This is a genomic window from Vibrio sp. 03-59-1 (genome assembly GCF_013114135.1).
Lineage (GTDB): Bacteria > Pseudomonadota > Gammaproteobacteria > Enterobacterales > Vibrionaceae > Vibrio > Vibrio cortegadensis.
This window is the reverse complement of sequence record NZ_VTYA01000005.1, coordinates 1-57,671: the sequence shown is the minus strand read 5'-3', so window position 1 is coordinate 57,671 and position 57,671 is coordinate 1. Positions and strand designations below refer to the sequence as shown.

Genomic DNA, 57,671 nt, shown 5'->3' with positions numbered 1-57,671 from the left:
TGATAAAGCCGAACTGACCGCGAGATTTTCTAAAATAGGTGTTCAGGTTTTGAATGTTGCACCTGCGGATATTAATGGTTTAGTGGAAGTTCAAACGAGCGGTGGCGTTATCTTTGCTTCTCCAAACGGAGACCATTTTTTAGCAGGTACTCTATACTCACTGGATGAAGAGGGTAACTATGTGGATGTGGTTGCTGAGCGACAAGCTCCACTCAATGCTGAAAAAATTGCGTCCTTTAAAGACAGTTCAATTGAATACAAATCTAAAAATGAAAAATACGTAGTAACGGTCTTTACCGATATTACTTGTGGGTACTGTGTGAAATTACACAGTCAAATGGATGGCTATAATAAGCTAGGCATCACGGTGCGCTACATGGCGTACCCTCGTCAAGGCCCAACAGGTCAAGTAGCGACGCAAATGGCGGGCGTTTGGTGTGCTGCGGATCCACAATCTGCGATGCACGATGCAAAAGTAAACCGTAAGTTTGGCACGGGCGTGAATGATTTAGCTCAATGCCAACAGACGATTTCAGCGCACTACAATTTAGGTCGTGAGTTGGGTATCAGTGGTACTCCCGCTATTTTCTTGCCAAATGGCGAATTGGTTGGCGGCTACCTTCCTCCTGCAAAATTATTACAACGCTTAGAACAGATTAAATAACACCGGCTTTAAACGCTTTCATAATGAGGCTTGGTGAATACCAGGCCTCGATTGTCTTAAAGGCAAATTTCTTATTTTAGATTTACTCGTCGAGAGAGAACCACATTCATGATTGAAATCCAACGTCGTCCAGATGCTGATGTCACTTTGCTTCCCGGATCTATGCCGGATCTGTTGAAGCGAATTTACATCAACCGTGGCATTACTCATTTAGATCAGCTTCAAACGGCGGCAAAAGGACTTCACTCTTTTCAGAAGTTAGGTGGCATTAATAAAGCAGTTGAGCTTTTGTTTGAGGCCATTAGCACTCAAAAACGCATTATTATTGTGGGTGATTTTGATGCCGATGGGGCAACCAGTTCCGCTCTGTCTGTTCTCGCTTTAAGAATGTTAGGCAGTAATAACGTTGACTATTTGGTTCCAAACCGTTTTGAAGATGGTTATGGATTAAGTCCTGAAGTGGTCGATCAAGCCATTGAGCTTGGTGCGCAAATGATCATGACGGTAGATAACGGTGTCTCTTCAATTGACGGGGTGCGTTATGCCAAAGAGCAGGGGTTAACGGTTCTGGTCACGGATCACCATTTACCTGGACATGAACTACCTGCGGTTGATGCAATGGTGAACCCAAATCTTGAGAGCTGTGAGTTTCCATCAAAAGCACTTGCAGGGGTAGGTGTCGCGTTTTATTTGATGATGGCTCTGTGTGTCCACATGCGAAAACTAGGTTGGTTTACACAGCAAGGCATGCCAGAACCAAAACTAATGGAGTTGATTGACTTGGTGGCGCTAGGGACTGTCGCCGATGTGGTTCCATTGGATGAGAATAATCGAATTTTAGTTCATCAAGGCTTGCAACGCATTCGTGCAGGTAAAGCTCGCCCTGGTATTCAAGCATTAATTGAAATCGCTAAGCGTGACGCAAAAAGATTAGTTGCCTCTGATTTCGGCTTCGCATTAGGGCCTAGAATTAACGCCGCAGGCCGATTAGATGACATGTCTTTTGGGGTTGAGCTCTTAATGAGTAATAACATCCATGCCGCTCGTCGAATGGCCAGTGAGTTAGATGGTCTTAACCAGACGCGCAAAGAGATCGAAGAGGGCATGAAGCAAGAAGCAATGGCTTTTTGTGAGCGACTTCAGTTTGGTGAAGGGGTTGAACTACCTTATGGTCTTGCTCTATTTCAACGTGATTGGCATCAAGGCGTTATAGGTATTTTAGCGTCACGAGTGAAAGACAAATTTCATCGCCCTGTTATCGCTTTTGCTGACGGCGGAGAAGGGATGATTAAAGGTTCATGCCGTTCGATTCAAGGTCTTCATATGCGCGACGCACTTGATCGAATCGATACGCAAAATCCCGGCTTGATTTTAAAGTTTGGTGGTCATGCGATGGCGGCTGGCTTAACCATTATGGAAAAAGATTTTGAGCGATTTAGCCAACTGTTTGATGACTCAGTTCGTCAAGAGTTAGGTGAGTCTACCTTAAAAGGGGTGATCTTATCCGATGGAGAATTAAAGCCAGAAGAGTTTTCCATGCACACCGCTCAAACCATTCGTTCTGGCGGCCCTTGGGGGCAAGCGTTCCCTGATCCCATTTTTGATGGTGAGTTTAAAGTGTTGCACCAAAAGCTGGTGGGGGAAAAGCATTTGAAATTGATGTTAGAGCCGTTATACAAAGGGCTGCCAACTAACGTCATGATTGACGGTATCGCTTTTAATGTCGATTTACGCCGTTGGCCTGATGCATCCGCAAAAACGGTTCGACTTGCATATAAACTTGATATTAACGAGTTCCGCGGTAATCAATCTCTTCAATTGTTAGTGGATCACCTCGAAGCGAAATAGGAATAGAGTAAAAAGTGGATTTATGCATAATTTTTCACTTTTTATTTCAAGCCCTTTAGCACAAAAAATTCTGTATCTTCGTCACATTTTTGAGTAGAATTCCTCGGTTAATTTCTACTCATAAATGATGAGAAAACATGTTTGAAATCAATCCAATTAAAAACCGTCTACAGGATGTGTCTGAACGCACAAATATCCTGAGGGGGTACCTTTGACTATGACGCTAGAAAAGAGCGTCTAGAAGAGGTAAATGCAGAGCTAGAACAACCGGATGTATGGAACGAACCTGAGCGCGCACAAGCGTTAGGTAAAGAACGTGCAGCACTTGAAGCGGTTGTTGAAACTATCGATCAATTAGATTTAGGCGTTGAAGACGTTGAAGGTCTACTTGAACTTGCTGTTGAAGAAGAAGATCAAGAAACGTTTGATGAAATTGAGCCAGAGCTTGCTGAACTAGAAGCGAAACTGGAAAAACTCGAATTTCGCCGTATGTTCTCTGGAGATCATGACGCTTCTGATTGCTATATCGACTTACAATCTGGCTCTGGTGGTACAGAAGCGCAAGATTGGACTTCAATATTGCTGCGCATGTATTTGCGTTGGGCAGAGTCGAAAGGGTTCAAAGTTGAAGTGATCGAAGTTTCTGACGGTGAAGTCGCAGGGCTAAAAGGTGCAACAGTACGTATCTCTGGTGAGTACGCTTACGGTTGGTTACGTACTGAAACGGGTGTACACCGTTTGGTTCGTAAGTCACCATTTGATTCAAGTGGCCGTCGCCATACTTCATTTGCATCTGCGTTTATTTATCCTGAGATTGATGACAACATCGCTATTGATATTAATCCATCTGACTTACGTATCGATGTATATCGTGCGTCAGGCGCTGGTGGTCAGCACGTCAATACGACGGAATCTGCGGTACGTATTACCCACCTTCCGACTAACCTGGTTGTTCAGTGCCAAAACGATCGTTCTCAGCATAAGAACAAAGATCAAGCAATGAAACAGCTTCGTGCAAAACTATTTGAATACGAGCTACAAAAACAGAATGCGGAAAAACAAGCCAACGAAGATGCAAAATCTGACATTGGTTGGGGCAGCCAAATTCGTTCTTATGTACTCGACGATTCACGCATTAAAGATTTACGTACCGGCGTAGAAAACCGCAATACTCAAGCGGTTCTCGACGGAGATTTAGACAAATTTATCGAAGCCAGCCTGAAATCAGGCCTGTAAGCGAACCGACTGAAAGCAAAAGGTTAAGCAATGACTGAGCAACTACAAGACGAAAACAAATTGATTGCAGAGCGCCGTGGCAAACTGGATCATATCCGCCAAAACTGTAAAGCGAATGGCCACCCAAATGATTTCCGCCGCGAGAACCTTGCAGGTGATCTTCAAGCTGAATTCGGTGAAAAGACAAAAGAAGAGCTAGAAGAGCTGAACCACATTGTGGCAATTGCTGGTCGTGTAATGGCTAAGCGTGGTCCATTCCTAGCGATTCAAGAAACATCTGGCCGTATCCAAGCATACGCAGCAAAAGATGTTCAAAAAGTACTGAAAGAGAAGTACCAAGGCCTAGATATCGGTGACATCATCGGTGTTAAAGGTGCGCTTCACAAATCAGGTAAAGGCGATCTTTACGTAAACATGGAAGAGTTTGAATTGCTAACGAAAGCACTTCGTCCTCTGCCAGAGAAGTTCCACGGTCTTACTGACCAAGAGATGCGCTACCGTCAGCGTTACGTTGATCTGATCGTGAACGAAGATTCTCGTAACACATTCATCGTGCGTTCTAAGCTTGTGTCTTCAATCCGTAACTTCATGAGCTCAAAAGGCTACCTAGAAGTTGAAACGCCAATGATGCACGTGATCCCAGGCGGTGCAACAGCACGTCCATTCATCACCCATCACAACGCACTAGACATCGACATGTACCTACGTGTTGCACCTGAGCTTTACCTTAAGCGTCTAGTGGTTGGTGGTTTTGACCGTGTATTCGAGATCAACCGTAACTTCCGTAACGAAGGTCTTTCTCCACGTCACAACCCAGAATTCACAATGATGGAATTCTACCAAGCGTACTCTGACTACAAAGATCTAATGGATCTAACTGAAGAGATGCTAAGCACAGCAGCGATGGACGTTCTTGGTTCGACTTCTATGCCTTACGGCGACGAAACGGTTGAGTTCGGTGGCACTTACGCTCGCATGAGCATGTTCGATGCAATCAAACACTACACACCTGAAAATGCAAACATTCAAGCTCTGACTGAAGATGATCTTCAGAACAGAGAATTGATGGTTAAAATTGCAGAAGAGGTGGGTCTGTACGTTGAGAAATTCTGGACATGTGGTCAGCTTCTTGAAGAGATCTTTGGTGAAACGGCTGAGCCTCAGCTAATTCAACCAACGTTCATCACTGGCTACCCAGCGGATATTTCTCCATTGGCTCGTCGTAGCGATAGCAACCCATTCTTCACAGACCGCTTTGAATTCTTCATCGGTGGCCGTGAAGTTGCGAATGGTTTCTCTGAGCTTAACGATGCACAAGACCAAGACGAGCGTTTTAAAGCGCAAGTTAACGCTAAAGATGCAGGTGATGACGAAGCGATGTACTACGATGCAGACTACATTACTGCACTAGAGCACGGTCTACCGCCAACTGCTGGTCAAGGAATCGGTATCGACCGCCTGGCAATGCTATTTACAAACACGCACACAATCCGTGACGTGATTTTGTTCCCGGCAATGCGTCCACAAGCGTAATACTCGCTTATGGGATGTGACAGCCCATCTAATTAAAAAAAGCCACCTTCGGGTGGTTTTTTTTATACCTATTTACAAATGTTTAGTACATTTCAACCGCTCCAATTTACAGCAATAACTCACATTATGTGAACTTGGCTGTAAACATGCAGGTGAGTACATTCTGTTATGCATTCTTCTGTGAATCCAGCCTAATGATTAGGTAGAGAATCCACTATTTCCAAACTAGTCTTAGTATTGAGACGTCAAATCTAAGAAGATAGTCTCAATATATATACATCATATAGATGGCATATTTATTATAAATAATATTATAAATAATAAGGAAGAAACTAATGGGAACTCAATTCCGAATGGATTCTGTCCCTGGTTCTCTCGTCGTAGTCGGTGGGACATACGAACCTTGGTTAACCGTATTAGAACAGGTTGGTTGGCGTTGCACTCAGTGCGCAGATTTACGTAAAGCAGATGCTTTGTTTAGTGAGACTGGCCCATGTATTGGCATTGTCGATCTTAGTCACGATGAATTTAGTTTAAATGGGATGGCTAATTTAGTTAGCACTCATAAACAGGTTCGATGGATTGCATTTATCCGAGAGTCACAACTTAGCTCAGATACTATTTGCCAGTTTATCGTTAACTTTTGTATCGACTTTTTTACGGCCCCAATTCCTGATGCTCAATTGCTGAATACCATTGGTCACCAGTTGGGAATGTTAAAGTTAGAGAAAAAAGTGTGGCCAAACTATGGCTCAAAAAATGACATGGGACTGATAGGAGAATCGATCCCAATGAAGCGCCTACGCGATCAAGTGAAGCGTATCGGCCCGACCGACGTCAGTATTTTGATCTATGGCGAAAACGGCACAGGAAAAGAAACGGTAGCGAGAGCGATTCACAACACCTCATCCCGAGCAAAGAAACCATTTCTTACCATTAACTGCCGAGCACTTTCTGAAGGGCGAATGGAGAGTGAACTGTTTGGTATTGATCAAAACGATAGTGATAAGCTCTCTTTATTAGAGCAAGCGGATGGCGGCACCGTTCTTTTGAATGACATTCTTCATATGCCAAAATGCCAACAACTAAATTTGCTCCGTTTTCTTAAAGAGGGAACGATTGAGACTAAAGATGGCTTAAAAGAAGTCGATGTGCGAATTTTATCGGCCAACTCTTCAGATGTAGAAAAAGCACTGATGGAAGGGGATTTTAGTGAAGAGCTGTATCATTACATTAATGTGTTGAGGATTAATGTCCCAAGCCTTAAAGAACGAACCGGTGATATTACTATTTTGGCTAAACATTTTTTACAGGAGTACTCGAAAGAGTTTAATGCTCAAGTTAGAAGTTTTTCTGAAGAAGCGCTTAAAGAGCTGACTCGATACCATTGGTCGGGAAATGTTCGTGAGCTAATGAACCAGATCAAGCGTGTGGTGTTGATGTCGGATACCGTTATGCTTGACGAAACTCAACTTGAACTCTCAAAGCGAAATGATAGTAAGCGGAGTTTGAAAAGTATTCGTGAGCGTTCAGAACGCGATGCGCTGCGTCTTGTTTTAGAGTCTCATTCTGGGCATGTTTCCCATGCGGCCAAAGAGCTAGGGGTGTCACGAGCGACGATGTATCGCCTATTGAACAAGCATAATTTAATCACAGAAAGTGAAGGCATCGTCTAAATAACTGAATATTTTAGCTTAAGTTTCAATTTATAAAGCCGCCCAGCAAGAGGCGGCTTTTTTATATCTGGTCATTTTTAGTGTGATTTTATTATTCTTTAGGTGAATATGTTATTCCAAATGCTTAGCTTGATGATTATCTAGTTGATTGAATTGTTTTACATTATTTAATCGCAATAGGGTTGAAGAATACTCAAGATTGCTTACAATTTAACCGTGACTTGAATAGTCACGCACACTTTTGGATTAATTAGTTACTTGGAGGCGCATCATGAAATATTTCGATTTTGTTCAGTTATTCTGTGCGTCTTTTGATCATAACCCCACTACTTTGAATATGGCTCACGCCAGCACTTCAGGTAAGTGTGACGATCAAACCATAATCATTGATAACTAATTAATCCGTATCCTTAAAGGCTGCGGAAAAATGGCAGCTTAAATAGGATACAAACTTATCTACCCTTCCTATACAGCCAATTTTTACGCCATTTTTCCCAGTGTATTCAATCTACTGGAGAATTATTATGCGTCATTCACTATATCTACAACTTGCAACTGTACTTGTTCGTGCTGATCTTCGTCGTGAAGAGAGAGTTTGGAGAGCGAAAGTTCGTCGTTCCGTTCACGCTATTCCTTGGGACAATGCGTTTTTATTGCGTGATGTTGGTTTGGATATTGATGGTCGTCCACTGGGGTTATCTGAACCTGAAGCCGTGACTGCTGAGCGTCGAGTTCGTCACCTACGACGAGTCTTAAGTTCTAGAATTACAACGTAATCGATAGGGGCTAAGCAATGAGTTTCGTTTAGCCCCGAAACCTTCCTACGGACAAGGGTTGGAGTAAGTGGTTCCAACCTCTTGTAGCTCTTGAAGCAACTCCGTACTTAACGTTATATCTAAACTGTCTATATTACTTTTTAGCTGCTCTAAATTCGTCGCACCAATGATATTCGAAGCGACAAAAGGGCGTTGATTGACAAAGGCCAATGCCATTTGCGCCGGATCTAATCCATGCTTATTGGCGATATCAACATAGGCTTGAGTCGCCTTTATTCCCTGTGGGGTAAAGTAGCGAACAAAGCGTTCAAATAGGCTACAACGAGCATCAACTGGACGAGCGCCGTTCAGATATTTTCCACTTAAACAGCCGAATGCCAGTGGAGAGTAGGCAAGTAGCTTGACCTCTTCGTGATGACTGATTTCAGAAAGGCCAACTTCAAAGCTTCGATTTAAAAGGTTGTACGGATTCTGAATTGAGACAATTCTTGGTAGATTATGCTTTTCTGCCAATTTAAGTAAAGACATGACACCCCATGGTGTTTCATTGGAAACGCCGATGTACCGAACCTTGCCGGCTTGTACAAGGTCGTTGAGTGCTTCGAGTGTTTCGATCAGCGTGACTTCTTCTTGCTGGTCAGAATATTGGTAATTTAGCTGACCGAAGCAGTTGGTTTCTCTTTGAGGCCAATGTAATTGGTAGAGGTCAACATAATCGGTTTGAAGTCGTTTCAAACTGTCATCAATTGCCGTGTGAATATGACGACGGTTTAAGCTCATATTGTCGCGAATGTAGGGCACATTACGCGGTCCTGCTACTTTCGTTGCTAATACGATTTTTTCTCGTTTACCACTGCTTTTCAACCAGTTGCCAATGTAAGTTTCAGTAAAGCCTTGAGTCTCTTTCTTTGGAGGAACAGGGTACATTTCCGCAGTATCAATAAAATTAACACCACGCTCTAATGCATAATCAATTTGGTTGAATGCTTGCTGTTGAGAATTTTGCTCACCAAATGTCATTGTGCCCAAGCAAATTTTACTAATTTCTAAACTAGAGTGGGGCAGTTGAGTATATTGCATATGACGTCCTTGCCAGTTGGTTTGTCGAACATTGGTGCTGAAATGGAGCGAGTGCAGACACTAAAATATTCGTTTTAATGAGAATGATGAAATCTCAATATACTGCATTGGAATTGAATATTGGTGATTGAACTGAGAACTTTAGCATTCTTGTGAGCTTCAACTAGACTTTAATATCTAAGTGGAGGTGAGCTATGCAGGAACATCAATTGGATTTATGGATACATGGACGTCATAAAGATACATATAAGCCACCAAAGGTTTATGTCATTGGTTGTGCGGACATTTCACAGTACTTATTGGCAGTAGAGTACAAACACAAACTTGAGCCAATCAAGAAAGATAATGAGCTAATGCACTTTAAATCTCTTGAATTAGTAAAAGAGGAGTTGACTCGTTTGGGGGTAGAAAAAGCCTACTTACGCTTACATAATGCTTATGATGAATGTGGCTGCGATGATGGCGCACTCTACTGCGATATAGAACTGTCTTTAAATACGCACTAATGGATCTAATTAATAAAGTATTGTTCCAGTATTTGGGAAGTAAACTCTTTACGAAGATAAAATCCTCTCGGTAATGTCTTTATCAATTTACCACTGGCTCCATAAGCTTCGGTGAGCGCTTTGCTGTTTGCAGCTTTGGGCCTCAGTTGCAATACTTCGCCATGCCTAGCGGTGATTTGCTCTACATTTCCTAATACAATCAGCTCCATTAACTCTTCCCAGTCTGTTTTTAGTTGGCGCTCTTCTTCTTGAGAAGGTGACCAGATCAAAGGTGAGCCGACATGCCTTTGGTTTAGTGGGATTTCTCGTTCACCTTCCACCGGGATCCAAAGCACGCGAGAAAGCTTATTTCGAACATGACTGTTTTCCCAACGAAGCCCATGAACACCAATAAGGGGCGCGACGCAAACAAAGGTCGTTTCTAAAGGTTTTCCGGAGTAGCTTATTGGGATGCTTTTTAGTTCAATTCCAAGATCAACGAAATCTTGCTGGGGTTTACTGCCCGCTAACGCTCCTAAATGCCACTCTAGCAACTGCCCAACCCAACCTTTGTCACGCTTCAGATCGGGTGGAACGGTCATCTCTGCTTCATCAGCAAGTTCTTGAAAGCTAATCCCAGCAATGGCTTGCGCTCGTTGAAGAAGCTCAGATTCAGATTGTGGTTCAGGTTTCATATTATCGGTATCAAGTAAAAAAATAATTATATCAAATTCATTACCTGAGAGAGAAGCAATCTGAGCGCGGTATAAATGATCATGCTGGGTAAAATACGATCAATTCATAGGTTATCCACAGGACGATATTAAAAAGTTATTTTGGGCTTTTTTCTGGATCAATAAACAGGGGTTGTAAGGCATAATTTTACTTGATAAAAAACACCGTAACTGGTTTGTCGCTTTTACTGTGTGGATAAAGTTCAACTTGGTTGATCTTTAATCAATTTTAAAAATGAAAAGATCAATGCATTATCTTTTGAATGTTACCTTACTTGTAAGACTACAAGTTATTGTTAATTAATGACTAAATTTAAATTTACTTAAAACCTATTATTTTACAATGCTCAAACAGTAAACGTGTTTTTCAGTTTGAATCTAATTCTGCACATACTTATTCACAGAAAAGGTGAATAAATGTGGGCTATGTCTCACTCCTGTGTTGATAACTTAAATTTGTTTAAAAGTTATCCAATTTTCAATGGATCGCAATAAATATCGGTTTAATCACATCAGTAAGTTTGCTCCTATTGGGGATATGTGGAAAAATCAGAGTAATTAGAAATTTAACTAGAGGTTGGCCAGTGATAGATGGCGATGGTTACCGCTTAAATGTCGGGATTGTAATATGTAACAACCATGGTCAGGTCTTCTGGGCTAAACGATACGGACAACACTCGTGGCAATTCCCTCAAGGTGGAATTGACGATGGAGAAACTCCGGAACAAGCAATGTACCGTGAGTTATACGAAGAGGTTGGTCTTACTCAAAAGGATGTAAAAATTGTAGCAACAAGCCGTCATTGGTTACGTTATAAACTGCCAAAACGTCTTGTCCGCTGGGATTCTAAACCTGTCTGTATTGGACAAAAACAGAAATGGTTTCTTCTACGATTAGATTGTGATGAATCACATATTGATATGAATCGTGGAAGCACCCCTGAATTTGATGGTTGGCGCTGGGTCAGTTATTGGTACCCAGTTAGGCAAGTTGTCTCTTTTAAGCGTGATGTTTACCGTCGTGCGATGAAAGAGTTTGTGTCTTTAGCTATGCCTTTTAAAGAGCGAAAGATTAAGGCAAAGCGAAAACAGCGTAGAGGATAAACATGCTCACTCAGCTAAGGGACATAGTTGAACACGTATCGAGAGTCGAAGATGTCTATGTGGCATTGGAGCTTTTGGTAAAGGAGACATGCAGTGCTATGCAGTCTGAGTGTTGTACCGTTTATCTTGCAAATGATGAAATGCAGCGTCTTGAGTTGATGGCAACTCAAGGGCTGACTTTTAAAGGCAATAAAATTCATATCGGTTACGATGAAGGTTTGGTTGGCTTAGTTAAGCGTTGTGCTGAACCTCTTAACCTTACTGATGTTGCTTCCCATCCTAATTTCAAATTTTTCCCTGAGCTTGGGGAAGATATTTATCACTCCTTTCTTGGTACACCCATCATATACCGTAAGCAAGTACTTGGGGTTTTGGTTGTACAACAAAAACAGCCGCGTCTTTTTAGTGAGATGGAAGAGTCTTTTTTAGTCACTCTTTCTGCTCAAGTTGCGGTGATCATTGCACATGCTCAAACTCAAGGTCACTGGTTACTGAGTCATAAACAGCAAGCGACCCAAGGTATTGGCGCGTCATCAGGTGTCGCGATTGGCCGTTTTTGGTGGGATAACACTCAGCCTGAGCTGGCCGACGTTTACCCTGCCTCGACACTGGATATTGCACGCGAACAAGAGTGGTTGCTACTCGCGATTGAGAGTGCATTAACGGATTTTCGTCGCCTGCGTAAAAAGTTAGACAGTGAAATAAACAAAGATGCGCTAGCCATTTTTGATCTTTTCACGCACTTACTGAACGATCCTATGCTGCGGACAGATCTTAAAGCTCAAATCCAGAAAGGTGACAGAGCGGATTGGGCATTGAGGCAGGTTGTGGAGACTTATTCTAACCGCTTTGCTCGTATGTCTGATGTCTATCTTCGGGAGCGTGCACAAGATGTTCGCGAACTAGGGCAGCGACTACTCTATTTCCTCCACAGTCGAGAGCAAGAACAGCAGAAGCTTGATGAGCCAGTCATATTGGTTGTCCGAGAGTTAACGGCATCCATTTTAGCGTCCATCCCCAAAGATAAATTACTCGCGGTTGTTTCTATTGAAGGGGCGGCGAATTCTCATGCGGCCATATTATCTAGAGCGCTTGGGATCCCTGCCGTTATGGGGGTTAATCTTAATCCTAAAGCGATTAATCATAAGCAGGGGATTGTTGATGGCTATAGTGGCGAGATTTTCATTGAGCCGAATAGGCAGCTATTAGCAGAATACCAAGAGTTAGTTCACGAAGAGAGTGAGCTTTCAACCATGGTTGAGGCGGAGCTTTTTCACGATGCTCACACCTCAGATGGTGAATCGGTAGAGATACTTCTCAATGCGGGTTTAAGTGCTGATAGTAACATCGCGATCAATAAAGGGGTCGATGGTGTTGGGCTTTATCGAACGGAAATTTCATTTTTACTTCAGCACCGATTCCCCTCAGAAGAAGAACAAATTCAGCAGTATCGCTCGGTTTTAAATGCCTACCCTGACAAGCGAGTTGTGATGCGTACACTGGATGTTGGCGGTGATAAAGCCCTTCCTTATTTACCGATCGAAGAGGACAACCCATTCTTAGGCTGGCGTGGAATTCGTTTTACCTTAGATCACCCCGATATTTTTGTTATTCAACTGCGAGCGATGTTACGCGCGAGCACTCAGCATCATAACCTGAGCATTTTATTGCCGATGATTTCGAGTACTCAAGAGCTGGATGATGCATTACAGTTGATTGAACAAGCATTTAATGAGGTCAACCTGCAAGATGCTTCTATCCGAAAACCCCTGATTGGGATCATGATTGAAGTCCCTTCAATGCTTTATTTGTTGCCTTTGATTGCTGATAAAGTGGATTTTGTGTCGGTGGGTACCAATGACTTAACACAATATTTATTGGCGGTTGATCGAAACAATTCACGGGTTTCTGATGTCTATGAATCCATGCATCCTGCTGTCATCATGGCACTTAAGCATATTTATGATACATGTGAGCGTCATTCGTTGCCTGTATGTATTTGTGGTGAGTTAGCGGGTGATCCTATGGGCTCATTGCTACTGCTTGGGCTTGGTTATCGAACCTTGAGTATGAATACCTCTAATGTGGCTCGAATTAAATATTTGTTGCGTCATTCTGATGCTCAAGAACTTAAGGTACTTGCTGACACAGCCTTGATGCAGCCGTATGGTGAATCGATTTATACTATGATGCTGGAATATTTTGAACGTAAAGGTTTTGCTGGCTTCATCCGAGCGGGTAAAAAATAGGAACCACTTTGAATTACGAATTATTAAGCTTGCTGCTTGCGCTAGGTGCAGTGGTAGGTGTGATGGCTGGCTTGCTTGGTATTGGGGGAGGCCTAATCGTCGTTCCCGCGCTGCTCTTTCTCTTACCTATGGCGAATATTCAGCCTGATATCATTATGCAAATTGCATTAGCAACGTCGTTGGCCAGTATCATTGTTACATCTGGATCTTCAGCGTTAAACCACCTTAGGCTCGGCAATGTCGATATGTTTGTTGTTAAATGGTTGATGCCTGGCGTGATTGTCGGTGGGTTTGTCGGTTCGAATATTGCCGAATTGATCCCCGCCCAATATTTGCCAAAAGTCTTTGGGGTGATTGTGCTTCTGTTATCAATCCAAATGTTATTGTCGATTAAAACGACGATTCAACGAGCCATGCCGAGTTCAATCACCACTATGTGCTGTGGAGCAGGCATTGGTGTCGTGTCATCGTTGGCGGGAATTGGTGGTGGCTCGCTGTCTGTTCCGTTTCTAAATCGTCATGGCGTTGAGATGCGTAAAGCGGTAGGCTCCTCATCTGTGTGTGGTTGTGTGATTGCCATTTCTGGCATGCTTGGTTTTATCTTGCATGGTTCAGCAGTTGAAAGTTTACCCGCGTATAGCGTGGGTTATGTGTATCTTCCCGCATTAATCGCGATCACTTCTACCTCTATGTTAACCACTAGAGTCGGTGCAAATTTAGCCACTCGACTGCCAACTCCTGTGTTGAAAAAGATTTTTGCTGTATTTTTAATTTTTATCGCTGGCACAATGCTGCTGTAGACTCACTTTAAAAAGAGAACTTTCTTATGTCTCAGGGATTTATCGAATTCCCCAATATTGATCCTGTTTTACTTGAATTAGGACCAATCTCTATACGCTGGTATGGGCTTATGTATTTGGTCGGCTTCATGTTCGCTATGTGGCTTGCTAACCGCCGAGCGGATAAACAGGGAAGTGGTTGGACGCGCGAAGAAGTCTCTGACCTACTTTTTGCTGGCTTTCTTGGTGTCGTGATTGGCGGTCGAGTAGGCTATGTACTGTTCTATAACTTTGATCTATTTTTGCAAGACCCTCTCTACCTATTTAAAGTATGGACGGGTGGCATGTCATTCCATGGCGGCCTGCTTGGTGTCATTACCGCGATGTTTTGGTATGCGCGTAGAAACCAGCGTACCTTCTTTGCGGTTGCAGATTTTGTCGCTCCATTAGTTCCGTTTGGTTTAGGGATGGGCCGTTTGGGTAATTTCATGAACAGTGAATTATGGGGGCGTGTGACTGATGTGCCATGGGCGATTATTTTCCCAAATGGCGGCCCTCTGCCTCGTCATCCTTCTCAACTGTATGAGTTTGCGCTAGAAGGGGTTGTTCTCTTCTTTATTCTTAATTGGTTTATTCGTAAACCGCGTCCTGCTGGATCGGTGGCTGGTTTATTCTTGATGGGTTACGGCACCTTCCGTTTCCTTGTAGAATACGTTCGCCAACCTGATGCTCATTTAGGATTGTTTGGTGGCTTTATCTCAATGGGACAGATTCTTTCTCTTCCAATGGTATTGCTAGGGGCTCTGCTTATTGCTTGGGCCTATAAAATGAATAACAAAGTAACACGCTAACAGTTAGCAAAGGATAGACAGTGAAACAGTATTTAGATTTATGTCAGCGCATTGTTGACCAAGGTACTTGGATTGAAAATGAGCGAACGGGTAAACGCTGTTTAACCGTGATTAATGCTGATTTGACCTATGATGTTGGACAGAATCAATTCCCACTTGTTACCACGCGTAAGAGCTTCTGGAAAGCCGCAGTCGCTGAGTTACTTGGTTACATTCGAGGTTACGATAACGCTGAAGATTTTCGTAAGCTGGGCACGAAAACGTGGGATGCAAACTCGAACTTAAATGAAGTATGGCTCAAGAGTCCTTTCCGTAAAGGGGAAGATGACATGGGGCGCGTGTATGGCGTTCAAGGTCGTGCTTGGGCGAAACCTGATGGTGGCACGGTTGATCAGTTACGTAAGATTGTTGATGACCTAACCAAAGGGGTGGATGATCGCGGTGAGATCTTGAACTTCTACAACCCTGGTGAATTTCATATGGGTTGCTTGCGTCCGTGTATGTACAGTCATCACTTTTCACTACTGGGTGATACTCTGTACTTAAATAGTACTCAACGCTCGTGTGATGTCCCTCTAGGGCTTAATTTTAATATGGTTCAAGTTTATGCATTTCTTGCCATCATGGCGCAGATAACCGGTAAGAAAGCGGGTGTGGCATATCATAAGATTGTAAATGCACATATTTATGAAGATCAACTTGCACCAATGCGTGATATTCAGCTGAAGCGTGAACCTTTATCGGTTCCTCGATTTAAAATTAACCCGAAGATCCAATCGTTAGAAGATCTAGAAACATGGGTGACTTTAGATGACTTTGAGGTTGAAGGTTATGAGTCTCATGAAGGTATCAAGTACCCATTCTCGGTGTGATGTCACTGTAAACTCATATTGCCGTAAACGAATCTAATACTAAAAAGCCCCAATACCTTTCGGTGTTGGGGCTTTTTTATTATTCATAGAGAATTAAGCTCATAGTTAACTAAGCTCATCGCTTACTAGGCTGAGAAATTAAACCGTTAATGCGAGGATTGTACCTGGCATGATGATAAACACGCTGACTAAGTAAGCGGCCACAATGCCTCTATTCTTAACCGCCATGTCTGAAATAAAGTCAGCACACTTAACAGGCAGTTCACGAAGGAACGGAATACCGAAGATAAATACCGTCGCCAGAATGTTAAAGGCTAAGTGAACCAAAGCAATTTGTAGTGCGAACACGGCAAACTCACCAGATACAGCCGTTGCAGCTAATAGGGCTGTAATACACGTACCAATGTTTGCTCCAAGGGTAAATGGGTACACATCGCGAACTTTAAGCACGCCAGTACCAACCAGTGGCACCATTAAGCTTGTCGTTGTTGAAGACGATTGTACGAGTACCGTAACGATAGATCCTGATACTATTCCGTGAATCGGTCCACGACCAATCGCGTTCTTTAGAATCTCACGAGCACGACCAACCATTAGGCTCTTCATCAACTTACCCATGACGGTGATAGCAACGAAGATGGTCGCAATACCGAGAACAATAAGCGCAATACCACCAGCGACATCCCCAAAGGTTGATAGAGGCTCTTTAAGCGCGCTGACAACAGGTTTAGTGATTGGCTTTATAAAGTTTAAGCCTTTAATGCTCATATCACCGGTTGCTAGCATTGGCGAAACTAACCAGTGTGAAATCTTTTCTAGAATGCCAAACGCCATCTCTAACGGTAAGAAAATAGCGACTGCGAGTAAATTAAAGAAGTCATGGATAGTGGCACTAGCAAAAGCTCGTTTGAACTCTTGATTACATCGAACGTGGCCTAGGCTCACTAATGTATTGGTGACTGTTGTACCAATGTTTGCACCCATGATCATAGGAATGGCGGTTTCAACAGGCAAGCCACCAGCCACAAGGCCAACAATAATCGATGTGACGGTACTTGAAGATTGAATTAAAGCTGTCGCAACTAAGCCAATCATTAAACCGGCTACAGGGTGTGAAGCAAATTCAAATAGAACTTTTGCCTGTTCACCTGTTGCTAATTTGAAGCCGCTTCCAACCATAGAAACAGCAAGTAAAAGTAGGTATAGCATGAACGCCAAGTTAGCCCAGCGTAGCCAACGAGTCGTGCTTGAAATCGGCGCTGCAGCAGCAGTTGCTTGGTTAATCATAGTTATCTCCGTTTGACCATTTAAAGTAGGTTTGGTCGATTGTTGAATCTGTCCGCGATGTTAGAGGTTAAATATTTCAGTAATATGACACTTATGTGGCGAAGAAAGTTTTTTGTATGAATTCTCAGGAAATATTCATTTTGCCTGTGATTCGTGGTTTTAAGGTGCTGATATTAAAGGTTTTTAAAGCGTAAATTGTTTGAGGTGTCTAGATGTCTATCGAGTAATTAATTTCAATTTAATGGCATTCCTATTACTTTTTTATTTTAAATATGAACATCATTGTTCGGGAAAAGTATGGAATTAGTTTGAACTGGTCGTAATTTCCGATAGTTTGTTGTGTGATGTAACATTTGCTATAAAGGCATACTCAAATGACTAGCACGATGGCTAACAATGTCTCATTTAAACTATAACCACCTATATTATTTCTGGATGGTGTGTAAACAAGGCTCAGTAACGAAAGCGGCGGATGCGCTGTTTTTGACGCCACAAACAGTGACCGGTCAAATTAAAGCTCTCGAAGAGCGTATGGATGGGAAACTGACTAAGCGTAATGGTCGTAGTATCGAACCGACAGAGCTTGGGCAACTGGTTTTTAAATACGCTGATCGTATGTTCGGCTTGAGCTATGAAATGCTTGATATTGTTAACTACAGTCAGCACTCCAACATATTATTTGAGGTAGGGGTGGCGGATGCGCTCTCCAAGCGAGTGGTAAGTAAAATCTTAATGACTACGGTTCCTGATGATGACAGCATTCACCTACGTTGCTTTGAGTCGACTCATGAAATGTTACTAGAACGTTTATCTCAGCATAAACTGGATATGATTTTATCTGACTGTCCGGTGGATTCAGGCAAGATCCCGGGTTTATTTAGTAAGAAGCTTGGTGAAACTAATATGAGCTTCTTCTGTACGGGTAATGTGGAAAATGTGAGTTTTCCAGCTGTTTTGGAAGAACGAAAATTGCTCATCCCTGGGAGCCGAACATCAATGGGGCGGAAAGTTCTACAGTGGTTTGATCGCCAAGGGCTTCAGCCTAATATTTTAGGTGAATTTGATGATGTTGCTTTAATGAAAGCTTTCTCACGCTACCACCAAGATGTGATTTTCTTAGCACCAAGCTTGTATATGAACGAGATAGAAGATGAGCGTACATTGCAGTTATTAGGGCATATGGATGAGCTAAAAGAAGAATATTATGTCATTTTTGCTGAAAGGATGATCCAACATCCAGCCGTAAAAAATGTATGTGACGCCGATTTTAGTCAATTGTTTAAATGATCGCTTTTATTATCGCCAGTAAATGGATTATCATCGAATTATTATAAAAACATATAAAGTTACACTTATTTTATTTTACAGGGGTAGTACATGAACCTTGAAGAGATGGAAAAAAACTCTGCGAACGCGGTTGTTTTGCTGAAGGCCATGGCGAATGAAAGACGCTTGCAAATCTTATGTTTATTGCACAATCAAGAACTCTCTGTCGGTGAGTTGTGCTGTAATTTAGAATTGAGTCAATCTGCATTATCACAACACCTAGCGTGGTTGCGTAGAGATGGCTTGGTTGATACTCGTAAAGAAGCGCAGACGGTTTACTACAGCTTAAGTAGTAAAGAAGTGAAGGCGATGATTGAATTGCTTCATGGACTTTACTGTCAGGACTAATTTTAGATAGTCGCCATAGAGCGTGATCAATGAGAGAAGGTTGGTATGAAAATATCAGCCTTTTTTATCGTTTAAATATTTAATGATGCAGTCTGAAGGTGAGGTTTTGTTTACGGCTATAAAATTTAGATATAAAAAAACCGGCAAAAGCCGGTTTTTTTCGTTCACTAGAATCAAATTTCTATTAAAGAGCTTTGATTGCAGCAGTGAAACGAGACTTATGACGTGCAGCTTTATTCTTATGAATAAGGCCTTTAGTCGCCATACGGTCTAGAAGCGGTGTAACTTCTACTAGTGCAGCAGTTGCAGCTTCTTTATCGCCAGCTTCAATAGCTGCGATTGTTTTTTTCATGTAAGTGCGCATCATAGAACGACGGCTAGCATTGTGCTGGCGACGTTTCTCAGCTTGGATAGCGCGCTTCTTAGCAGATTTACAGTTTGCCAAGGGTCTAACTCCCAAAAACTTTAGTTCGGTGACAATTTAAGGGCGAGGACTATCCCTCATAGGCGCTTAAATGTCAAATGATTTGTGCAAAAACCCACCTGAACCAAACAAACTTTGGTATGGAAAGGTTATCGCGGTTAAGATGGCGGGGATTCTAACAGCATTTTTATACCAATGCTAATAAATATGATAGTTGAACGACGATAGTCATCAACATGACGCAAACTCAATGACATAGCATTGATAGCATTCCGAGGTTTTTGTGAGTAAACGACTATTAAAGTCAGGCTTGATTGTAAGTGCGATGACTTTTATTTCTCGTGTTCTAGGCTTAGTTCGCGACGTGGTAGTAGCCAATTTAATGGGAGCAGGGGCAAGTGCCGATGTATTTTTCTTTGCTAATAAAATTCCTAACTTTTTACGTCGCTTATTCGCGGAAGGTGCGTTTTCTCAAGCTTTTGTTCCTGTTCTAACGGAATATCACGCCTCTGGAGATAAAGATAAGACTAGAGAACTTATCGCGAGGGCGTCGGGTACATTAGGTGTCATTGTCACTATCGTAACGTTAATCGGCGTTTTAGGCTCTGGGGTCGTAACGGCTATGTTTGGAGCGGGTTGGTTTATTGACTGGCTAAACGATGGACCGGATGCCGGTAAGTTTGAGTTAGCAAGCTTTATGTTAAAGATAACGTTCCCCTACTTATGGTTTATCACTTTTGTCGCGTTATCTGGAGCGATCTTAAATACACTTGGTAAGTTTGCCGTCTCATCATTTACGCCTGTTTTTCTGAATGTGATGATCATTGGCTGCGCGCTTTTTCTTGCGCCTAACTTAGAACAGCCAGAAATTGGATTAGCAATTGGGGTTTTTTTAGGTGGGTTAGTACAGTTTCTTTTTCAACTGCCATTTCTTATCAAGGCGGGCATGCTGGTTAAACCTCAATGGGGTTGGCATGATCCGGGTGTGGTAAAAATTCGCACATTAATGATCCCAGCGCTATTTGGTGTGTCGGTAAGCCAGATCAATTTGTTGTTTGATACTTTCATTGCCAGTTTTCTCGCAACGGGATCAATCAGTTGGCTTTATTACTCAGACCGTTTACTCGAATTTCCTTTAGGGCTATTCGGTATCGCGATTGCGACCGTCATACTGCCTGCGTTATCGCGTAAACATGTTGATGCTCAAAGTGAAGGCTTCTCCCACACGATGGATTGGGGGGTTCGAATGGTGACTCTTCTTGGGGTACCAGCAATGCTAGGGCTGATGGTATTGGCAAAACCCATGTTGATGGTTCTGTTTATGCGTGGAGAGTTTTCTCCTCATGATGTCCAACAAGCTTCTCTTTCTCTCCTTGCTTACGCATCCGGCCTACTTAATTTCATGCTGATTAAGGTGCTTGCTCCCGGTTATTACTCACGTCAGGATACGAAAACACCCGTTAAATATGGCATTATTGCGATGGTGACCAATATGGTATTTAACGCCATATTTGCATCACTCTATGGATATGTTGGACTTGCCATGGCGACGGCGCTCTCTGCTTTTGTCAATATGGCGCTCTTGTATCGAGGTCTGCATATTCAGGGCGTGTATCGCCTCACAAAGAGAACATTACTGTTTGTCGCGCGGTTAATGGTTGCTGGTGGTGTTATGGTCGCTACGGTGATTTGGCTGCTTGATGATATGTCCCTTTGGTTGACGTGGAACTTTAGCCAGAGAGTGCTCACCCTTGTTTATTTGATCGCAGCGGGAGCGGGTTCTTATCTATTAACCGTGTTACTTCTTGGTTTGCGCTTGAAAGACTTAAAAGTGGGAACTGATTAAGCGCTTTTGGATGCTGACTGAGCAATAGTGGAAACGTAACAATTAGTATATAATCCGTCGGTTTCATACAGTGTTTAATGATAAATATAGGTTTTTAGTTAATTCAAATGGAATTGATCCGAGGCATTCATAATATAAAGTCGCAGCATCATGGCTGTGTACTCACTATCGGTAACTTTGATGGTGTTCATTTGGGACATCAAGAAGTTTTAAGCCAAGTGTCTGAACAAGCAGATGTTTTAGGTTTACCTTCGGTAGTCATGACGTTTGAACCTCAGCCAATGGAATTGTTTGCTAAAGACAAAGCTCCGGCGAGACTAACTCGATTGCGTGATAAATATGTACAGCTCAGCAAGCTGGATATAGATCGTTTACTTTGTGTGAATTTTAATGCGTACTTTGCTAATTTATCGGCAGAAGCCTTTATTCGTGACTTGTTGGTCACTCGTTTGGGTGTTAGATTTCTAGTCGTTGGTGATGATTTTTGTTTTGGTAAAGGCCGAGAAGGCAACTTTTCTATGCTCAAAAAAGCAGGAGAGGAGTTTGGTTTTCAGGTCGTGAGTACTCAAAGTTATTGTTTTAAAAATAATGGCTTACAGAAAAGAGTCAGTAGCACCGCCATTCGAGAAGCATTAGCCGCAGATGACATGAAAGCATCGGCTGAGATGCTTGGCCGAGAATACAGTATTAATGGTCGTGTTTCTCATGGTCGAAAATTAGGCCGAACCATTGGCTTTCCAACCGCGAATATCCCATTAAAACGCTGTGTATCTCCAGTGTCAGGGGTGTATGTTGTTCAAGCATTAGGTCTTGGAGAACAGCCTGTCGGTGGGGTAGCAAATATAGGTCAAAGGCCAACAGTTGATGGCGTTCGTCAGCAACTAGAAGTACATTTATTTAATTTTAGCGCGGATTTATACGGTAAGCAGTTAGAAGTAACGCTTTTGCATAAATTACGCGACGAAAAGAAATTTGAATCATTTGATGCTCTTAAGCAACAAATAGAATTGGATGCTGAAGCCGCAAGGGTGTGGTTGCTTCAGCCTAAACGTTAATCGGACAATTCCACCGATTAGCATAATGTCTAAACTTCGCCCAATATAACGGAATTAAGAATCGATGAGTGATTATAAAGATACCCTGAACCTACCTGAAACAGGGTTCCCAATGCGTGGCAACTTAGCCAATCGCGAACCAGAAATGCTTAAGCGTTGGTATAAAGAAGATCTTTACGGTGAAATCCGTAAAGCAAAGAAAGGTAAAAAATCTTTCGTATTACACGATGGCCCTCCATACGCTAACGGTGATATTCATATTGGTCACGCGCTGAACAAGATTCTTAAAGACATTATTATTAAATCGAAAACGCTTTCTGGTTTTGATGCACCGTACATCCCTGGTTGGGACTGTCACGGTCTACCAATCGAATTGATGGTAGAGAAGAAGAAAGGCAAGCCTGGTCAGAAGATCACAGCCTCTGAATTCCGTGAAGAGTGCCGTAAGTACGCTGCTGTTCAAGTTGAAGGTCAGAAAGAGAGCTTTAAACGTTTAGGTATCATGGGCGAGTGGGATAAACCATACCGCACTATGGACTTTGGTACTGAAGCGAACATCATCCGTTCTCTTGGTAAAATCGCTGATCAAGGTCACTTACTGAAAGGTTTCAAACCTGTTCACTGGTGTACAGATTGTGGCAGTGCGTTAGCCGAAGCTGAAGTTGAATATAAAGATAAAGTATCGCCATCAATTGACGTTAAATTCCTTGCGGCAGACGAAGCTGCAACAGTAGGTAAATTCTCTCTGGCTGGCGATCACGCTGGTGAAGGTGAGCTTTCTATTGTTATCTGGACAACAACGCCTTGGACGCTACCGGCTAACCGTGCAGTTTGTCTGCGTGAAGATCTTGAATACGTAATGGTTCAAGTCGAAGCAACAGAAGAACAAGCAGCTCAACGTATTATTGTGGCTTCTGAATTAGCAAAAGATGTGATGGATCGTGCTGGTATTGCACACTTCCATAACCTTGGTTTTGCAAGCGGTGCGGATCTTGAGCTTACTCAATTCAACCACCCATTCTACGATTTCACGGTTCCTGCTGTTCTGGGTGATCACGTAACAACTGATTCTGGTACTGGTGTGGTTCATACCGCTCCAGGCCATGGTCAAGAAGATTTCGTGGTTGGTAAAAAATACGACCTAGAAATCGCAAACCCAGTTGGCTCAAATGGTGTTTATCTACCAGATACAGAGCTATTTGCTGGTCAGCACGTGTTTAAAGCGAACGATTCAGTACTAGAAGTATTGAAAGAGAAAGGCGCATTACTGCACCACCACGCTTATGAGCACAGCTACCCACATTGCTGGAGACACAAAACGCCAATCATTTTCCGTGCAACACCACAATGGTTCATCTCAATGGATCAAGCTGGCCTACGTGCAAAAGCACTAGAGTCAATTAAGAGTGTTGAGTGGTTGCCTGAATGGGGTCAAAGCCGCATCGAAGGTATGGTTGAAGGTCGCCCTGAGTGGTGTATCTCTCGTCAACGTACTTGGGGTGTACCAATTGCTCTGTTCGTTCACAAAGAGACGTCAGAACTTCACCCAGATAGCCCAGCGCTTATTGAAAAAGTAGCGAAGCTTGTTGAAGAGAAAGGCATTCAAGCTTGGTGGGATGTTGACACAGCTGAACTTATGGGCGCAGAAGACGCTGATAAGTACGAAAAAGTCATGGATACGCTAGACGTATGGTTCGACTCGGGTGTGACGCACTTCTCTGTTGTGGATTCTCGTGAAGAGTACAACTTCCCTAATGAAGAGAGAACTCACAGCGCTGATCTTTACCTTGAAGGTTCAGACCAACACCGTGGCTGGTTCCAGTCTTCACTGATTTCATCTATCGCGATGAAAGACGTAGCGCCTTACAAGCAAGTGCTTACGCATGGTTTCGTGGTAGATGGTAACGGCCGTAAGATGTCTAAATCTATCGGTAACGTTGTCGCGCCTAAAGATGTAACCAACAAACTAGGTGCGGATATTCTGCGTCTATGGGTTGCTTCGACAGACTACACTGGCGAAGTTGCGGTTTCTGATGAAATCCTTAAGCGTTCAGCTGATGCTTACCGTCGAATTCGTAACACAGCACGTTTCTTCCTAGCGAACTTAAATGGCTTCAACCCTGAAACTGATTTAGTACCTGTTGAAGAGATGGTTGCTCTGGATCGTTGGGCTGTGGGTCGTGCATTCGCAGCACAAGAAGAGATTGTTGCAGCATACGGTGAGTACAACACACACGGCGTAACACAACGTCTTATGCAGTTCTGCTCTATCGAAATGGGCTCTTTCTACTTAGACGTAATCAAAGACCGTCAGTACACTGCGAAATTGGGCGGACACGCTCAACGCAGCTGTCAATCAGCACTTTACTACATCGTAGAAGCATTGGTTCGTTGGATGGCTCCAATCATGTCATTCACTGCTGATGAAATCTGGAACGAAATGCCAGGCACACGTGATAAGTTTGTATTCACTGGCGAATGGTTTGACGGTTTGGTTGCTCTATCTGAAGAAGAAGCACTGAACAACGAATTTTGGACTGAAATCCAAGGCGTTCGTGGCGCAGTAAACAAACTTCTAGAAGATGCTCGTAAAGAGAAAACCATTGGTGGTTCACTTCAAGCTGAAGTGACGCTTTACGCTGATGATGCTCTAGCGGCAACCATTAACAAGCTAGAAGACGAACTGCGTTTTGTATTGCTAACGTCTAAAGCACAAGTGAAAGCGCTAAGCGAAAAAACAGACAGTGCACACGCTACTGATGTTGAAGGTCTATTCGTAGAAGTCGCGGCAACAGAAGCTGAGAAGTGTGATCGTTGTTGGCACCATACATCAGATGTCGGCACAATCGAAGGTCACGAGAAAGTATGTGGTCGCTGTGCAACAAACGTATCTGGTGAAGGTGAAGAGCGTAAATACGCTTAACCAATTCAATTATTTACGATTGCATTGAACTTTTAATCTATTTAGCAGCCCCAGTATTTACTGGGGTTGTTTTTAGGATTTGGAATGACAGAAGTAACATTGAAACAGTCTGGTGTTCGTTGGTTATGGCTTGCTGTACTGATCTTTATTGCCGACATTAGCATCAAGTTATTCGTGATGGATAACATTGGTTATGGCTGGGCGAATCGCATTGAAGTATTGCCCTTCTTTAATTTTTTGTATGTTCATAACTACGGTGCTGCGTTTAGCTTTTTGAGTGATCAAGCGGGTTGGCAACGTTGGTTGTTTACTGGTATCGCTTTTGCTGTAACGGCAATGCTCACCTATTGGATGAGTAAGTTACCTGCAAAAGATAAATGGAACAATATTGCTTACGCCATGATTATTGGTGGTGCAGTCGGCAATGTATTTGATCGAGTTGTTCATGGTTTTGTTGTCGATTATCTTGATTTCTTTTGGGGAACGTACCATTGGCCGGCCTTTAATTTAGCGGACTCTACGATTTGTGTTGGCGCTGCGATGATCATCCTTGATGGTTTTCGTAAAAAAGACGATGCAAAGTAACCGCCTCGCTCAAAATTAGAATAACCTTAAGCGCTGTCCGTTGATTCGGTCGGCGCTTTTTGTTATTTAAGTTAAACGTATAAAAACAATAACGAACATTAAATTGACCCAAGGAAGAACCAACGTGACAACAATACAAAAAGAGAGCGCAGTAACCCTGCATTTTACGATTAAACTGAGTGATGGTTCTGTTGCTGATAGTACACATAGCATGGATAAGCCAGCGAAACTTGTTATCGGAGACGGTAGCTTAAGTGACAGTTTTGAGCAGTGTTTAATCGGGCTTCAAGTGGGTGAAAAACAAGCGATAGAGCTTAAAGCTGAAGATGCTTTTGGAATGCCAAACCCAGACAATATCCATCATATGGACAGAGCTAAATTTGTTGGTGATGCAGAGGTTGAAGTCGGCACTATCATGGCGTTTAGTGGGCCGGATGGTATGGAAATTCCTGGTATCATCGCCGATATTGCGGGCGATTCAGTGACGGTGGATTTTAACCATCCACTGGCAGGGCAAGATGTCACTTTTGAAGTTGAAATTTTGTCTGTTGAGTAACTCATCGTTTAACGTAAAATAGCCGACCAAATAAGATAATACCCATGAGCAATGAAATGAAAATCATGTTAGCCAATCCACGAGGTTTTTGTGCCGGAGTGGATCGTGCCATTAGTATCGTTGAGCGCGCACTTGAACTGTATCAGCCGCCGATTTATGTTCGCCATGAAGTGGTGCATAACCGTTTTGTGGTTGAGGGGTTAAAGCAGCGTGGTGCTATTTTTGTCGAAGAACTGAATGAAGTGCCAGACGATAATATTGTGATTTTTTCAGCTCATGGTGTATCACAAGCCGTTCGACAAGAAGCCAAAGAGCGAGAGCTTACGGTCTTTGATGCGACTTGTCCTCTGGTGACCAAAGTTCATATGGAAGTGGCTCGTGCAAGCCGTAAGAATATGGAAGTGGTGCTCATTGGCCACGCAGGACACCCAGAAGTCGAAGGCACAATGGGGCAGTACGCCAGCCAAACGGGTGGGATGTATTTAGTCGAGAAGCCAGAAGATGTAGAGAAACTCGTCGTCAACGATCCGAGTCACTTGCACTATGTGAGCCAAACGACCCTATCTGTAGATGAAACGTCTGACGTGATTGAGAAGTTGCGTGAAGTGTTCCCTGAGATCCAAGGGCCGCGTAAAGATGACATTTGTTACGCGACTCAAAACCGTCAAGATGCGGTTCGTGAACTAGCGGAAGACGTTGATGTAGTCGTTGTCGTCGGCTCTAAAAATTCATCAAATTCTACCCGTTTGAAAGAGTTAGCTGAAAAGCTAGGCACTCCAGGCTACTTAATTGATTGCCCTGAAGATATTAACCCTGAATGGTTTGAGGCTAAATTGAAAATTGGTGTGACGGCGGGGGCATCGGCACCTGAAGAGTTGGTGAAACAGATCCTAGATCGCATTCAAGAACTCGGCGCTCAGAGCATTGAAGAGGTCTCTGGTCGTGAAGAGAATATGTTCTTTGAAGTGCCAAAAGAGTTACAAATCAAGCAGATTGATTAATTGTATTTCATTATGATTGTAAAAGGCGACCCTATTTGAGGTCGCTTTTTTTATGGGTGTAAATTGACTGAATCTGATCTAAACGTATCAAAACGTCTACTGGATCCCTAAGGTCTCTTTCAGAGCTTTTAAAAACCGTCGACTGACTGGAATTTCATAATCCGTCAGTGTGAGGATCTCGGCCAATCCATTTTCCAATAGTTTGATCTCTTTAATCGCTTTTATGCTGACCAAATACTGGCGGTGACACCGGATCAAGTCAGTTTTCTCTTCCAAATTTTTCAGCGTTAACTGAGTCGATGCGGTTTGGTTTTGCGTTCTAACATGTACACCACTGATATCACTATAGGCACATTCAACGTTTTCTGTAGCAATGATCATAATACGATTATGTCCAACACAAGGAATCTGGTCTAAGTGCGTGGGGGCAATCGCAGCGATGTTTTGTGGCTCGGATTGAGCGTTAAAACGGGCAACTTTAACGAGACGAGAAACGGTTTTCTTTAGGCGGCAAGGATCGACAGGTTTCAAAAGATAATCAAAAGCATTATCTTCAAAAGCTTGTATTGCGTATTGATCAAAAGCCGTCACAAACACTACCGTTGGCATGGTGTCCGGATCCAGCATGCTCAACAGTTCGATACCTGAAATCTGAGGCATCTGAATATCGAGAAAAACCACATCAGGTTTCAAACTGTTGATCTTCTGTAGGCCTTCGATAGCGTTGCTTGCAAGATCGACGACATCAATTTCGCCCGTTTGTGCCAGTAACTCTGCAAGCTCTTCCCGAGCAAAAAGTTCATCATCTATGACAAGTGCAGTTAACATTCAATCGCCTTAATGGTCAGCTTGATTTGAAGGAAGAATGATAAAGCTCATTCGAGTGTAGTGCTGTGGTTTTACTTCTATTTTTAGTGTTATGTCACGGCCCAACTTATTGGTGAGGCGTTTGCTTACAATATCTAAGCCTAACCCCGAGTGATCAGACTCCGGTTTAACATAAGCTCCCGCATTATCCTCCACCACAATTTGATAGCCCTGCTTACATTGTTGGCTATAAATCTTGACGCAGCCACCTTCCAGTAAATTTGAAATACCGTGTTTAATCGCGTTTTCGACTAAAGGTTGCAGAGTAAAACTAGGGATTTTGACTTCCAGTAACCTAGGCTCGATATCAAATTCAACCTCTAACCTATCGGTAAATCTCGCCTTTTCTATGGTTAGGTATGCATTGACGTGTGCCAACTCATCTTTCAGCGTCACCGTCTCGATATTCTGCTTTAAGTTACTACGGAAGAAGTGTGAAAGGTGCTGTATGAGTTCTCGTGCTTTGTCTGGATCTCGGCGCGTGATCGCACTGATGGTATTGAGTGCATTAAACAGAAAATGCGGGTTAACTTGTGCGTGCAGCAATTTGATCTCCGCTTGAGTGAGTAAGGTCTGCTGCTGTTGATAGTCACAATAAAGGATCTGGCTTGAAAGAAGTTGAGCGATCCCTTCAGCCATCGACATATTAATCGTCGAGAAGAGTTTCCTACGAGGTTCATACAACTTAATGGTACCAACCACCTCGCTTCCTGCTCTCAGAGGGATAATGAGTGCTGAACCAAGTTTACATTCAGAAGAAATTGAGCACTGGTAAGGGTTTTCGGTTCCATCTAAATAGATAATATCGTTTTTCTCCATAGAGGAGAGGGTGCATTGAGAAGATATGACAGTGTTGGGTTTATGGTGGTCATCGCCAATGCCGACAAATGCGAGAATTTTCTCTTTATCTGTGATGGCGACAGCGCCGACGTTGGTCTCTTCGTAAACGATACGAGCAATTTTTTCTGCATTTTCGGAGTTGAACCCGGTGTGCAAAATGCCAACTGACCTATCTGCAATTGAGAGTGCTCGACGTGAGAAAGTGGCTGAATATTTTTCAAAAATGGTTTTCCTGTCCTGAAGGATACTCATGAAAAGGGCTGCACCAACGGAGTTTGCGATGATCATTGGTGCTGCAATATCAGAGACGAGAGCATAAGCTTGGTCGAAAGGTTTAGCGACCAATAGAAGCAGCAGCATTTGAACAATTTCCGCAACCAGAGTGATGCTAAATACCACCACCGGATTAAACAGTTGCTCGCTCTTATCTTTACGTACTAAGTAAATATGCAGTAGTCCGCCAATTAAGCCTTCAGCTGTCGTTGAAATGGCACAAGCTACATCGGTAAATCCACCTAATGTATAACGGTGTATTCCGCCAGTTAGACCGACAGCAAATCCGACAATTGGGCCTCCAAATAGCCCGCCCATTACCGCGCCAATGGCTCTGGTATTGGCTATCGCATCGTTGATCTGCAAACCGAAATAGGTGCCCATGATACAAAAAAGGGAGAATAAAACGTAGCAACTGAACTTATGACTGAAACGAGATGAGATGTTCAGTAGAGGCAAAAAAATGGGTGTTTTACTTAGCATGTAGGCCAGTACAAGGTAAACACACATCTGCTGAAGCAGAGATAAAACCAATTCCATAATTGTCACCTAGGGGAGATATAGGGTGTATTTTAAAGCAAACTACTAGGATGTGTTGAGCTTTCGTGATTAAAACTGACTGAATCGATCTCCTTTTGTTTTTAAGAGATAAAATAAAACCCATCACGGAGATGGGTTTTTTCTTAATTTAGCAAGTGAAGGTAACGTTGACGCTTACGCTGTTTCAGTGACAGCTTTAGTTTTATCGGATGTTTCATCTTCATCAGCAAAGTCGTCACCTTTGCCTTTTGAACGCTTCATCACATAAGCAGTAACGGATAGTGCCGTCACAATCCCTGCAATGGTTGAAACCGTCATTGGTAAGCCGAAACCGAGTTGGCTATTGCTTAGAATAAAGGTCACACAAACAGTGGTCATAAATATCGCTGGGACCGTCGCAACCCAATGCAGTTTATTGTGGCGTAGTAGGTAAGCTGAAGCCGTCCATAGCATCATCACTGCTGTCGATTGGTTAGCAAAACCGAAGTAGCGCCAGATGATACCGAAATCAACTTGAGTTAAGATTCCACCAAGAACAAATAGAGGCAGTGCCATAAATAGACGGTTACGCAGTGTTTTCTGTTCCATGTTGAAGTATTCAGCCAAAATCAAGCGGCTTGAACGGAAAGCGGTATCGCCAGAAGTGATAGGCAAAATAACCACACCAAGGAAAGCCAACACGCCACCAAATACACCAAGCAGACCAAATGAAGCGCTGTACACGACGTTACCCGGACCGCCATTCTTAATCGCTTCTGCAAGAGAATCTACTGAGCCGAAGAAAGACAAGGCAAGTGCACACCAGATCAGCGCGATAATGCCTTCACCAATCATTGCTCCGTAGAAGACAAAGCGACCATTCTTTTCGTTTTCCATGCAACGCGCCATCAATGGAGATTGGGTAGCGTGGAAGCCAGATATTGCACCACAAGCGATAGTGATGAATAGAGCAGGCCAAAGTGGCAGATCGTTAGGGTTCATATTAGTGAACATGTCGCTCACTTCATAGCCGCCTAAAATCGTATGTTCACCTGATAAGCCAATGGCAGTGATAAGACCGACAGACATGAAAATCAGCAGTGCACCAAAGAATGGGTAGAAACGGCCAATAATTTTGTCTACCGGAACCACGGTAGCGAGAATGTAGTAAGCGAAGATAATGATGACCATCGTTGTCATCGACATAGCGATATCAGTTTGATCGTTTACTAAAGTAGTGATCATGCCAGCAGGCGCTGAAACGAAAACCACACCAACAAGTAGAAGTAGAATAATGGCAAAAATGTTCATGAAATGTTTTGCGCCATTGCCTAGGTATCGACCTGTGATTGTAGGTACTGATGCGCCGCCATTTCGAATAGAGAGCATACCGGAGAAGTAGTCATGAACGGCACCGGCAAAGATACAACCAATGACAATCCATAGCATTGCCGCAGGGCCGTAAAGCGCACCCATGATAGGGCCGAAAATTGGACCTACGCCTGCAATGTTGAGTAGCTGAACCAAATAGACTTTCTTGGTCGACATTGGTACGTAATCCACACCATCTTGTTTTGTTATTGCTGGTGTAGGGCGGTTTTCATTAATACCAAATACTTTCTCAATGAAAGCACCGTAAATAAAATAGCCACCGATTAGTGCGGCCACACAAGTTAGAAACCACATCATAATTTGTTATCCCTTCTATTTGTATTCCGAATTCAGGTTAAGTTTGTCTGTCGTATGAGATAGTAAAACTGCCACTCGCTCACGTCATGCGCTTCTAGGCTGAGTGGTGGAATAGCGAATTAAGTGGTAGTCATTAACGTTAAGTGGTTTTGGCTATTTCGAGAAAATCGGAAGTGATATGAAAGTGGATTATTATTATGATTGTCTGCGAAGAGTTTTGGTAAACTAACCTTATTCTGAGCGGGTGGGCTTCTTAGATATTAAACGTCTAAGTTTGGCTAAAATACAGTGATTCTGTTGAGCCTAATTGAAAATTAATGTGCACCATAAATGAGTATTGCAAAGGATTGAGTGTGAGAAAAACAATAGTAGTTGGCCTGTTAATCGGTTTGGCGGGATGCGCGGCATCGACACAGCAGTTAGCAGAAGATGGGGACTGGTCTGAAATTGGATACCGTGACGGGTTAAGAGGCCAGACTCAACGCAGTTATAGTGCGTTGAATGAATTCGGGCAGGCAAACCAAGCCGATTATGATCAAGGTTACTTAAAAGGCGTGGCGGAATATTGTAATCCTGATCATGCGTATCAGATTGGTTTGTCGGGTTTTAATTATGAGGGAGTATGTGAAGGGACAGAGCAAGCTCAACGGTTCCGAATGGAATGGCAACGTGGTTGGACAGATTCAAATAATTAGAGCCGGTCATTCTGAATCATCCATAGCCAAATCCATAGCCAACATGACCGCTGAACTATGGATGACAGATGTTATTTAGATTGCTCTACCGCTTTACGTAAGAACCCTTGTTGATGGCTTAATTGTTCTTTCGCTTCGTCTAAGTTGAGATCCGTTAAGATCATCAATATTGCCAGTTTTACATCATAGTCTGTGTGTTTCAGTGTAATCACGGCTAATGATTTTGGGCAGTCGGTCGCTTGCATGACAATCCTGACGGCGCGCGCAACTAACTTCTCATTTGTTGCCTTCACGTCGACCATCAAGTTCTGATAACTTTTACCTAAGCGGATCATACTGGCGGTCGTGAGCATATTCAGTACGAGTTTTTGTGCGGTTCCAGATTTCAAACGTGTCGAACCTGTCAGTACTTCTGGGCCTACGACTGGGCAAATCGCGATGTTGGCGATATCCGCGATAGGAGAGTTTGGGTTGCAAGAGAGTGCAACGGTTGTGGCTCCAATGTCATTCGCGTACTCCAAAGCCCCAATCACATAAGGTGTGCGACCACTTGCCGCGATCCCAACCACCACATCATTGGTATTAAATTGGATGTTTTTGAGATCTTGTTCTCCGAGTTCCAGTGAATCTTCCGCCCCTTCTTGCGCTTTTAGAATGGCTTTTGGACCACCGGCAATTAAACCGATCACCATTTGATCTGACACGCCAAAAGTGGGGGGGCACTCCGAAGCATCGAGCACGCCTAAGCGGCCACTGGTTCCGGCTCCCATGTAGATCAAACGCCCGCCAGACTTGAAAGCAGCCGTGATTTTTTCAACGGCTTGTGCGATTTCTGGAATCACTTTTTCGACCGCGATGGGAACGTGTTTATCTTGTTGATTGATCCGTTGGATGATTTCATGCGCCGAAAGCAAATCAATATCCATGGTCTCAGGGTTACGTCCTTCAGACACTAATTGTGAAAGCGCTGAAAGTAGAGCATCGTTTGTCATTAAATATCCTTAATCCACATGACAGGGATCGATAGGGTAAATTACCCCGAGAGAAGCAAGTCGGCTTGCTCCTGTTACTTGTGGCAAGTTGCTTGGTAAGCCATGAATGCGTTGATGAGCTAACCATGCGAAAGCCATCGCTTCCATATAGTCACTATCAATACCTTTCGTTTGTGTCGAAGCTACTATCCAATTTGGAAGCAACTGTTGCAGGCGAGCCATGAGAAACGTGTTTCTTACACCGCCGCCACAAACTAACAGCTCGGGCTTATGTCCTACTTGATAACGCAACACTTCATTGACAATTGAAACCGAAGTGAACTCCAGTAGTGTTGCTTGTACATCTTCACCCGTAAGCGAGTGGTGGGCTAATTGTAATTCTAACCAAGGTAAATTAAACCGTTCTCTTCCGGTACTTTTGGGCGCGGCTTGAGTGAAATAATCATCACTTAACAGTTGGTTTAGTAATGGTTCACTGACTTGCCCACTTTGAGCATATTGCCCATCATGATCATATTGCTCCCCACGCTGCTTTTTAATCCATGCATCCATAAGCATATTGCCAGGACCTGTATCATATCCAATAACGCTAGGCTCAAAATTGATGTCACTCGGATGTTCAGGGTTTAATTGCGCTGGAAGTACGGAAATATTTGAAATACCGCCGATATTCAGAACCACGACCGTTGAATCTTGTGTGCTGAAAATATGCTGATGAAAGGCCGGAACCAGTGGAGCACCTTGCCCTCCTAAGGCCATATCTTTACGGCGAAAGTCAGCCACAGTCGAAATATTTGTCCGTGCCGAAATAATATTGGCATCACCGAGTTGCATGGTAAATGGAGCATCACCCGTTGGCTGGTGAAACACGGTCTGCCCATGGTTACCAATGGCAGTGACCGCAGAGGCCAGAGTGTTCGATTTTTCGAGGAGTTGCAGTACGGCATCGGCAAATAGGTGACCAAGCTGGTGGTCCAGTTCGCCAATCGCAATCAGATCGGTTTTTTGCCCAATACAGACTTTAAGAAGACGTTCTTTCAGTTCGCTTGGCATAGGAAATTCATCATGCGCGAGTAGAGTGATGTTAGTACCCTCAATGGAAACTAAAGCGGTATCAACACCGTCCATACTCGTTCCAGACATCACGCCAATATAAAGTTCTTTATGATCTATTCTTAAGCTCTTGAACCGCATTCCTAAACTCTTCCAAAGATTGGTTTAAAAACATTGTAAAGCAAATTCAAAGGGAATAATCTCGTGAAGTGTATGAAATTTGGTTTAAAAAGGGATAAATATGGGACCGTTGTGGGTTGATGTTGCAGGCTACGAGCTGACCGCTGAAGACAGAGAAATTTTAGAGCATCCAACGGTTGGGGGCCTCATCCTATTTGCTAGAAATTATCACGATAGCAAACAACTGTCAGCGTTGAATAAAGCGATCCGCAAGGCTGCAAAACGCCCAATACTGATCGGGGTTGATCAAGAAGGTGGTCGAGTACAGCGTTTTCGCGACGGTTTTTCGATTATCCCAGCCGCTCAAGAATTTGCGACAAAGAATAATGGTGAGCAATTAGCAGAGCAGGCTGGCTGGTTGATGGCTGCGGAGCTGATTGCCCACGATATTGATCTGAGTTTTGCGCCTGTATTGGACAAAGGCCACGACTGCAAAGCGATTGGCAATCGAGCGTTTGGTGAAGATATTGAGACCATTGTTCGTCATAGTAGTGCATTCATTAACGGTATGAAGTCGGTTGGAATGGCGACAACAGGAAAGCACTTCCCTGGACATGGCGGTGTGATTGCGGACTCCCACTTAGAAACCCCTTACGATCCAAGAGACGACATCTTCGAAACGGATATGGCAATATTTAAAGCACAAATTGAAGCCGGGATATTAGATGCAATGATGCCTGCTCATGTGGTTTATTCTCACTACGATGATCAGCCTGCGAGTGGCTCTCAATATTGGTTACAGAAGGTGTTGAAGCAAGAGTTAGGTTTTAAAGGCTTGGTTTTCTCTGATGACTTAACGATGGAAGGTGCCGCTATTATGGGCGGGCCGGCTGACAGAGCAAAAGCGGCCTTGAATGCGGGTTGCGATATGGTGTTGATGTGCAATAAGCGAGATGCACAAATTGAAGCTCTTGATCAATTAGCGATACAAGACGTTCCTTTAGCGCAATCATTGCTTAAAAAACACAGCTTTGATTTACCTACTCTTCACTCAGACAACCGATGGAAAGAGGCTTCAGAGCAAATTAAGCGAATGCTAGGCAGTGAGTGATAAATAAACACATAATAATTTTAGATAGGGCGATATGATAAATATCGCCTTTTTTGTATGTGTAGGGCGAGGTTTAGAGCTATTTGATAGCCTGAATGAGTTAAAGTAGTGGTGTAAATTTAATTTTACATTAAATGTTTTTTATTGTTTACACTTGCAATCGTTTTTGTAGCTGTTATTGTGTTTTTAAAGATTGTTAGCCCAAATGGAAATGTTGGGTGTAAAAATAAATATACAGGTTGAGTTATGCAGAAAAGTGAATTAAGCAATGTCAATATCATCGACGAACAGGTACTGATTACTCCTGAGGAGTTAAAAGCAAAACTGCCTTTGAGTGATAATGCTCGTCGTTTCATTCAAGAGTCTCGTCAAACTATCGCAAACATCATTCATAAGAAAGATCATCGTATGCTTGTTGTATGTGGTCCATGTTCTATCCATGACATTGAAGCTGCGAAAGAGTACGCGAAACGCCTAAAAGCACTTTCTGAAGAACTGAGCGATCAACTGTATATTGTAATGCGTGTTTACTTTGAAAAGCCTCGTACCACTGTTGGTTGGAAAGGTTTGATCAATGACCCTCATCTAGACGGTACTTTCGATATTGAGCATGGTTTGCATGTTGGTCGTGAGTTGCTTGTTGAACTTGCTGAGATGGAAATCCCACTAGCGACAGAAGCGCTTGACCCGATTAGCCCACAATACTTGGCTGATACTTTCAGCTGGGCTGCGATTGGTGCTCGTACAACTGAATCGCAAACTCACCGTGAAATGGCAAGTGGCCTTTCAATGCCAATTGGTTTTAAAAATGGTACTGACGGTAATTTAGGTACAGCAATCAATGCTATGCAAGCCGCTTCTTCTAGCCACCGTTTTATGGGGATCAGCAGCGAAGGACAAGTTGCACTACTGACAACTCAAGGTAACCCTAATGGCCATGTTATTTTGCGTGGCGGCAAGCAGACCAATTACGATTCGGTTTCAGTACACGAATGTGAACAAGAGTTGGCGTCAACAGGGCTAGATGCTTCGCTAATGATCGATTGTAGCCATGCGAACTCACGCAAAGATTTTCGCCGTCAACCGCTTGTCGCTGAAGACGCGATTCATCAAATTCGTGAAGGCAATAAATCGATCATTGGGTTAATGATTGAGAGCCATATTAACGAAGGAAATCAGCCTTCAGATATTCCTCTGAATGAGATGAAGTACGGGGTTTCTATCACGGATGCATGTATCAATTGGGATGCAACTGAGGCACTATTAAGACATGCTCATACTGAATTAGTACCGTTTTTAGAAAACCGTCTATAAAGATAAAAGGGACGTTAATGGCTGTTGAATTAAACGAATTACGCGATCAAATAGATGCCGTCGATAAACAGATGCTTGAGCTTCTTGCTCGTCGTTTAGCTTTAGTTGAAAAGGTTGGGGAAGTAAAAAGCGAGCATGGTTTGCCGATTTATGCACCTGATAGAGAAGCGGCAATGCTGGCTTCTCGTCGCGAAGAAGCGGCTAAGCAAGGAGTGCCACCACAACTGATTGAAGATATTTTACGCAGAACAATGCGTGAATCTTACGCCAGCGAAAAAGATTCAGGATTTAAGTGCTTGAATCCACAGCTTCGCTCGGTAGTGATCATTGGTGGTAATGGTCAGCTTGGTGGGCTTTTTGGTCGAATGTTTAATTTGTCAGGTTATGACGTCAAAGTGCTTGGCAGCCAAGATTGGCATAAAGCGGATGAACTACTCAGTGATGCTGGTCTTGTTGTCGTGACAGTGCCTATTCACCTTACTGAAGGTGTGATTGAAAAACTGGGTAATTTGCCTGACGATTGTATTTTATGTGATTTAACCTCTATCAAATCGAAACCCGTGCAGAGCATGTTAGCGGTGCATAACGGCCCTGTTGTTGGTTTGCACCCGATGTTTGGCCCTGATGTACCAAGCTTAGCTAAGCAAGTGATTGTTTACTGTGACGGACGTGGTGAAGAGTCTTACCAATGGTTGCTGAAACAGTTTTCGATTTGGGGCGCAAGTTTATGCCAAATTGAGGCAGGTGAGCACGATCATGGTATGACGTTAATCCAAGCATTACGCCACTTCACCTCTTTTGCTTACGGCTTACACCTAAGTAAAGAGAATCCAAATATTGATCAGTTATTGAAACTGAGCTCTCCGATTTATCGTTTAGAGCTGGCAATGGTAGGGCGGTTGTTTGGTCAAGACCCGAATCTGTACGGAGATATTATTCTCGCGTCACAAGATAACATCGACATGATTAAGCGTTTCCATCAAAGTTTTGGTGAAGCCATTAAAGTACTCGACGGGCATGATAAAGAAGCGTTTGTTGATAACTTTAATCAAGTCAGTGATTGGTTTGGTGATTACTCTCAGCAATTTTTGGAAGAGAGCCAGAACTTATTAAAACAAGCGAATGATGCGATTCATCGAGCTTGATTCGATCTTAAGCCTTTATAGAACATAAGGTTAGATAGAAAAGAAATATCGACAAAAAAGAGCTGTGAAATACAGCTCTTTTTTATTGTTTAAAATAACGCATTATTTAGCATTAGCGAGTGATGCTTGATTTATCATTTGCGTCATCACTCAATACCGTTTCGATACTGCTGTCAGTATACGGAGCATTAGTTAAGTTGATCTGTAGGCGAACCATGTTATCAATCAATTTGACCAGCGGAGCCCATTTCAGCTTCTTCTCTTTTTCAAATACGTAATTGAAATTTTCTGGTGTCCAATCCATAAGGTATTGTGGATTGAGTGAGCGACCTAGAAATCGTACTTCATAATGAAGGTGTGGGCCTGTTGAATTGCCAGAGTTACCACATGTCGCTAATACATCACCCTTACTGACAAACTGACCACTCTTGGCTTTGAAGCTTTTTAAGTGAGCGTAAGAGCTCATGAATCCGAATGAGTGACGAACGGTTAGGAAGTTTCCAAACCCTTTTTTGCTTGGCCTAACGGTTTCAACGACACCATCCGCAGGGGCTAAAATCTGCTCTCCGCGCTTACAAGTCAGATCAATACCAGTATGAGTATGGCGTTTTCCGCTAATTGGATTGGTTCTGCGTCCATAAGAGGAGGAGATGCGCTGATAGGTGACAGGGCTATCATTTGGAATCAATCTAAACATGGTTGCGCGAACGGCGGAATCAATGGCAGCGGCATCGATTCTCTCTTCTAAAGAGCTATCATTGGTCAGTAAGTCTTCATCCGCCAAGCCTAATACGGATTCCACATCATAAACACGCTTTCCTAAAATATGGATTTGCGAATTTTTTTGTTCAAGTGATTGAGATAATGAGTGGCTAGTATCAACTTGTTCCTCATAAAGCGCTTCAATAGCCTTTTTTTCAGTTTTTAGATTTGAAATGGCGGCTTCGAACTCTTGTTGAGTCGTATGCATTTCAGATTGCATTAACTGGCTATCGTTGTATTGCTGGTACAAAAAAGTACCGAGTAATGCAGGCACGGTCGTTAAAGTAGCCAAAATAGCTAATATTGATCTCTTACCGAAATGAAACGCTTGATCCCCGCTTTGTGCAGGGATAATGATGGAAATTTTTTTGGACATATTAACTTTTGTATATATTAACTAATGTGACTACGTAATTGGCAGACAATAGCAAAATCGTTTGATTAAGCCTCTTCGCCTAGATCTGATAAATGTTCTATTTCGCGGTGCAGTAAATGATCATCGCCCACGTTGAGTTCAACCAATCTTTTTAGGTGGCTGATACTATCAATATCAATATTATCAATGATTAGACGAATTATATCGTCTTGAGTGTTTAGAACTTTCGCTTGAAGATGAATAGTTATATCACTTTCAGGCAGTGTAAATGAAACGGTGACCGCCGAATTCATCTCTAGATCTGGAGTTTGCTCTGCTGATAACAGTAGTCCATGTAAAGATAAGTCTTTAATCGTGGTTTTTAATTCATACTCACCGTGTGAAATAAGCGCAGGTGCTTGATAAATAATGCGTGAAAAACGACGTCGCTCAACCATAATATTTCTCTCTGTATCAGTAGGTTGATTGCATTTCATCAATCAACATTATTTGGGTTTATACTCATCATAGCAAATAATGATTATGGCAATTAATCGGATATCAAAAAAGCCCACATGAATAACGAATTAATCACGTATTCTTATTTATGCCAAACGTACCAATACACAAAGGCCGCTGATCATAGCGGCCTTTGATTAAAATACAAGCTCTATCGTAATGGTTTATTACTTAGTCATACGTTTGTATTTGATACGATGAGGTTCTGCCGCTTGAGCACCTAAAGTCTTTTTCAGCCACTCAGTGTATTCAGTATAGTTACCTTCGTAGAAGTTCACCTGACCTTCATCACGGTAGTCTAGGATGTGAGTAGCAATACGGTCTAAGAACCAACGGTCATGCGAGATAACCATTGCACAACCTGGAAACTCAAGTAGCGCTTCTTCAAGTGCACGCAAGGTTTCAACATCAAGGTCATTGGTCGGTTCATCGAGTAGCAGTACGTTGCCGCCCGCTTTTAGCAGTTTAGCTAGGTGAACACGGTTACGTTCACCACCAGAAAGCTCACCGATGATCTTCTGTTGGTCGTTGCCTTTGAAGTTGAAACGAGAACAGTAAGCACGCGCAGGGATTTCGAAGTTGTTGATCTTAATAATATCAGCGCCTTCAGAGATCTCTTGGAATACGGTTTTCTTGTCGTCCATGCTGTCACGGAACTGATCAACAGAAGCAAGCTTAACGGTTTCACCTAGCTCCACAGTACCGGAATCGGGCTGTTCTGCGCCACTTAGCATCTTGAATAGTGTTGATTTACCCGCACCATTGGCACCCACGATACCCACGATCGCGCCTTTAGGCATGCTGAACGATAGGTCGTCGATAAGAACGCGATCACCAAACGATTTAGTAAGGTTGTTCACTTCAAGTACTTTATCACCTAAACGCTCACCCGGCGGGATGAACAGTTCGTTGGTTTCGTTACGCTTCTGGTATTGGCCAGTGGTTAACTCTTCAAAACGAGCCATACGAGCTTTAGATTTAGCCTGACGGCCTTTAGGATTCTGGCGAACCCACTCAAGTTCTTTCTCGATGGTTTTTTGACGAGCGCTTTCGCCTGCTTTTTCTTGCTTCAGACGCTCATCTTTCTGTTCTAGCCAAGAGGTGTAGTTACCTTCCCATGGAATGCCTTCTCCACGGTCAAGCTCTAGAATCCAGCCAGCAGCGTTGTCTAGGAAGTAACGGTCATGGGTGATTGCCACAACAGTACCGCTGTAATCAACAAGGAAGTGCTCAAGCCATGCTACTGATTCAGCATCCAAGTGGTTGGTTGGTTCATCAAGTAGTAACATGTCTGGTTTTTCAAGAAGTAGACGACAAATCGCAACACGACGACGTTCACCACCAGATAAGAATTCAATCTTCGCATCCCATTCAGGAAGACGAAGTGCATCAGCAGCACGCTCTAGAGCGGTTTCTAGGTTGTGACCATCTTTCGCTTGAATCAGTGCTTCTAGCTCACCTTGCTCTTTAGCAAGCGCGTCGAAATCGGCGTCTGGTTCTGCGTATGCAGCGTATACCGCATCAAGACGAGTCAGTGCGCCTGCAACATCAGAAACGGCTTCTTCAACAATCTCACGAACGGTTTTAGATTCGTCCAGTACAGGTTCTTGTGGCAGGTAGCCGACTTTCAAGCCAGTTTGCGCACGAGCTTCACCATCAATGTCTGTATCAAGGCCAGCCATGATGCGCAGTAGGGTGGATTTACCTGAACCATTGAGACCTAAAACACCGATTTTAGCGCCAGGAAAAAAACTAAGGGAAATGTCTTTTAGAATTTGACGTTTAGGTGGCACAGTTTTGCTCACCCGAGACATGGTATATACGTATTCAGCCATTGCCGATCGTTCCTAATGTTTGCAAATTATGAAGCGGACATTTTATACCAAACGCTACCATTTTGTTACCTTCTGGCGATACTTTACGGTTTATGAACCGAGACTTTATGGTGAAAATTTGCGGGTATACATGCCTAGGTGGTGAAGTTGTATGCAGAAATAGCGTGTTTTTTCTGGGACCGATTGCACTAAAAGCCAATCGATATGCAAGTTTGGATATATTTACAATTTCTAGCTTTACATTCGAATGTGTATGAGTTGTTAATAGAGGCTACCTAATAACAATTCGCACAAGGGAATTGAGCGTATGACGCAAAACAAAGCGCGAACAATAGGGCCACACTCAGTATTGAGAAATACGCTAACGACGATAGCGAAAGTGATTTCTTCAAGCCTTCTTATGAGTGTCATGGTCAGTCATGGTGTCGCAGCAAAAACCGTTTCTGAACGGGAATTACAACGAGTGAACTATGAAAAAGCACAAGATTTATTAGATAAGAAAAAGGTGGAAGAGTACCAAGCTTTACGCAGTACGATTGCGACTTATCCTCTGACCCCTTACACCGACTATCGTGCATTTTTGGCTCAGCTGAGTAATAAGACACCCCCAGAAGTCGACAATTTTATTGAGAAAAACCGATTACTGCCGTTTTCATCTAGAATTCGAGCTCCTTACTTGGAAGTTTTAGCCAAGCAAGGCCAGTGGCAAACATTATTAACTTTTCAAACTCAGGAGCCTAAGGGCGAGAGTTACCAGTGTATTTATTATCATGCATTGTGGATGGATAACCAGAAAGAGGCCGCGTTTTCAGGCGCTGAGAAACTGTGGCTAAGTGGGCAAGGTATTGCAGACCAATGTGATCCTCTATTTGAGCAATGGGAAGAGGCAGGGCTTCGTAGTGACGCATTGATTTTAGATCGCATGTTGCTTGCGTTTGAAGCTCGGAACGGAAAGTTGATGACTTATCTGATGAAGTTACCAAAGTCCGATGCGGCAAAGAAACAAGCGGAAGCGATGAAAGTTCTGTATAGAAAGCCGGAGAGCGTCACTCAGTTTGCTAAGCAGCATGAGGCGTCGGATTTCTACCGATCACAAACGGAATTCGCCTTTAAAAAACTTGCCCGTAAGGATGTCTCCGCAGCACAAAAAGCATTGCCTAAAGTGGTTAACGCTCAGAAGTTGTCATCTCAGAAATCACAGCAACTCGCAGAATATGTGGCATTTCGATTAACCAATACCGATTCCGATGAGTTAGCGAAATGGAGAGATCAGGTTCTATTAAAAACAGAGCGGGTTGTCTTGCTAGAGAGAAGAGTTCGCTTAGCGATTCAGCATGCAGATTGGCAAGGTGTCCAGCGCTGGATTGCACGATTACCTGAGGTGAAGCGGAGCGCTATTCGATGGCAATATTGGCAAGGACGATCTGAGATTGAGCTTGGTGAGAAGGTAAAAGGGCAGCAGCGTTTAAAAAAACTCGTTGGAAAACGTAACTTCTACAGTGTGGCTGCTGCGAACGCTGTCAAGCAGTCGATAAACTACCCTACGACGACTCTTGTGCTAGATAAGGCGATGGTGAATCCTCATCGAATGGCATTAGAGCGAATTCGAGAGCTTATTGATCTCGATAAAATTGCGGCCGCGAAAAGTGAATGGCGCTGGCTGCTTAGCTATGTATCGAGTGATGAGAAAGAGATGTTAGCCGCGTATGCAGCTGTACAAGGTTGGCACCACTTAACGGTAACGGCCACGATCTCAGCTCGGATGTGGGATAACACGCATTTACGTTTCCCTATTGCTCACCGCTGGTGGTTTAATTTCTATGGTGAAAAGCACGACATAAACCCGATAACACTTATGTCATTAGCTCGTCAGGAGAGTGCGTTGGATATTGAAGCTCGTTCTCCTGTAGGTGCAAGAGGAATCATGCAGATTATGCCTGCAACGGCTAAATATACTGCGAAAAAGTACCGGATAAATTACCAAGGAAAAGATGACCTGTATGAAGTCGGTAAGAATATTGAAATAGGAAGCCACTACTTAGATGGTTTGCTAGAGCAATATGACCATAATAGAATTTTTGCTCTCGCGGCCTATAATGCGGGCCCTCACCGAGTGAAAACATGGCGAGCTCGAACGGGGGGAGAACTTGACGCTTACGCGTTTATTGAAGCGATACCGTTTAAAGAGACTCGTGGGTATGTGCAAAATATTTTGATGTTCGAGACCTACTATCGAGATATTTTAGGGGTAGAGGGAACCTTCTTGAGTGGTGAAGAGAGTAACGCAAAATATTAATTTAAAAGTGGCGCTAAAACTTTACAATAGAGATAAGTAAGTAAAGGTGAAAACAATATGGCATCAGAACCAGAATATAGTGATTGGCAACAGTTAATGAGCTTAGTGAAAGAGGCGTCTGAGCAAGATCAGCAACAGATGCTACTTACCATGATGATGACTCCAGATGAAAGAGATGCTTTAGTGGCGAGAGTAAATATCTTCTGTGAGCTGTTAAAAGGAGATCTATCTCAGAGACAGATTAGCCAAATGCTCGGGGTGGGTATTGCAACAATCACTAGAGGTTCTAATGAATTGAAAAGTAAGTCAGAGGAAGAAAAAACGAAATTAGCAGAGTTGATCTTAACCAACAAGAACGCTTAGTTTTATCTTTCTATGATATAAAGTCTAAATATAAAAAGCACTCGTCAAGCGGCGAGTGCTTTTTGCTATCTTCTATTTGCTACCTTCCATTTGCTAGCATCTGTCTAACATCGTTTTTTCGTATACGGCATATTGTGATACGAAGAATAAACGTGTATCGAGAGCTGCGTACTCACTTACAGATTAGCGGGGAAATGAGTAGGGTTAGTGAATGGGATCAGTGCCAATATGAGTGCTTGGTGATAAACAGAGCTGCGAGTCAATTGGTCTTGAGTCAGTAAGCTAATTGCTCCACCTTTCTGCTTAATATTATCCGTTGCAAACACTTCATCCATTACGTCGCCTAGCTCATTTGCTGTTTTTAGTTTCTCAATGACTTCAGGCGGCAACATCAAACTAGCTGAGCGAGACTCACCTCGATGAGTCGCTGATTCAATCACCATCCACGCAAAAGTTACACTGCCCTCAATTCCCGCTTCTAAACCAACAAAGTAGTCAGCATTCGAATTAATTTTTTTCGCATTGCGTACTCGATTGAGGGCTCCATCATGAGTCTCTTGATCCGTCATTGGTTGATCGGCCACTTCGCTTGCTACGCTGACACCTTCAAACTCAAAAGTTTCAGTAGGGAAGGCTGCTTGAAATGCACTTTTGACCGCATTGATTTTTGCAGGGTTAAGAGAGGTGATAATTACGGTTTTCATGACAGGTTTAGAGTCCTTTTAGCTGTTGATACCAAATCGATAGCTTATCAATATCCATTGGTTTTCCAAAATAGTAGCCTTGCATAAAGTCACATTGTTGATCTGCAAGCCATTCATGCATCTCTTGGGTTTCAATGCCTTCAGCCGTTACGGTTTTAGATTGCGCATGGCACAACTCAATAAGTGGTTTGATTACGTTCTGATTATTCGTTGCGACTAACGTTTCTAAAAAGAGTCGATCGAACTTAATCTTTTGTACAGGGTATTGCACAAGTTGAGTTATCGAAGTATAGCCTGAACCAAAATCATCAATGGCGAGGTTGTAGCCTAATTTGGATAATTTATACAGTAGTGGGAACCCTTTTGAATCTGCTGCAAAAGTTTCCGTTATTTCAAAGTCGATCAAATGGCGTGGAATACCATATTGTTGAGCGTGCTCTTCGATAAACATGGCTAGTTTTGTACTACTAAGCTCAGCTGAAGATAAGTTAATCGACAACTGAACAGGAATATCAAACGCTGTTTGTAATTGATCAAAGCGAGCAAAAGATTGTGCGATTACCCAGCGGTCAATCTCTTCAAATAACCCCGTTTGTTCTGCAATGGGAATGAATTCATCAGGTGAAATGAACCCAAGTTGTTCGGAATGCCACCTCAACAGAGCTTCAACACCAATCACTTCAGTACCTTGAGTATTTAGGTAGGGCATAAATACGAGGCTGAACTCATCGATATATTGATGAGCTCTTAATGCTCGTTCGATATTCGAGCGTCGCTGAACTATTTTATCGAGGTCAAGAGAGTAGTGAGCGAATTGGTTTTTACCCGCACGCTTTGCTTGATACATGGCAGTATCAGCATTCGATAAGAGTTTTTCAATATGGTCACCATCCAAAGGATAAGTGGCGACGCCAATACTTGCGGTGATAGGAAAGCTACCAAATTCAGATTTAAACCCGCCCTGAAGAGGCGCTAAAATTTGCTCAGCAAAGGCTTTTGCGGCATCTTTAAAGTTATTTGGTGAGCAGATAAAGATGGCAAATTCATCACCAGATAGGCGTGAAGCAAGGCTCTTGGTCCCATATTGATGGCTAAAATCATCACATAAGCGAGTCACTTGTTCAGCAAATTCAACCAGCAAAGAGTCACCCACCTGATGTCCATATTGGTCATTAACGAACTTGAAGTTATCCAAATCAATATACAGGACCCATATATTACAACTTGCTAATGGGGAGCTAAGTATACTATTCGCGTAATTCTGAAACTGATGACGGTTCGCAAGCTTGGTTAGGTGATCGTTTTCAGCTAATGTTTTGGTTTTTCGATACGTATTATCGAGTTCGTTATACATGTCATAGAAGCGTGTGGATAACCGTCCCATCTCATCATTGGTATTGAGTGGTTGGATATTGTCACGCTGTTTTTTTTCAACTTGTTGGAGTTGCTTTTCTAAACGAGTTATTGGATTTATCACATAACGGTAGAGAAGAATAAGTAGCAACAATACCGTTATTAATGCCGAAGTCCCAAAAGATAGAATAAGTTGACGCCAAATATCTTGCAGCTTGTTATTGAGAATAAATTGAGCAGGATCGACCGTGATGTATAAGTCATTGGCGAGTTTAATAGACTGAGTGAGTCCTTTGTTGGTATTAATTGGCTCGGAAGATGCGAAGATGCTGGTTTGGTTATCAAACTCGATCTGCCTTCGTAGCGTATTGAATTTGTCTAATGAAACGGATACGACGACGAAAAAAATATCGTCTTGTTGTTTAATCAGTGGGCGAGCAATGGTTCTTTTGTCTAGTACTTCATAGCGAACTAGCATACCGTCACCTTGAGAACTTAAGACATAATTGATGTCCGAAGCGGCCAATGATGTTTGGTATTTCTGTTTTACATGGTGAAGTATCGCAGGATCAATTTCAGCGAAAGGATCGGTGCTATTTTCAGCATAATAAAGGAGATCTTGATTACTATCTAGGATCGCCAAAGAAGAGAAGCTACTGTCTCCTGCTTGCAATACTTTTATGGTTTCTTGCAAATTTTCTATGAGCTCAAGCTCACGATATGGATTTTGTGCGTTAAGAAAGTATTGCCGAATGATGTCACTCTTGGTCAAGGTGTAGGCGTAGCTGTTTAGAAATGAGCGAGCTTGACGAAAATGACCTGCCAACTTTTCCATATTGAGCTGTAAATAACTGTCTTCTCGTTTAATAAGAGCATCCTTTTGGCTAGCGTAAATAATATAGCTAGAGGCTGCGGCACTAATGATAATTACAGGTGCGATTAAAAGAAGTATACGTTTACTTAACTTCATAACGAATAAATACAAGTTACCTTATTTGGGGAATGTAATACCATGCTGTTGGTAGGTCTTAGCACTTGGTTTATAAAATAATAGCACTCTAAGCTAATGAAAGTACGGTTTTATTCTCATCTGAATGGTGAATACTTATTCTATTTGGCTACTATGTTCTTTGATTATGGCGTTGCGTATCCGGCTTCTAAGCGTCATCGATGCATTGTCCTGTGTTGAATAAAATTGTGAGCGTTGGATGATGCTCATATCTGGATAGAGTGATTGAGAGTGATCACCTTCGGCTTCTAATAATGTGATTGCTTTAGAGTTCGTTGTTGAATTGCCAAGCTCTCTCGCATTTATCGCTGCAATGTTTGGACGATGCAAAAAATTGATAAATGAGAGCGCCAGTTGAGGTTTTTTTGATGACTTCAAAACCGCTAAGCAATCGACCCATAATACAGTTCCCTCTTCTGGAACGGTATAGCCCCACTGGTAGTGAGAACCTAAATGATTGAGTACCTGCGTATCCCCGCTATAGGCGAGAGCTAAATGAATGTTCGCCATTTCTTGGGGGTTATGCATTAAGTAAGTCAAAATATACTCATAGGTTCTGACGAATGGAATTTGCTGTTGAAGCTCAGCATAGACTTGAGTTAAGTCTTCCTTATTGGATTCATGGATAGACAAGCCTCTTAAAAATAGAGAGGGCATCAACATATCGCTATAGTCTGCCAGCATGCCAATATTCCGCTGTTGCATATTTTTGGAATAAGATTGCGGATAGAGTAAAGCACGCCATGTCTTCGGTGGTATCGGGTAGATGTCTTTACGGTAAATTAACCCTAAAGTCCCCCAGAAATAGGGCACGGCGTTGGAACTGCACTGATTCTTCCAAATTTTTGGTACGTAGGACAAATTGGTTAAACTGTCCGTGGTTGTTAGGTCTAATAACTTGTTATTGCGGGTAAAGTTACGAGTCGCTACTTCATCGAGTACAGCAATATCAACCTCATTCCCTTGCAGTTGATTGATAATTCGATCTCTGTCGGTGTCACTATCAAAATAGATCTGCTTTATTTTGACATTGGTTTCCTGCTCCCATAAATCAATCACCGGTTCAGATAGGTAATATTGCCAGTTAAAAATGGTGAGTGTTTGTGGATCTTCTTGAGCGTAAGCTTTACCAGTATGCAAAAATATGACAAGCAAACAGTTGATTGCTGTAAAGAATGATTTCATTTAGTTCCCTATATCAAAACGGTTCGTTACAGAAATAATTGTCTGCTTATCTCGTTATTTACGTTTTACGTACCTGCGAAAGTTACGTTGTGCAGGCTACGCAAGTTTCACCTGAGTCGGTTTTACATTTTCGCTAGGGTAGCAGCCTAAAACTTTCAGGTGGCGAGTTATTTTGGTTAACTCCACAATAGCTTGTTGCATCTCTATAGAGTCTAGGTGAGATTCTAAATCGACATAAAACATCTCTTCCCATGGGTTGCCCATGATTGGTCGTGACTCCAATTTATTCATGTTAATGCCATAACGCTGTAGTACCAGTAGCGTCTCAACTAGAGAGCCCGCCTGTTGTGACGTCGACATGATGAGCGTTGTCTTTGCCGGGATCTGCGGTGAAACTTCAACGGGTTTACGAGCAACCACAATGAATCGTGTATGGTTTTCAGTTTGATTGGCGATGTTGCCTTGAATGGATTGCAATCCATACAGCTTGCCACTTGATGAGTTTCCAATCGCGGCCACATCGGTGCGATTTAACTCTTTTACTTTTTGCATCGCATCGGCTGTGCTCACGCATGACTCTAATTTCACGCCTTTCATTCTGCTCAAGAACTCACTGCATTGTTGGTGCGGCTGAGGGTGTGAGTAGAGGGTTTTAATTTGTTCGATTCGGATCTCTTCTGTTGCAACAAGGCAGTGCTCAATGGGTTGGGTGAGTTCGCCAACAATATACAAAGTGGTGTGCTGCAGAAGGTCATAGACTTCATTAATTGAGCCTGAGCTGGTGTTCTCTATTGGCAACACTCCGTAATCAGCGTGGCCAGACTCTACGGTATTGGCGACATCTTTAAAGTGATCGCAATTGAGCTCAACAAGCTCCATATTTTTACGGCTGAAATATTCACGGCTTGCAAGGTGTGAATACGATCCTTTTGAACCAAGAAACGCTACTCGGGCTAAAGGTTTTCTATTTTGAGGATTCGCTAAATTTTGTAAGTAAGATTGTTGCAGCAATACGGAGTCTTCAATAATGGTATGAAAAAGCTTAGTGATGTATTGAGCATCAAGATCATACTTATTTTTGCCGTTGTTGATTAATTTGACTAACAGTTGCTGTTCGCGAGAAGCGTCGCGTACTGGTTTGGATGTTTCTACTTTGCTTTTAGCAACTTCAATACTGAGTTTACGGCGTTCTGAGAATAGGCTCAGAAGTTGGTCATCAAGTTCATTGAGTCGTAAACGGATCTCATCAAGAGAGATATGGCTGTCAGTCATTAAAATTGTCCTTATAAAAAAGCCCCCCATTTTGGGAGGCTTCTGTTCGTTTTTGACTTTTCTTTCGAAAACGAGTTCGCCCCCAGTTATGGAAGAAAAAATAAGTCAAAAAAGAACAGTTGTTTGGTATGCATAAATAGTAATTTATCGCTGAATGTTTAAACACAATAAGCAAGCAGGGATAAGGCGTCAAGCAAAAAAATAGCGCCCGTAGGCGCTATCTTAAATCCTTATTTTTTATTCGACTTCTTCAGCTTCTTCTATCTCAGGTTTTTCAGAACGACGAGCTTCTGGTTTGTGGCGTAGTTTATTCAGTTGGCGTTCTAGTTTTTGTTCTACTTCATTAACCGCTTTATATAGATCTTCGTTTACAGCGGAAGCAACAAGTTGTCCTTTAGGAACCGTGATAATAGCCTCGAATTTTTTCTGTTTATTTGGCTCTTCGCTAAAGCTTGTTTGACAACCAATGATGTCTACTTGCCACTTCTCTAGTTTCTTAAATTTAGCTTCAATGTGCTCACGAATTGCAGAGGTGATGTCGATGTTTTTACCAGTGATTTGTACTTTCATATTGAGTTTTCCTCTGTGTCATCCCTCATGGGTTAACTCCAGATTACGGATATAAAGCTAAATAAATGTGATGTAGATCACTCTTTGGTGCGGATTATAGGGCGGTGAAATTAAATGTGATCTTACGCAAATCTTTCTTTATTTTCTGCTGAAATACCTTGTTATCAAAAAAAAACAAGATAGATTGGTAAGGGTAATACGCTGAAAATTCATCATTTTTGGGGAGTTTTTACAGCCTGAATATTTTGATGATGAATAAACGCTCAGGGCCTAAATGTGATACAGATTCACTGATGCTCATAAGTTATACATTTGAATGTTAAAATGCCGCTCGTCATTTGATTGAGCGGCATTTTTGCATTTTAGTCATTACAGCTTGACTACTATGGAGACATGTCCATAAACCTCACTTGGTTATCCTTCAAAAGTACTGCATTCGTACTTTTTGAATGGCAGCGAGTTGTTTGTATACCACGTAATATCGATTGATGTTGGCAACATAATGAACAGGCTCCCTTCCGATGTTACGTCGGGCAATCACTTCTACATTTTTAAACCACACATTAGGATCATAACCATGCTTTAGAGCGAGTTTACGGATTCGTCTTATTTGAGCTGGCCCCGCATTATAGGCTGCTAACGAAAAATAGATTTGATCATCAACACTCATGTCATTATCTGAAAAGTAGCGATCTTTAATAAATCTCATATATTTCACCCCAGCATGAATATTATTCTCTAATTGATAGATGTCTGGAATGTTGACATAGGGATCTTTTGCGGTACTTGGGAGCACTTGCATAATACCGACTGCGCCTCGGTGCGACACTTTACTTTGGTCTAACCCGGACTCCTGATATGCCTGTGCTGAGATCATTAGCGGTTCAAATTCATATTGACTTGAGTATTGGCTGAAGAGCTCTGATATATGATTAAGTTTGGCGATTTTCTTTGGATTTAAAGCACGACTTAGCCATCGAGTGTTGTCTATATATTTGTCATAAATAACGTTGCCCAGAAGTGTGCCCGATTTTGCAGTCTTAATGTATTTATTGAGTGTCGCTTTGAGCTTCGGGCTGTTTTGGCGTAGTGCCCATGCTATCTCACCATTTTCTCTTAGTGGGAGTTGCGGATGAATTTGGATATTTTCCATCACATTAAGCCATAACTTAGTTTTATGACTATCTAAGATAGTGGCATTGATGTACCCCTGGTTAACCATTTCGATAAGTTCATAATCCTGTAGCGTCTCTTCAATGAACTGCACGGTGACAGGGGCCAAACCTTGCTGGTCGAGTTTTTGATTGATAACTTGAAGGCTTTCAAAATAACTAGAGCTGGCTCGCACCCAAACCTCTTTACCACTGAGTTGTTCGATAGCGGTTATTTGAGGATGATCTTTGTTGGTAACGATGATCTCTTGGATATTGTTGATAACAGGGTTACTGAAATCGATAATTTCTAACCGCTTGTCGGTGATGGTTAAATTGGCGACTGCCACATCACCGTAGCCGCTAGTCAGTGAGGGTAATAAATCATCACGTTGAACTGGAATAATTTGAACATTTAAATATTGAGACTGTTTTTTAAGTTGTTTCTCAAAGTGGTATAGCATTTCAGCAATGATGCCTTTCGGCTTTCCTGCTTCAACATAGTAAAAACCTAGATCAGCAGAGACAAGAACTCGTATGACATTCCGTTTTGATAGACGATCAAAGTCGCCCACATACGGTTCTTTGCTCAAAGGCGATAGCTCTAAAGCGAGTCCTTTGGGAGGAATGAATATCGTGATAACGAGCAGTAAAAGTAATTTTTTCACATCAACCTCCATGTTGATACTTTGTTAAATCATTACATTTATCATACGTATTGAACAACTATCCAGCAAGTTTGTCAGTCGATAGACATAAAAAAGCCGCTTAATAATCAAGCGGCTTAACGGTGTCATTCAACGAGTTTAAGTTAAATTGGATTTAATTCTATCAACGCTTCTGTTCGTGCAATGGCGTCTTCCAACCCTAACTCTTTATAAGCTTGAAGCTGAATATTGAGTGATTTTCGGGCTGCTACTGTATCTGGATAGGTTTTTTGTAGCTCTTGGCAGCGATTGATCGCAGCAATCCATGCTTCACGGCGTAAGTAAAAATCAGCGGTTGCTAAATCATATTCAGCAAGACGATTTTTTAAAGCAAACATGCGTTTTTGTGCATCTTCTGCGTAAGGGCTTTCAGGACTACGTTGTAATAGCTTTTTAAAATCAGCAAACGCTAATTTCACTGGCTCTGGATCGCGATCTGAACGGTCAATGCTCAATAGATCATGCATGAAGTTTCGGTCTTGAGCCATGTGTGTCAAACCACGCATGTACAGTACCCAGTCCGCCTTCTCATGTGTCGGGTTTAGGCGAAGGAAGCGAGAAATCGTGGCTAAACCTAGAGCGAGATCATCGTTTTTGTAGTAAGCATAAATAAGATCAAGTTGAACCTGTTCAGAGTACGCTCCAAATGGATAACGAGAGTCTAACGCTTCTAGTTTTTCTATTGCTGTAAACCAACTACCACTTTGTAGTGATATTTGCGCTTCTGAATAGAGCTCTGATGGTGGTACATCAGGTACAATTTCTTCACTACTAGAACATCCAGCCAGCAGTGATATAGCTAATAAGCCTGATAAAGTTTGGCGTTTCATGTCAGGAGTCGATTCCTTGAATTTAAATATTTCGTAAGCTTCCGTTACTTTCTTATCAGTAACAGATACAATGATGCAATTGTCCTATTCTATCCATAGTCATGGGTATTAGTCTCACGGTTTTTAAAAAAGTTCGATATGGCTCAGCAGATCACACTAACAGATACAGTAAAAGACAGCCAACTTGGTCAACGTTTAGACCAAGCAGTCGCTGAACTTTTCTCAGATTTCTCCCGCTCACGTGTAAAAGAGTGGATTTTAGACAGCAAAATCCAAGTCGATGGCGTTGTTATAACTAAACCACGTATCAGAGTTATGGGCGGTGAAGAGATCATCGTACATGCTGAACTTGAAGACGAAGAGCGTTGGGAAGCACAAGATATTGCACTAGATATTGTTTATGAAGATGACGACATCTTGGTAATCAATAAGCCTCGTGGTCTTGTAGTTCATCCTGGTGCAGGTACTCCTGATGGTACGGTATTAAATGCGTTGTTATTCCATTATCCACAAATTGCTGAAGTGCCACGTGCTGGTATTGTGCATCGTCTGGATAAAGATACGACAGGTTTGATGGTGGTTGCGAAAACCGTACCAGCACAAACTCGTTTAGTTCGTGCTTTGCAGAAGCGTCGTATTACCCGTGAATATGAAGCGATTGCGATTGGTAAAATGACCGCTGGTGGTATGATAGAAAAGCCGATTGGCCGTCATACTACGAAACGTGTTCTTATGGCCGTAAATGAAATGGGTAAACCTGCGGTGACTCACTACCGTGTTGCGGAGCATTTCCGTGAGCATACTCGTATTCGTTTACGTCTAGAGACAGGTCGTACTCACCAAATTCGTGTACATATGTCTTACCTTCAATATCCTTTATTAGGTGATATTGCTTACGGCGGTAGAGCTCGCATCCCTAAAGATGCCTCTCAAGAGTTGACTGACATGATCCGTGGGTTTGATCGTCAAGCGTTACATGCGGTTATGCTTAAGTTTGATCATCCAGTAACGGATGAGACAATGGAGTTTCATGCTCCTGTGCCTGAAGATATGATCGAAATGGCAGAAGCGTTACGTGTTGATGCGAAAGAAAACTTCTCTGAAGATATTTAATGAAGTTAATCATCCCTCAGTGGAGTGCACCTAAAAATATTAAAGCTTTCAGTTCGACTCGCTTCGATGGCGTGTCGAATGGGGTATATAAAGGCTTAAATTTAGGTACTCATGTGGGGGATGATGAATCTATCGTTATTCAGAACCGTAATAGGTTAGTTAAGCACTCGAATATGCCGTCTAACCCAGTATGGTTGAATCAAACACACTCGACAACCGTATTGAATATAGGCTCTCCTACTGAGTCAATATTAGATGCTGATGGGCTATTTACCCAGCAGCCTAATGTTGTTTGCTCTGCTATGACGGCAGATTGCCTCCCTGTGTTATTAACGAATACCCAAGGTTCACAAGTCGCAGCTGTTCATGCTGGTTGGCGTGGATTAGCTAATGGCATTTTAGAAAATGCAGTAGAAAAGTTTGATGGTGAAGTTATTGCTTGGCTTGGCCCTGCGATAGGAAAAAATGCGTTTGAAGTTGGTGATGATGTTGTGAATGCATTCGTTGAGTTTGATGAGCATGCTATTGAGGCTTTTCAACCTCAATCTCAACCTCAAGCAAATAAATATTTAGCGGATATTGGGTTGCTTGCTACGCAAAGATTAAATCGAGCTGGTGTTCAATCTGTCTTTAACAGCAATCTATGTACGTATCGCGACGCAGATAGTTTTTACTCTTATCGACGTGATGGTATTACCGGTCGCCAGGCCGCCTTTATCTGGATTGAATAAAACGTCATTTCTCAGAATTTAACCTCCAAAATTTGATTGCCAATAACTTATTGCTGAAAGGCACTCTTTTCCTCTTGAAAATCTCCATTATCGTATCCATCTTTGTTTATAAGAATTATCTCATTGAGGTATGGAGATAGATATGCGCCTTGATCGTTTTACAAGTAAATTCCAAATAGCAATTTCTGATGCTCAGTCATTGGCCTTAGGTCGAGATCATCAATATATAGAACCTGTTCACCTTATGGTATCGCTGCTTAACCAAGATGGTAGTGCGATTCGTCCACTCCTAACGATGTTAGACATCGATATTGTTCAGCTTCGTTCAAAATTAAGCGAAATGCTCGACAGAGTGGCAAAAGTGAGTGGTATCGGTGGTGATGTTCAGCTGTCTAGTGCCATGGGTGTGCTATTTAACCTGTGCGATAAGGTAGCCCAGAAGCGACAAGATAGTTTTATATCTTCTGAAATCTTTCTTCTAGCAGCCATTGAAGATAGAGGCCCGCTTGGCAAGTTACTAAAAGAGCTAGGACTCACAGAGTTAAAGCTTTCTCAAGCGATTGAGCAGATCCGTGGTGGTCAAAAAGTCGATGATCAAAATGCCGAAGATAAAAGACAAGCATTAGAGAAATTCACGATAGATCTTACTGAGCGTGCGGAACAAGGAAAACTTGATCCTGTAATTGGCAGAGATGATGAAATTCGTAGAACGATACAAGTATTACAGCGCCGAACTAAGAATAACCCGGTCATTATTGGTGAACCTGGCGTGGGTAAAACTGCGATTGTCGAAGGGTTAGCGCAACGAATCATCAATAATGAAGTTCCAGAAGGTCTTCGCGGTCGTCGAGTACTTTCTCTTGATATGGGTTCATTGGTTGCTGGGGCGAAATATCGAGGTGAGTTTGAAGAGCGCCTAAAATCGGTACTCAATGAGCTATCAAAAGAAGAAGGTAACATCATTCTTTTCATTGATGAGCTTCATACCATGGTCGGTGCAGGTAAAGGCGAAGGCTCTATGGATGCAGGGAATATGCTAAAACCTGCACTCGCTCGTGGTGAACTGCACTGTGTTGGGGCGACAACCTTAGATGAATATCGTAAGTACCTTGAGAAAGATCCTGCATTAGAGCGCCGTTTTCAAAAAGTGATTGTTGATGAACCGAGCGTAGAAGATACCGTTGCTATTTTACGTGGCTTAAAAGAACGTTATGAGCTTCATCATCATGTGGAAATCACTGATCCAGCCATCGTATCGGCAGCAAGTTTATCGCATCGCTATGTGTCGGATCGCCAATTACCAGATAAAGCGATCGATTTAATCGATGAAGCAGCATCGAGTATCCGAATGCAAATAGACTCAAAACCAGAGTCACTCGATAAATTAGAACGAAAAATTATTCAACTGAAGATAGAGCAGCAAGCACTATTTAACGAACATGATGACGCAAGTGAGAAGCGTCTAAACACGATTAACTCTGAGTTGAAAGTGAAAGAGCGTGATTTTGCTGAACTAGAAGAGGTGTGGAATGCAGAAAAAGCCGCTCTTTCTGGAACGCAGCATATAAAATCTGAGCTCGAACAAGCTCGAATGGATATGGATTTTGCTCGTCGTGCGGGCGATTTAAATCGGATGTCAGAGTTACAGTACGGGAGAATTCCGGAGTTAGAGAAGCAACTAGATTTGGCCACTCAAGCTGAAATGCAGGAGATGACGCTACTCAGAAATAAAGTGACAGACGCTGAAATTGCAGAAGTATTATCGAAACAGACTGGCATTCCTGTCTCTAAGATGTTGGAAGCGGAAAAAGAGAAGCTTCTTCGCATGGAAGAGGTATTACATAAACGAGTTATTGGTCAGGTAGAAGCGGTTGAGGCGATATCTGATGCGATTCGTCGTAGCCGTGCAGGTTTGTCCGATCCGAACAAGCCAATAGGTTCATTTCTATTTTTGGGGCCAACAGGGGTAGGTAAAACTGAACTTTGCAAAACATTAGCCAACTTTATGTTCGATAGTGAAGACGCCATGATTCGAATTGATATGTCTGAGTTTATGGAGAAGCACTCTGTTGCGCGTTTAGTTGGAGCACCTCCAGGATATGTAGGGTATGAAGAAGGTGGCTATATAACCGAAGCCGTTCGCCGTAAACCATATTCTGTCATTTTACTTGATGAAGTAGAGAAAGCTCACCCTGATGTCTTTAATATATTACTCCAAGTATTGGATGATGGTCGATTAACTGACGGACAAGGTCGTACCGTTGATTTCCGAAATACTGTGGTGATCATGACATCGAACCTAGGTTCAGATCGTATTCAAGATAATTTTTCGGTTCTAGACTATTCAGGAATAAAACATGAAGTTATGGAAGTGGTTAATAAACACTTCCGACCTGAGTTTCTAAACCGAGTAGATGAAACGGTCGTATTCCATCCGTTAGGCAAAGAGCATATTAAATCTATCGCTTCTATTCAGCTTGATAGATTGGCTCATCGAATGGAAGAGAGTGGATATGAGCTTGAAGTGTCAAATAAAGCATTGGAATTAATTGCTGAAGTAGGGTTTGACCCAGTATTTGGTGCTCGTCCACTCAAGAGGGCGATTCAACAGAGTGTCGAAAATCCATTGGCTAAGGCAATATTGGCTGGAAAAATAGATTCAGATAAAAAAGTACAGCTCTTAGTAAGCAAAGATAAAATTGTAGCTCATCAAGCATAATTAATATTACGGCATTAAATAAAGGGGATTCTTACCCATTTATGGCCTATTTTTCATCGCTCTGGTTGAATTCTAGCCGAACCGACTGTGGGGAATGATTTATTTGGTTTTTACCCTTGCCTTTGATGACCAACTGCCTATAATGCGCCTCCGTTGACAGGGAAACTTATCTTAGTTTCAATGTTCAACTGAGGCAGCCAAGTTAAGATAAAAAGTGTTTGACACAATGACTTATCTAGCTAAAATGGCCGTCCGTTTTGAGCAAAGCTTAAAACAAGCTCTTTAACAATTTAGACCTATCAATCTGTGTGGGCACTCGTTGATGATAATCACTAGTTTCGT

At 42.5% G+C, this 57,671-nt stretch carries 48 protein-coding genes and 1 other annotated feature (1 of these 49 running past the window's edge); of the genes, 29 read left to right on the top strand and 19 right to left on the bottom strand.

All coding sequences use genetic code 11. The features are described from left to right. The 6 genes from F0249_RS06615 to F0249_RS06590 form a co-directional block, all read left to right on the top strand. Window positions 1-664, top strand: partial view of a thioredoxin fold domain-containing protein gene (locus tag F0249_RS06615; RefSeq protein ID WP_171756188.1) — the 3' portion only. The gene continues 131 nt to the left of window position 1, outside the view; 664 of the gene's 795 nt are visible here — the last part of the coding sequence; its start codon lies off the left edge, out of view; the stop codon is at window positions 662-664. Window positions 665-772: 108 nt separating this feature from the next. Continuing rightward, window positions 773-2,512: a single-stranded-DNA-specific exonuclease RecJ gene (gene recJ, locus F0249_RS06610; protein WP_113799376.1), complete on the top strand. Its 1,740-nt coding sequence runs from the start codon at window positions 773-775 to the stop codon at window positions 2,510-2,512. A 137-nt stretch (window positions 2,513-2,649) separates the two neighbouring features. Continuing rightward, a protein-coding gene (prfB, locus tag F0249_RS06605; RefSeq protein WP_113799374.1) for a peptide chain release factor 2 occupies window positions 2,650-3,748 on the top strand; the annotation gives its coding sequence in 2 pieces (ribosomal slippage) (window positions 2,650-2,724 and window positions 2,726-3,748; 1,098 coding nt in all). Between the two features lie 30 nt (window positions 3,749-3,778). Next, window positions 3,779-5,281 carry a lysine--tRNA ligase gene (gene lysS / locus F0249_RS06600; protein WP_017051027.1) on the top strand — a complete coding sequence of 501 codons (1,503 nt, stop codon included), beginning with the start codon at window positions 3,779-3,781 and terminating at the stop codon, window positions 5,279-5,281. A gap of 335 nt (window positions 5,282-5,616) precedes the next feature. Further along, a complete protein-coding gene (vpsR, locus tag F0249_RS06595; RefSeq protein WP_017053687.1) occupies window positions 5,617-6,957 on the top strand; it encodes a cyclic-di-GMP-binding transcriptional regulator VpsR in 1,341 nt (446 codons plus the stop codon). 524 nt (window positions 6,958-7,481) lie between these two features. Further along, complete coding sequence (locus F0249_RS06590) at window positions 7,482-7,733, top strand: hypothetical protein (RefSeq protein WP_017053685.1); 252 nt, start codon at window positions 7,482-7,484, stop codon at window positions 7,731-7,733. Between the two features lie 45 nt (window positions 7,734-7,778). On the opposite strand, the gene F0249_RS06585 is transcribed toward F0249_RS06590, so the two are convergent. After that, on the bottom strand, window positions 7,779-8,813 hold the full coding sequence (locus F0249_RS06585; RefSeq protein WP_171756187.1) for an NADP(H)-dependent aldo-keto reductase: 1,035 nt from the start codon (window positions 8,811-8,813) through the stop codon (window positions 7,779-7,781). 194 nt (window positions 8,814-9,007) lie between these two features. Between F0249_RS06585 and F0249_RS06580 the strand changes: the two genes are divergently transcribed. Beyond that, window positions 9,008-9,319 carry a DUF6482 family protein gene (locus F0249_RS06580; protein WP_017053683.1) on the top strand — a complete coding sequence of 104 codons (312 nt, stop codon included), beginning with the start codon at window positions 9,008-9,010 and terminating at the stop codon, window positions 9,317-9,319. A gap of 5 nt (window positions 9,320-9,324) precedes the next feature. Here the strand turns inward: F0249_RS06580 and mutH are convergent, their stop codons facing one another. After that, entirely contained in the window at window positions 9,325-9,993 is a 669-nt protein-coding gene (mutH, locus tag F0249_RS06575; protein WP_029203483.1) for a DNA mismatch repair endonuclease MutH, read from the bottom strand. 623 nt (window positions 9,994-10,616) lie between these two features. Here mutH and rppH point away from each other — a divergent pair. Genes rppH through F0249_RS06550 form a run of 5 tightly spaced genes read left to right on the top strand, consistent with a single transcriptional unit; the run spans window position 10,617 to window position 15,886 of the window. Beyond that, on the top strand, window positions 10,617-11,135 hold the full coding sequence (gene rppH / locus F0249_RS06570; protein ID WP_171756186.1) for an RNA pyrophosphohydrolase: 519 nt from the start codon (window positions 10,617-10,619) through the stop codon (window positions 11,133-11,135). Between the two features lie 2 nt (window positions 11,136-11,137). After that, on the top strand, window positions 11,138-13,384 hold the full coding sequence (gene ptsP / locus F0249_RS06565; protein WP_113799366.1) for a phosphoenolpyruvate--protein phosphotransferase: 2,247 nt from the start codon (window positions 11,138-11,140) through the stop codon (window positions 13,382-13,384). Window positions 13,385-13,392: 8 nt separating this feature from the next. Beyond that, window positions 13,393-14,184, top strand: coding sequence for a sulfite exporter TauE/SafE family protein (locus tag F0249_RS06560; protein WP_113799364.1), 792 nt, complete (start codon window positions 13,393-13,395; stop codon window positions 14,182-14,184). A gap of 26 nt (window positions 14,185-14,210) precedes the next feature. Beyond that, window positions 14,211-15,014: a prolipoprotein diacylglyceryl transferase gene (lgt, locus tag F0249_RS06555; RefSeq protein WP_017053678.1), complete on the top strand. Its 804-nt coding sequence runs from the start codon at window positions 14,211-14,213 to the stop codon at window positions 15,012-15,014. Between the two features lie 20 nt (window positions 15,015-15,034). Continuing rightward, on the top strand, window positions 15,035-15,886 hold the full coding sequence (locus F0249_RS06550) for a thymidylate synthase (protein WP_017053677.1): 852 nt from the start codon (window positions 15,035-15,037) through the stop codon (window positions 15,884-15,886). Between the two features lie 138 nt (window positions 15,887-16,024). Here the strand turns inward: F0249_RS06550 and F0249_RS06545 are convergent, their stop codons facing one another. Next, the gene (locus F0249_RS06545) at window positions 16,025-17,173 is read right to left on the bottom strand and encodes a Na/Pi symporter (RefSeq protein ID WP_216599552.1); all 1,149 of its coding nucleotides are present in this window, start codon (window positions 17,171-17,173) and stop codon (window positions 16,025-16,027) included. 396 nt (window positions 17,174-17,569) lie between these two features. Here F0249_RS06545 and nhaR point away from each other — a divergent pair, with 396 nt between their 5' ends. Both nhaR and F0249_RS06535 read left to right on the top strand, forming a co-directional pair. Beyond that, entirely contained in the window at window positions 17,570-18,460 is an 891-nt protein-coding gene (nhaR, locus tag F0249_RS06540) for a transcriptional activator NhaR (protein ID WP_113799362.1), read from the top strand. A 90-nt stretch (window positions 18,461-18,550) separates the two neighbouring features. Further along, the gene (locus F0249_RS06535) at window positions 18,551-18,847 is read left to right on the top strand and encodes a metalloregulator ArsR/SmtB family transcription factor (RefSeq protein WP_017053674.1); all 297 of its coding nucleotides are present in this window, start codon (window positions 18,551-18,553) and stop codon (window positions 18,845-18,847) included. Between the two features lie 184 nt (window positions 18,848-19,031). Here the strand turns inward: F0249_RS06535 and rpsT are convergent, their stop codons facing one another. Next, window positions 19,032-19,292, bottom strand: a complete 261-nt coding sequence (rpsT, locus tag F0249_RS06530) for a 30S ribosomal protein S20 (RefSeq protein ID WP_017053673.1) — start codon at window positions 19,290-19,292, stop codon at window positions 19,032-19,034. 262 nt (window positions 19,293-19,554) lie between these two features. On the opposite strand from rpsT, the gene murJ reads away from it, so the two are divergent. The 6 genes from murJ (at window position 19,555) to ispH (ending at window position 27,237) form a co-directional block, all read left to right on the top strand. Beyond that, a complete protein-coding gene (gene murJ, locus F0249_RS06525) occupies window positions 19,555-21,117 on the top strand; it encodes a murein biosynthesis integral membrane protein MurJ (protein WP_113799360.1) in 1,563 nt (520 codons plus the stop codon). 107 nt (window positions 21,118-21,224) lie between these two features. Next, entirely contained in the window at window positions 21,225-22,172 is a 948-nt protein-coding gene (ribF, locus tag F0249_RS06520; protein ID WP_136994121.1) for a bifunctional riboflavin kinase/FAD synthetase, read from the top strand. 64 nt (window positions 22,173-22,236) lie between these two features. Beyond that, window positions 22,237-25,095: an isoleucine--tRNA ligase gene (ileS, locus tag F0249_RS06515; RefSeq protein WP_171756185.1), complete on the top strand. Its 2,859-nt coding sequence runs from the start codon at window positions 22,237-22,239 to the stop codon at window positions 25,093-25,095. Between the two features lie 84 nt (window positions 25,096-25,179). Beyond that, complete coding sequence (lspA, locus tag F0249_RS06510) at window positions 25,180-25,680, top strand: signal peptidase II (RefSeq protein WP_017053669.1); 501 nt, start codon at window positions 25,180-25,182, stop codon at window positions 25,678-25,680. A gap of 124 nt (window positions 25,681-25,804) precedes the next feature. Then, complete coding sequence (gene fkpB / locus F0249_RS06505; protein WP_017053668.1) at window positions 25,805-26,236, top strand: FKBP-type peptidyl-prolyl cis-trans isomerase; 432 nt, start codon at window positions 25,805-25,807, stop codon at window positions 26,234-26,236. Between the two features lie 44 nt (window positions 26,237-26,280). Beyond that, window positions 26,281-27,237, top strand: coding sequence for a 4-hydroxy-3-methylbut-2-enyl diphosphate reductase (gene ispH, locus F0249_RS06500; RefSeq protein ID WP_017053667.1), 957 nt, complete (start codon window positions 26,281-26,283; stop codon window positions 27,235-27,237). 96 nt (window positions 27,238-27,333) lie between these two features. Here ispH and btsR read toward each other — a convergent pair whose 3' ends face one another. From btsR to F0249_RS06485, 3 genes are all read right to left on the bottom strand, one after another. Beyond that, on the bottom strand, window positions 27,334-28,065 hold the full coding sequence (gene btsR, locus F0249_RS06495) for a two-component system response regulator BtsR (protein ID WP_113799352.1): 732 nt from the start codon (window positions 28,063-28,065) through the stop codon (window positions 27,334-27,336). 9 nt (window positions 28,066-28,074) lie between these two features. Continuing rightward, entirely contained in the window at window positions 28,075-29,757 is a 1,683-nt protein-coding gene (locus F0249_RS06490; protein ID WP_113799350.1) for a sensor histidine kinase, read from the bottom strand. A 174-nt stretch (window positions 29,758-29,931) separates the two neighbouring features. After that, window positions 29,932-31,425 (bottom strand): carbon starvation protein A, encoded by a 1,494-nt coding sequence (locus tag F0249_RS06485; RefSeq protein ID WP_171756184.1) that lies wholly within the window; start codon window positions 31,423-31,425, stop codon window positions 29,932-29,934. A 317-nt stretch (window positions 31,426-31,742) separates the two neighbouring features. On the opposite strand from F0249_RS06485, the gene F0249_RS06480 reads away from it, so the two are divergent. Next, complete coding sequence (locus F0249_RS06480; protein ID WP_171756183.1) at window positions 31,743-32,120, top strand: DUF2799 domain-containing protein; 378 nt, start codon at window positions 31,743-31,745, stop codon at window positions 32,118-32,120. 71 nt (window positions 32,121-32,191) lie between these two features. On the opposite strand, the gene murQ is transcribed toward F0249_RS06480, so the two are convergent. Beyond that, window positions 32,192-33,112 carry an N-acetylmuramic acid 6-phosphate etherase gene (gene murQ / locus F0249_RS06475; RefSeq protein WP_171756182.1) on the bottom strand — a complete coding sequence of 307 codons (921 nt, stop codon included), beginning with the start codon at window positions 33,110-33,112 and terminating at the stop codon, window positions 32,192-32,194. Window positions 33,113-33,121: 9 nt separating this feature from the next. Beyond that, window positions 33,122-34,285, bottom strand: a complete 1,164-nt coding sequence (locus tag F0249_RS06470; RefSeq protein WP_171756259.1) for an anhydro-N-acetylmuramic acid kinase — start codon at window positions 34,283-34,285, stop codon at window positions 33,122-33,124. A 121-nt stretch (window positions 34,286-34,406) separates the two neighbouring features. Between F0249_RS06470 and nagZ the strand changes: the two genes are divergently transcribed. The 3 genes from nagZ (at window position 34,407) to tyrA (ending at window position 37,855) form a co-directional block, all read left to right on the top strand. Continuing rightward, the gene (gene nagZ, locus F0249_RS06465; protein WP_171756181.1) at window positions 34,407-35,396 is read left to right on the top strand and encodes a beta-N-acetylhexosaminidase; all 990 of its coding nucleotides are present in this window, start codon (window positions 34,407-34,409) and stop codon (window positions 35,394-35,396) included. Window positions 35,397-35,642: 246 nt separating this feature from the next. Next, on the top strand, window positions 35,643-36,710 hold the full coding sequence (locus F0249_RS06460) for a 3-deoxy-7-phosphoheptulonate synthase (RefSeq protein WP_171756180.1): 1,068 nt from the start codon (window positions 35,643-35,645) through the stop codon (window positions 36,708-36,710). Between the two features lie 17 nt (window positions 36,711-36,727). Then, window positions 36,728-37,855: a bifunctional chorismate mutase/prephenate dehydrogenase gene (gene tyrA / locus F0249_RS06455; protein WP_171756179.1), complete on the top strand. Its 1,128-nt coding sequence runs from the start codon at window positions 36,728-36,730 to the stop codon at window positions 37,853-37,855. Window positions 37,856-37,967: 112 nt separating this feature from the next. On the opposite strand, the gene F0249_RS06450 is transcribed toward tyrA, so the two are convergent. From F0249_RS06450 to ettA, 3 genes are all read right to left on the bottom strand, one after another. Continuing rightward, a complete protein-coding gene (locus tag F0249_RS06450) occupies window positions 37,968-38,993 on the bottom strand; it encodes a M23 family metallopeptidase (protein ID WP_017053107.1) in 1,026 nt (341 codons plus the stop codon). 65 nt (window positions 38,994-39,058) lie between these two features. Continuing rightward, a complete protein-coding gene (locus F0249_RS06445) occupies window positions 39,059-39,430 on the bottom strand; it encodes a PilZ domain-containing protein (protein WP_017053106.1) in 372 nt (123 codons plus the stop codon). 228 nt (window positions 39,431-39,658) lie between these two features. Further along, a complete protein-coding gene (ettA, locus tag F0249_RS06440; RefSeq protein WP_017053105.1) occupies window positions 39,659-41,326 on the bottom strand; it encodes an energy-dependent translational throttle protein EttA in 1,668 nt (555 codons plus the stop codon). Between the two features lie 307 nt (window positions 41,327-41,633). Between ettA and sltY the strand changes: the two genes are divergently transcribed. Further along, on the top strand, window positions 41,634-43,622 hold the full coding sequence (gene sltY, locus F0249_RS06435; protein ID WP_171756178.1) for a murein transglycosylase: 1,989 nt from the start codon (window positions 41,634-41,636) through the stop codon (window positions 43,620-43,622). Window positions 43,623-43,679: 57 nt separating this feature from the next. After that, window positions 43,680-43,985: a trp operon repressor gene (trpR, locus tag F0249_RS06430; protein ID WP_017053103.1), complete on the top strand. Its 306-nt coding sequence runs from the start codon at window positions 43,680-43,682 to the stop codon at window positions 43,983-43,985. Window positions 43,986-44,161: 176 nt separating this feature from the next. Here trpR and yjjX read toward each other — a convergent pair whose 3' ends face one another. The 7 genes from yjjX to F0249_RS06395 all read right to left on the bottom strand — a co-directional run bounded on the left by yjjX (window position 44,162) and on the right by F0249_RS06395 (window position 52,766). Further along, window positions 44,162-44,689: an inosine/xanthosine triphosphatase gene (gene yjjX, locus F0249_RS06425; protein WP_113799334.1), complete on the bottom strand. Its 528-nt coding sequence runs from the start codon at window positions 44,687-44,689 to the stop codon at window positions 44,162-44,164. A gap of 7 nt (window positions 44,690-44,696) precedes the next feature. After that, entirely contained in the window at window positions 44,697-47,012 is a 2,316-nt protein-coding gene (locus F0249_RS06420; RefSeq protein ID WP_171756177.1) for a bifunctional diguanylate cyclase/phosphodiesterase, read from the bottom strand. A gap of 135 nt (window positions 47,013-47,147) precedes the next feature. Then, entirely contained in the window at window positions 47,148-48,236 is a 1,089-nt protein-coding gene (locus tag F0249_RS06415; protein ID WP_171756176.1) for a PotD/PotF family extracellular solute-binding protein, read from the bottom strand. 96 nt (window positions 48,237-48,332) lie between these two features. Then, window positions 48,333-49,508, bottom strand: a complete 1,176-nt coding sequence (gene pheA, locus F0249_RS06410) for a prephenate dehydratase (protein ID WP_017053099.1) — start codon at window positions 49,506-49,508, stop codon at window positions 48,333-48,335. Window positions 49,509-49,520: 12 nt separating this feature from the next. Further along, window positions 49,521-49,639: a sequence feature (Phe leader region), on the bottom strand. Between the two features lie 106 nt (window positions 49,640-49,745). Then, window positions 49,746-50,078: a ribosome-associated translation inhibitor RaiA gene (gene raiA, locus F0249_RS06405; RefSeq protein WP_017053098.1), complete on the bottom strand. Its 333-nt coding sequence runs from the start codon at window positions 50,076-50,078 to the stop codon at window positions 49,746-49,748. 421 nt (window positions 50,079-50,499) lie between these two features. Further along, window positions 50,500-51,909, bottom strand: a complete 1,410-nt coding sequence (locus F0249_RS06400) for a lytic transglycosylase F (RefSeq protein WP_171756175.1) — start codon at window positions 51,907-51,909, stop codon at window positions 50,500-50,502. Window positions 51,910-52,040: 131 nt separating this feature from the next. Beyond that, window positions 52,041-52,766: an outer membrane protein assembly factor BamD gene (locus F0249_RS06395; protein WP_171756174.1), complete on the bottom strand. Its 726-nt coding sequence runs from the start codon at window positions 52,764-52,766 to the stop codon at window positions 52,041-52,043. A gap of 138 nt (window positions 52,767-52,904) precedes the next feature. Here F0249_RS06395 and rluD point away from each other — a divergent pair, with 138 nt between their 5' ends. The 3 genes from rluD to clpB all read left to right on the top strand — a co-directional run bounded on the left by rluD (window position 52,905) and on the right by clpB (window position 57,329). Further along, a complete protein-coding gene (gene rluD / locus F0249_RS06390; protein WP_017053095.1) occupies window positions 52,905-53,879 on the top strand; it encodes a 23S rRNA pseudouridine(1911/1915/1917) synthase RluD in 975 nt (324 codons plus the stop codon). Beyond that, entirely contained in the window at window positions 53,879-54,610 is a 732-nt protein-coding gene (gene pgeF, locus F0249_RS06385) for a peptidoglycan editing factor PgeF (RefSeq protein ID WP_017053094.1), read from the top strand. The genes rluD and pgeF overlap by 1 nt, the downstream gene beginning before the upstream one ends. Window positions 54,611-54,752: 142 nt before the next feature. Then, entirely contained in the window at window positions 54,753-57,329 is a 2,577-nt protein-coding gene (gene clpB, locus F0249_RS06380; RefSeq protein WP_113799318.1) for an ATP-dependent chaperone ClpB, read from the top strand. The last annotated feature ends 342 nt before the right edge of the window (window positions 57,330-57,671 follow it).

What these genes read in the sequence shown, in the direction of transcription:
- lysS (WP_017051027.1), top strand. Translation starts at nt 3,779, where the DNA reads ATGACTGAGCAACTACAAGACGAAAACAAATTGATTGCAGAGCGCCGT.
- yjjX (WP_113799334.1), bottom strand. Translation starts at nt 44,689, where the DNA reads ATGAAAACCGTAATTATCACCTCTCTTAACCCTGCAAAAATCAATGCG.
- btsR (WP_113799352.1), bottom strand. Translation starts at nt 28,065, where the DNA reads ATGTTAACTGCACTTGTCATAGATGATGAACTTTTTGCTCGGGAAGAG.
- F0249_RS06590 (WP_017053685.1), top strand. Translation starts at nt 7,482, where the DNA reads ATGCGTCATTCACTATATCTACAACTTGCAACTGTACTTGTTCGTGCT.
- trpR (WP_017053103.1), top strand. Translation starts at nt 43,680, where the DNA reads ATGGCATCAGAACCAGAATATAGTGATTGGCAACAGTTAATGAGCTTA.
- tyrA (WP_171756179.1), top strand. Translation starts at nt 36,728, where the DNA reads ATGGCTGTTGAATTAAACGAATTACGCGATCAAATAGATGCCGTCGAT.
- F0249_RS06395 (WP_171756174.1), bottom strand. Translation starts at nt 52,766, where the DNA reads ATGAAACGCCAAACTTTATCAGGCTTATTAGCTATATCACTGCTGGCT.
- F0249_RS06580 (WP_017053683.1), top strand. Translation starts at nt 9,008, where the DNA reads ATGCAGGAACATCAATTGGATTTATGGATACATGGACGTCATAAAGAT.
- clpB (WP_113799318.1), top strand. Translation starts at nt 54,753, where the DNA reads ATGCGCCTTGATCGTTTTACAAGTAAATTCCAAATAGCAATTTCTGAT.
- F0249_RS06545 (WP_216599552.1), bottom strand. Translation starts at nt 17,173, where the DNA reads ATGATTAACCAAGCAACTGCTGCTGCAGCGCCGATTTCAAGCACGACT.
- murQ (WP_171756182.1), bottom strand. Translation starts at nt 33,112, where the DNA reads ATGACAAACGATGCTCTACTTTCAGCGCTTTCACAATTAGTGTCTGAA.
- ribF (WP_136994121.1), top strand. Translation starts at nt 21,225, where the DNA reads ATGGAATTGATCCGAGGCATTCATAATATAAAGTCGCAGCATCATGGC.
- F0249_RS06490 (WP_113799350.1), bottom strand. Translation starts at nt 29,757, where the DNA reads ATGGAATTGGTTTTATCTCTGCTTCAGCAGATGTGTGTTTACCTTGTA.
- vpsR (WP_017053687.1), top strand. Translation starts at nt 5,617, where the DNA reads ATGGGAACTCAATTCCGAATGGATTCTGTCCCTGGTTCTCTCGTCGTA.
- raiA (WP_017053098.1), bottom strand. Translation starts at nt 50,078, where the DNA reads ATGAAAGTACAAATCACTGGTAAAAACATCGACATCACCTCTGCAATT.
- nhaR (WP_113799362.1), top strand. Translation starts at nt 17,570, where the DNA reads ATGTCTCATTTAAACTATAACCACCTATATTATTTCTGGATGGTGTGT.
- lgt (WP_017053678.1), top strand. Translation starts at nt 14,211, where the DNA reads ATGTCTCAGGGATTTATCGAATTCCCCAATATTGATCCTGTTTTACTT.
- F0249_RS06535 (WP_017053674.1), top strand. Translation starts at nt 18,551, where the DNA reads ATGAACCTTGAAGAGATGGAAAAAAACTCTGCGAACGCGGTTGTTTTG.
- ptsP (WP_113799366.1), top strand. Translation starts at nt 11,138, where the DNA reads ATGCTCACTCAGCTAAGGGACATAGTTGAACACGTATCGAGAGTCGAA.
- ettA (WP_017053105.1), bottom strand. Translation starts at nt 41,326, where the DNA reads ATGGCTGAATACGTATATACCATGTCTCGGGTGAGCAAAACTGTGCCA.
- F0249_RS06450 (WP_017053107.1), bottom strand. Translation starts at nt 38,993, where the DNA reads ATGTCCAAAAAAATTTCCATCATTATCCCTGCACAAAGCGGGGATCAA.
- ileS (WP_171756185.1), top strand. Translation starts at nt 22,237, where the DNA reads ATGAGTGATTATAAAGATACCCTGAACCTACCTGAAACAGGGTTCCCA.
- F0249_RS06400 (WP_171756175.1), bottom strand. Translation starts at nt 51,909, where the DNA reads ATGGAGGTTGATGTGAAAAAATTACTTTTACTGCTCGTTATCACGATA.
- nagZ (WP_171756181.1), top strand. Translation starts at nt 34,407, where the DNA reads ATGGGACCGTTGTGGGTTGATGTTGCAGGCTACGAGCTGACCGCTGAA.
- sltY (WP_171756178.1), top strand. Translation starts at nt 41,634, where the DNA reads ATGACGCAAAACAAAGCGCGAACAATAGGGCCACACTCAGTATTGAGA.
- F0249_RS06445 (WP_017053106.1), bottom strand. Translation starts at nt 39,430, where the DNA reads ATGGTTGAGCGACGTCGTTTTTCACGCATTATTTATCAAGCACCTGCG.
- recJ (WP_113799376.1), top strand. Translation starts at nt 773, where the DNA reads ATGATTGAAATCCAACGTCGTCCAGATGCTGATGTCACTTTGCTTCCC.
- rluD (WP_017053095.1), top strand. Translation starts at nt 52,905, where the DNA reads ATGGCTCAGCAGATCACACTAACAGATACAGTAAAAGACAGCCAACTT.
- pgeF (WP_017053094.1), top strand. Translation starts at nt 53,879, where the DNA reads ATGAAGTTAATCATCCCTCAGTGGAGTGCACCTAAAAATATTAAAGCT.
- mutH (WP_029203483.1), bottom strand. Translation starts at nt 9,993, where the DNA reads ATGAAACCTGAACCACAATCTGAATCTGAGCTTCTTCAACGAGCGCAA.
- pheA (WP_017053099.1), bottom strand. Translation starts at nt 49,508, where the DNA reads ATGACTGACAGCCATATCTCTCTTGATGAGATCCGTTTACGACTCAAT.
- ispH (WP_017053667.1), top strand. Translation starts at nt 26,281, where the DNA reads ATGAGCAATGAAATGAAAATCATGTTAGCCAATCCACGAGGTTTTTGT.
- F0249_RS06480 (WP_171756183.1), top strand. Translation starts at nt 31,743, where the DNA reads ATGTGCACCATAAATGAGTATTGCAAAGGATTGAGTGTGAGAAAAACA.
- F0249_RS06415 (WP_171756176.1), bottom strand. Translation starts at nt 48,236, where the DNA reads ATGAAATCATTCTTTACAGCAATCAACTGTTTGCTTGTCATATTTTTG.
- F0249_RS06460 (WP_171756180.1), top strand. Translation starts at nt 35,643, where the DNA reads ATGCAGAAAAGTGAATTAAGCAATGTCAATATCATCGACGAACAGGTA.
- lspA (WP_017053669.1), top strand. Translation starts at nt 25,180, where the DNA reads ATGACAGAAGTAACATTGAAACAGTCTGGTGTTCGTTGGTTATGGCTT.
- F0249_RS06485 (WP_171756184.1), bottom strand. Translation starts at nt 31,425, where the DNA reads ATGATGTGGTTTCTAACTTGTGTGGCCGCACTAATCGGTGGCTATTTT.
- F0249_RS06420 (WP_171756177.1), bottom strand. Translation starts at nt 47,012, where the DNA reads ATGAAGTTAAGTAAACGTATACTTCTTTTAATCGCACCTGTAATTATC.
- F0249_RS06585 (WP_171756187.1), bottom strand. Translation starts at nt 8,813, where the DNA reads ATGCAATATACTCAACTGCCCCACTCTAGTTTAGAAATTAGTAAAATT.